This window comes from Thermomonas fusca DSM 15424 (assembly GCF_000423885.1).
GTDB classification, from domain to species: domain Bacteria; phylum Pseudomonadota; class Gammaproteobacteria; order Xanthomonadales; family Xanthomonadaceae; genus Thermomonas; species Thermomonas fusca.
On the sequence record NZ_AUIV01000024.1, the window covers coordinates 1 to 57,153 of the forward strand.

The 57,153-nt window shown below is 66.3% G+C and carries 48 protein-coding genes, 4 pseudogenes and 1 riboswitch (1 of these 53 only partly in view); of the genes and pseudogenes, 24 read left to right on the top strand and 28 right to left on the bottom strand.

Annotation, left to right across the window (positions count from 1 at the left end; translation table 11 throughout):
- Nucleotides 1-190, top strand: a 190-nt coding sequence (locus G582_RS16300) for an IS5/IS1182 family transposase (RefSeq protein ID WP_038053802.1), incomplete at its 5' end; no start/stop codon positions are given.
- A 120-nt stretch (nt 191-310) separates the two neighbouring features.
- Nucleotides 311-697: pseudogene (locus G582_RS0110620) on the top strand (transposase); the annotation flags it as partial.
- Between the two features lie 94 nt (nt 698-791).
- On the opposite strand, the gene merA reads toward G582_RS0110620, so the two are convergent.
- From merA to merT, 3 genes are read right to left on the bottom strand one after another with little or no spacing between them, the layout of a single operon-like run.
- A complete protein-coding gene (merA, locus tag G582_RS0110625) occupies nt 792-2,486 on the bottom strand; it encodes a mercury(II) reductase (RefSeq protein ID WP_028839822.1) in 1,695 nt (564 codons plus the stop codon).
- Nucleotides 2,487-2,493: 7 nt separating this feature from the next.
- Nucleotides 2,494-2,772 carry a mercury resistance system periplasmic binding protein MerP gene (merP, locus tag G582_RS0110630; protein WP_028839823.1) on the bottom strand — a complete coding sequence of 93 codons (279 nt, stop codon included), beginning with the start codon at nt 2,770-2,772 and terminating at the stop codon, nt 2,494-2,496.
- 11 nt (nt 2,773-2,783) lie between these two features.
- The gene (gene merT / locus G582_RS0110635) at nt 2,784-3,134 is read right to left on the bottom strand and encodes a mercuric ion transporter MerT (protein ID WP_028839824.1); all 351 of its coding nucleotides are present in this window, start codon (nt 3,132-3,134) and stop codon (nt 2,784-2,786) included.
- A 71-nt stretch (nt 3,135-3,205) separates the two neighbouring features.
- On the opposite strand from merT, the gene merR reads away from it, so the two are divergent.
- Together merR and G582_RS0110645 are read left to right on the top strand one after the other, a co-directional pair.
- Complete coding sequence (merR, locus tag G582_RS0110640) at nt 3,206-3,643, top strand: mercury resistance transcriptional regulator MerR (protein WP_028839825.1); 438 nt, start codon at nt 3,206-3,208, stop codon at nt 3,641-3,643.
- Between the two features lie 223 nt (nt 3,644-3,866).
- Nucleotides 3,867-4,829: an IS1595 family transposase gene (locus G582_RS0110645; RefSeq protein ID WP_028839826.1), complete on the top strand. Its 963-nt coding sequence runs from the start codon at nt 3,867-3,869 to the stop codon at nt 4,827-4,829.
- Between the two features lie 136 nt (nt 4,830-4,965).
- Here the strand turns inward: G582_RS0110645 and G582_RS16305 are convergent, their stop codons facing one another.
- Nucleotides 4,966-5,262 carry a helix-turn-helix domain-containing protein gene (locus G582_RS16305; RefSeq protein ID WP_248642763.1) on the bottom strand — a complete coding sequence of 99 codons (297 nt, stop codon included), beginning with the start codon at nt 5,260-5,262 and terminating at the stop codon, nt 4,966-4,968.
- A gap of 53 nt (nt 5,263-5,315) precedes the next feature.
- On the opposite strand from G582_RS16305, the gene G582_RS16310 reads away from it, so the two are divergent.
- From G582_RS16310 to G582_RS18570, 3 genes are all read left to right on the top strand, one after another.
- Nucleotides 5,316-5,786, top strand: coding sequence for a hypothetical protein (locus G582_RS16310; RefSeq protein ID WP_156880443.1), 471 nt, complete (start codon nt 5,316-5,318; stop codon nt 5,784-5,786).
- Nucleotides 5,787-5,857: 71 nt separating this feature from the next.
- Nucleotides 5,858-6,592 carry an SseB family protein gene (locus G582_RS17255; RefSeq protein ID WP_051247140.1) on the top strand — a complete coding sequence of 245 codons (735 nt, stop codon included), beginning with the start codon at nt 5,858-5,860 and terminating at the stop codon, nt 6,590-6,592.
- Between the two features lie 59 nt (nt 6,593-6,651).
- A complete protein-coding gene (locus G582_RS18570) occupies nt 6,652-6,933 on the top strand; it encodes a BPSL0761 family protein (RefSeq protein WP_083961163.1) in 282 nt (93 codons plus the stop codon).
- A gap of 36 nt (nt 6,934-6,969) precedes the next feature.
- Here the strand turns inward: G582_RS18570 and G582_RS17985 are convergent, their stop codons facing one another.
- From G582_RS17985 to G582_RS0110690, 6 genes and pseudogenes are all read right to left on the bottom strand, one after another.
- Nucleotides 6,970-7,452, bottom strand: a complete 483-nt coding sequence (locus tag G582_RS17985) for a hypothetical protein (protein WP_156880445.1) — start codon at nt 7,450-7,452, stop codon at nt 6,970-6,972.
- Between the two features lie 317 nt (nt 7,453-7,769).
- Nucleotides 7,770-11,141: a VPA1269 family protein gene (locus G582_RS17580; protein WP_169380616.1), complete on the bottom strand. Its 3,372-nt coding sequence runs from the start codon at nt 11,139-11,141 to the stop codon at nt 7,770-7,772.
- Nucleotides 11,142-11,183: 42 nt separating this feature from the next.
- Nucleotides 11,184-12,587 (bottom strand): site-specific integrase, encoded by a 1,404-nt coding sequence (locus G582_RS17990; protein ID WP_169380618.1) that lies wholly within the window; start codon nt 12,585-12,587, stop codon nt 11,184-11,186.
- A gap of 260 nt (nt 12,588-12,847) precedes the next feature.
- Nucleotides 12,848-13,309: pseudogene (locus tag G582_RS16320) on the bottom strand (helical backbone metal receptor); the annotation flags it as partial.
- Nucleotides 13,310-13,320: 11 nt separating this feature from the next.
- Nucleotides 13,321-13,917, bottom strand: coding sequence for a pyridoxamine 5'-phosphate oxidase (pdxH, locus tag G582_RS0110685; protein WP_028839829.1), 597 nt, complete (start codon nt 13,915-13,917; stop codon nt 13,321-13,323).
- A 38-nt stretch (nt 13,918-13,955) separates the two neighbouring features.
- Nucleotides 13,956-14,159, bottom strand: a complete 204-nt coding sequence (locus G582_RS0110690) for a dodecin family protein (RefSeq protein ID WP_028839830.1) — start codon at nt 14,157-14,159, stop codon at nt 13,956-13,958.
- Nucleotides 14,160-14,302: 143 nt separating this feature from the next.
- Here G582_RS0110690 and G582_RS18470 point away from each other — a divergent pair.
- Both G582_RS18470 and aroB read left to right on the top strand, forming a co-directional pair.
- Nucleotides 14,303-14,749, top strand: a pseudogene (locus tag G582_RS18470) (shikimate kinase); the annotation flags it as partial.
- A 48-nt stretch (nt 14,750-14,797) separates the two neighbouring features.
- Nucleotides 14,798-15,898 carry a 3-dehydroquinate synthase gene (gene aroB, locus G582_RS0110695; RefSeq protein WP_028839831.1) on the top strand — a complete coding sequence of 367 codons (1,101 nt, stop codon included), beginning with the start codon at nt 14,798-14,800 and terminating at the stop codon, nt 15,896-15,898.
- Nucleotides 15,899-15,911: 13 nt separating this feature from the next.
- On the opposite strand, the gene G582_RS0110700 is transcribed toward aroB, so the two are convergent.
- Nucleotides 15,912-16,292 carry a VOC family protein gene (locus tag G582_RS0110700; protein ID WP_028839832.1) on the bottom strand — a complete coding sequence of 127 codons (381 nt, stop codon included), beginning with the start codon at nt 16,290-16,292 and terminating at the stop codon, nt 15,912-15,914.
- Nucleotides 16,293-16,373: 81 nt separating this feature from the next.
- Here G582_RS0110700 and G582_RS0110705 point away from each other — a divergent pair, with 81 nt between their 5' ends.
- Together G582_RS0110705 and hemE are read left to right on the top strand one after the other, a co-directional pair.
- On the top strand, nt 16,374-16,628 hold the full coding sequence (locus G582_RS0110705) for a WGR domain-containing protein (protein ID WP_028839833.1): 255 nt from the start codon (nt 16,374-16,376) through the stop codon (nt 16,626-16,628).
- A 90-nt stretch (nt 16,629-16,718) separates the two neighbouring features.
- Complete coding sequence (hemE, locus tag G582_RS0110710; RefSeq protein WP_028839834.1) at nt 16,719-17,780, top strand: uroporphyrinogen decarboxylase; 1,062 nt, start codon at nt 16,719-16,721, stop codon at nt 17,778-17,780.
- 169 nt (nt 17,781-17,949) lie between these two features.
- Here the strand turns inward: hemE and G582_RS0110715 are convergent, their stop codons facing one another.
- Complete coding sequence (locus G582_RS0110715) at nt 17,950-21,471, bottom strand: sensor histidine kinase (RefSeq protein ID WP_038053805.1); 3,522 nt, start codon at nt 21,469-21,471, stop codon at nt 17,950-17,952.
- An 85-nt stretch (nt 21,472-21,556) separates the two neighbouring features.
- On the opposite strand from G582_RS0110715, the gene G582_RS16325 reads away from it, so the two are divergent.
- Genes G582_RS16325 through G582_RS0110730 form a run of 3 tightly spaced genes read left to right on the top strand, consistent with a single transcriptional unit; the run spans nt 21,557 to nt 23,356 of the window.
- Nucleotides 21,557-22,198, top strand: a complete 642-nt coding sequence (locus G582_RS16325; RefSeq protein ID WP_038053806.1) for a YceI family protein — start codon at nt 21,557-21,559, stop codon at nt 22,196-22,198.
- A gap of 26 nt (nt 22,199-22,224) precedes the next feature.
- The gene (locus G582_RS0110725) at nt 22,225-22,818 is read left to right on the top strand and encodes a cytochrome b (RefSeq protein ID WP_028839836.1); all 594 of its coding nucleotides are present in this window, start codon (nt 22,225-22,227) and stop codon (nt 22,816-22,818) included.
- A complete protein-coding gene (locus G582_RS0110730; protein WP_028839837.1) occupies nt 22,811-23,356 on the top strand; it encodes a YceI family protein in 546 nt (181 codons plus the stop codon). Before G582_RS0110725 ends, G582_RS0110730 begins: the two co-directional genes overlap by 8 nt.
- A gap of 16 nt (nt 23,357-23,372) precedes the next feature.
- Here the strand turns inward: G582_RS0110730 and G582_RS0110735 are convergent, their stop codons facing one another.
- Nucleotides 23,373-23,603: a glutaredoxin family protein gene (locus G582_RS0110735; RefSeq protein WP_028839838.1), complete on the bottom strand. Its 231-nt coding sequence runs from the start codon at nt 23,601-23,603 to the stop codon at nt 23,373-23,375.
- Nucleotides 23,604-23,676: 73 nt separating this feature from the next.
- On the opposite strand from G582_RS0110735, the gene G582_RS0110740 reads away from it, so the two are divergent.
- The 3 genes from G582_RS0110740 (at nt 23,677) to G582_RS17260 (ending at nt 30,462) form a co-directional block, all read left to right on the top strand.
- A complete protein-coding gene (locus G582_RS0110740) occupies nt 23,677-25,074 on the top strand; it encodes an L-serine ammonia-lyase (protein WP_028839839.1) in 1,398 nt (465 codons plus the stop codon).
- Between the two features lie 167 nt (nt 25,075-25,241).
- Nucleotides 25,242-28,274 (top strand): ligand-binding sensor domain-containing diguanylate cyclase, encoded by a 3,033-nt coding sequence (locus G582_RS16330; protein WP_051247142.1) that lies wholly within the window; start codon nt 25,242-25,244, stop codon nt 28,272-28,274.
- A gap of 4 nt (nt 28,275-28,278) precedes the next feature.
- Nucleotides 28,279-30,462 (top strand): putative bifunctional diguanylate cyclase/phosphodiesterase, encoded by a 2,184-nt coding sequence (locus tag G582_RS17260; RefSeq protein ID WP_051247144.1) that lies wholly within the window; start codon nt 28,279-28,281, stop codon nt 30,460-30,462.
- On the opposite strand, the gene G582_RS16340 is transcribed toward G582_RS17260, so the two are convergent.
- The 3 genes from G582_RS16340 to metX are packed head-to-tail and all read right to left on the bottom strand — an operon-like array spanning nt 30,405 to nt 33,810.
- Entirely contained in the window at nt 30,405-31,550 is a 1,146-nt protein-coding gene (locus tag G582_RS16340; RefSeq protein WP_083961173.1) for a homoserine dehydrogenase family protein, read from the bottom strand. The genes G582_RS17260 and G582_RS16340 overlap by 58 nt on opposite strands.
- On the bottom strand, nt 31,547-32,758 hold the full coding sequence (locus tag G582_RS0110760; RefSeq protein ID WP_028839840.1) for an O-succinylhomoserine (thiol)-lyase: 1,212 nt from the start codon (nt 32,756-32,758) through the stop codon (nt 31,547-31,549). Before G582_RS0110760 ends, G582_RS16340 begins: the two co-directional genes overlap by 4 nt.
- Entirely contained in the window at nt 32,755-33,810 is a 1,056-nt protein-coding gene (gene metX, locus G582_RS16345) for a homoserine O-succinyltransferase MetX (RefSeq protein WP_282705143.1), read from the bottom strand. Before metX ends, G582_RS0110760 begins: the two co-directional genes overlap by 4 nt.
- Before the next feature lie 111 nt (nt 33,811-33,921).
- Nucleotides 33,922-34,043: riboswitch (SAM riboswitch) on the bottom strand.
- A 238-nt stretch (nt 34,044-34,281) separates the two neighbouring features.
- Between metX and G582_RS16350 the strand changes: the two genes are divergently transcribed.
- Nucleotides 34,282-35,184 (top strand): M23 family metallopeptidase, encoded by a 903-nt coding sequence (locus tag G582_RS16350; RefSeq protein ID WP_051247148.1) that lies wholly within the window; start codon nt 34,282-34,284, stop codon nt 35,182-35,184.
- Here G582_RS16350 and G582_RS0110775 read toward each other — a convergent pair.
- On the bottom strand, nt 35,097-36,215 hold the full coding sequence (locus tag G582_RS0110775; protein ID WP_028839841.1) for an HDOD domain-containing protein: 1,119 nt from the start codon (nt 36,213-36,215) through the stop codon (nt 35,097-35,099). The two genes, G582_RS16350 and G582_RS0110775, sit on opposite strands and share 88 nt — an antisense overlap.
- A gap of 162 nt (nt 36,216-36,377) precedes the next feature.
- On the opposite strand from G582_RS0110775, the gene G582_RS0110780 reads away from it, so the two are divergent.
- The 3 genes and pseudogenes from G582_RS0110780 (at nt 36,378) to G582_RS18000 (ending at nt 38,711) form a co-directional block, all read left to right on the top strand.
- Complete coding sequence (locus tag G582_RS0110780) at nt 36,378-37,982, top strand: peptide chain release factor 3 (RefSeq protein WP_028839842.1); 1,605 nt, start codon at nt 36,378-36,380, stop codon at nt 37,980-37,982.
- Between the two features lie 234 nt (nt 37,983-38,216).
- Nucleotides 38,217-38,402: pseudogene (locus tag G582_RS17995) on the top strand (AsmA family protein); the annotation flags it as partial.
- A gap of 75 nt (nt 38,403-38,477) precedes the next feature.
- The gene (locus tag G582_RS18000) at nt 38,478-38,711 is read left to right on the top strand and encodes a hypothetical protein (protein ID WP_156880451.1); all 234 of its coding nucleotides are present in this window, start codon (nt 38,478-38,480) and stop codon (nt 38,709-38,711) included.
- A gap of 27 nt (nt 38,712-38,738) precedes the next feature.
- On the opposite strand, the gene G582_RS0110800 is transcribed toward G582_RS18000, so the two are convergent.
- The 3 genes from G582_RS0110800 to mtgA are packed head-to-tail and all read right to left on the bottom strand — an operon-like array spanning nt 38,739 to nt 40,981.
- On the bottom strand, nt 38,739-39,167 hold the full coding sequence (locus tag G582_RS0110800; RefSeq protein WP_028839843.1) for a CBS domain-containing protein: 429 nt from the start codon (nt 39,165-39,167) through the stop codon (nt 38,739-38,741).
- Nucleotides 39,127-40,179, bottom strand: a complete 1,053-nt coding sequence (locus tag G582_RS0110805) for a glycosyltransferase family 2 protein (RefSeq protein WP_038053807.1) — start codon at nt 40,177-40,179, stop codon at nt 39,127-39,129. Before G582_RS0110805 ends, G582_RS0110800 begins: the two co-directional genes overlap by 41 nt.
- A gap of 46 nt (nt 40,180-40,225) precedes the next feature.
- Nucleotides 40,226-40,981, bottom strand: coding sequence for a monofunctional biosynthetic peptidoglycan transglycosylase (gene mtgA / locus G582_RS0110810; protein ID WP_028839845.1), 756 nt, complete (start codon nt 40,979-40,981; stop codon nt 40,226-40,228).
- A 103-nt stretch (nt 40,982-41,084) separates the two neighbouring features.
- Here mtgA and hslO point away from each other — a divergent pair, with 103 nt between their 5' ends.
- On the top strand, nt 41,085-41,984 hold the full coding sequence (gene hslO / locus G582_RS0110815; protein ID WP_028839846.1) for an Hsp33 family molecular chaperone HslO: 900 nt from the start codon (nt 41,085-41,087) through the stop codon (nt 41,982-41,984).
- Between the two features lie 238 nt (nt 41,985-42,222).
- Nucleotides 42,223-43,047 (top strand): XOO1806 family protein, encoded by an 825-nt coding sequence (locus G582_RS0110820; protein WP_028839847.1) that lies wholly within the window; start codon nt 42,223-42,225, stop codon nt 43,045-43,047.
- 111 nt (nt 43,048-43,158) lie between these two features.
- Here G582_RS0110820 and G582_RS0110825 read toward each other — a convergent pair whose 3' ends face one another.
- The 4 genes from G582_RS0110825 to G582_RS0110840 form a co-directional block, all read right to left on the bottom strand.
- Nucleotides 43,159-44,049, bottom strand: a complete 891-nt coding sequence (locus G582_RS0110825) for a DUF4097 family beta strand repeat-containing protein (protein ID WP_028839848.1) — start codon at nt 44,047-44,049, stop codon at nt 43,159-43,161.
- A 10-nt stretch (nt 44,050-44,059) separates the two neighbouring features.
- Nucleotides 44,060-44,557 (bottom strand): hypothetical protein, encoded by a 498-nt coding sequence (locus tag G582_RS18215; protein WP_051247151.1) that lies wholly within the window; start codon nt 44,555-44,557, stop codon nt 44,060-44,062.
- Complete coding sequence (locus G582_RS0110835) at nt 44,554-45,126, bottom strand: RNA polymerase sigma factor (RefSeq protein ID WP_028839849.1); 573 nt, start codon at nt 45,124-45,126, stop codon at nt 44,554-44,556. The genes G582_RS18215 and G582_RS0110835 overlap by 4 nt, the downstream gene beginning before the upstream one ends.
- A gap of 154 nt (nt 45,127-45,280) precedes the next feature.
- A complete protein-coding gene (locus tag G582_RS0110840) occupies nt 45,281-48,403 on the bottom strand; it encodes a TonB-dependent receptor (protein ID WP_028839850.1) in 3,123 nt (1,040 codons plus the stop codon).
- Nucleotides 48,404-48,528: 125 nt separating this feature from the next.
- Here G582_RS0110840 and G582_RS0110850 point away from each other — a divergent pair.
- A protein-coding gene (locus G582_RS0110850) for an IS3 family transposase (protein ID WP_248642764.1) occupies nt 48,529-49,679 on the top strand; the annotation gives its coding sequence in 2 pieces (ribosomal slippage) (nt 48,529-48,775 and nt 48,775-49,679; 1,152 coding nt in all).
- A gap of 237 nt (nt 49,680-49,916) precedes the next feature.
- On the opposite strand, the gene G582_RS16360 is transcribed toward G582_RS0110850, so the two are convergent.
- The 4 genes from G582_RS16360 to G582_RS0110870 all read right to left on the bottom strand — a co-directional run.
- On the bottom strand, nt 49,917-51,506 hold the full coding sequence (locus G582_RS16360; protein WP_169380620.1) for a tetratricopeptide repeat-containing sulfotransferase family protein: 1,590 nt from the start codon (nt 51,504-51,506) through the stop codon (nt 49,917-49,919).
- Nucleotides 51,503-53,077: a tetratricopeptide repeat-containing sulfotransferase family protein gene (locus tag G582_RS0110860; RefSeq protein WP_028839853.1), complete on the bottom strand. Its 1,575-nt coding sequence runs from the start codon at nt 53,075-53,077 to the stop codon at nt 51,503-51,505. Before G582_RS0110860 ends, G582_RS16360 begins: the two co-directional genes overlap by 4 nt.
- Before the next feature lie 112 nt (nt 53,078-53,189).
- A complete protein-coding gene (locus G582_RS16365; protein ID WP_169380622.1) occupies nt 53,190-56,177 on the bottom strand; it encodes a TonB-dependent receptor in 2,988 nt (995 codons plus the stop codon).
- Between the two features lie 298 nt (nt 56,178-56,475).
- A protein-coding gene (locus G582_RS0110870) for a phosphoenolpyruvate carboxykinase (GTP) (RefSeq protein ID WP_028839854.1) crosses the window boundary here: on the bottom strand, nt 56,476-57,153 show its final stretch. The gene runs 1,074 nt beyond the window's last position; only the last 678 of its 1,752 coding nucleotides appear in the window; its start codon lies beyond the right edge, outside the window; its stop codon occupies nt 56,476-56,478.

The window sequence follows — 57,153 nt, forward strand, 5'->3', positions numbered from 1 at the left end:
CTGCAAGGCCAGCCTGCGGGCGAAGGTGGAGCACCCGTTCCGGGTGATCAAGCGGCAGTTTGGCTACGTCAAGGTCCGCTATCGCGGTCTTGCGAAGAACAGCGCGCAGGTGCAGACCTTGTTCGCCCTGTCGAATCTGTGGATGGCGCGCCGGCAATTGCTGCCGGCGGCGGGATCAGTGCGCCTGTAAGGCGGGGAAACCCGCCGGAAAACGCCGGAAACGGCGCGTAAAGGCGGTGACGAAGCAAAAAAGCTGCTCTGTGGCCCAGGATTGAAGCCTCAGGGTGTGTTGATCAGACCTTCCTTAGGCAACATTCCGCCGGAGCTGGCGGGCACGTTCAAGGCTCTGACCACCGCCGTACACAACTGGCACGACGAAATCTTCGCTTACTTCGAACAACCCATTACCAATGCCTATACTGAATCCGTCAACCGACTGGCCAAAGACATGAACCGCATGGGCAGGGGCTACAGCTTCGAGGTGATCCGGGCGCGGATGCTCTACAACGAGAAGGCGCGCAAGGACGGGGCCGTGGTCGAGACCGTGCTGGTCGATGACGATCAAGCATCGACCAACTTCGAGTTCCAGCGGATGACCATGGCATCGGTCCGCCAGAAGAAGATCCGGCGCGTCGTCGAGTACGGGCCTTACATTCCGACGTTGGTGCGGCTGCTCGAAGAGGGGTATTTCGAGTAAACCTCGACCCATCGCACAAGCCCCGAAGCTTCAACCTGGGTGTTTGGCTCAACGGATGAAGCTGAGCATTCGGGCCTGAACGCTCAGCACAGCACTACCCCGCGCAGCAGGACAGTTGCTTCACATCCTTGGTGAAGGTCTGCGCTGCGAGCTTCAGTCCCTCGACCATGGTCAGGTAAGGGAACAACTGGTCGGCCAGCTCCTGCACCGTCATCCGTGCCCGGATGGCGAGCGCGGCCGTCTGAATCAGTTCGCCCGCCTCGGGGGTCACCGCCTGCACACCGAGCAACCGGCCAGTCCCAGCTTCCGCGACCAGCTTGATGAAACCTCGCGTGTCGAAGTTGACCAGCGCCCGGGGCACATTATCGAGCGTCAGCGTGCGGCTGTCGGTCTCGATGCCGGCATGGTGCGCTTCGGCCTCACTGTAGCCCACCGTGGCCACCTGCGGATCGGTGAACACGACCGCCGGCATGGCCGTGAGATCGAGCGCCACGTCGCCACCAGTCATGTTGACCGCGACGCGGGTACCGGCCGCCGCTGCGACGTAAACGAACTGCGGCTGGTCGGTGCAGTCGCCCGCGGCGTAGATGTGCGGTGTGCTGGTGCGCATGCCGTTGTCGATGACGATGGCGCCCTGCGCGTTGACCGTGACACCCGCTGCTTCGAGATCCAGGGCGCGTGTATTCGGCGAGCGGCCGGTGGCGACCAGCAGTCGGTCGGCGCGCAGTTCGCCGCGACCGGTCGTGAGCACGAATGCTCCGTTCGCAAAGGCCACCTCGCTGGCCTGCGTATGCTCCAGCACTTCGATGCCTTCGGCGCGGAACGCGGCCGTGACGGCTTCACCGATGGCGGGGTCTTCGCGGAAGAACAGCGTGTTGCGCGCCAGAAGGGTCACCTGGCTGCCGAGTCGGGCGAAGGCCTGCGCGAGTTCGACCGCCACCACCGACGAACCGATCACCGTCAGCCGCTCGGGAATGCGGTCGCTGGCCAGCGCCTCGGTAGAGGTCCAGTAAGGGGTGCCCTGCAAGCCTGGGATCGGCGGAATCGCCGGGCTGGCGCCGGTGGCGATCAAGCAGCGGTCGAAGGCGACTTCGTGCTCGCCGCCTTCCGCCAGTTGCACGATCAAATGGCGGTCGTCCTGGAAACGAGCGTCGCCGCGTAGCACGGTGATGGCTGGAGTGCTGGCCAAGATGCCTTCGTACTTGGCGTGACGCAGTTCGTCGACGCGCCCCTGCTGCTGCGCCAGCAAACGCTCGCGCAGGATCGCCGGCGAAGCGGACGCAATGCCGTCGTCGAACGGACTCTCGCGCCGCAGATGGGCAATATGCGCGGCACGGATCATGATCTTGGACGGTACGCAACCGACATTGACGCAGGTACCGCCGAGGGTGCCTCGCTCGATCAAGGTGACGCGCGCTCCTTGCTCGACGGCTTTCAGCGCCGCCGCCATCGCAGCGCCGCCACTGCCAATCACAGCGACCTGCAATGCGGGCTCTGCATCTCCGCGCTTCGGCTCGCCGTTTAACCCGCCCAGCGTCTTGTTCAACAGGTCCGCAGGCTTGCTCGGCATGTCGGCAGCCTGCGCCCGGTAACCAAGTGCAGACACGGCGGCGACCAGCGGTGCCATCTCCAAATCGGCGCCCGCATCAGCCGTGATTTCAGCCCGCCGTTGCGGATAGGACACCGCAGCCGAACGCACACCGGGCACCTTCTCCAAAGCTTGCCGGACGTGCTCGGCGCACGCCCCGCAGGTCATGCCATCGACGTGCAGTGTGATCGCCTCGGTCATGGGACGATCACTTCTTGACCGTGGAAGGGTAGCCTGCGTTCTCGGTGGCTTTGGTCAAGGCGGCTGGCGTGGTCTTGGTGTCGTCGTAAGTCACCACCGCTTCCTTGGGCTCCCAGGTCACCTTGGCTTCAACGACGCCTTCGACCTTGGACAACGCCTTCTTGACCGTGATCGGACAGGTGGCGCAGGTCATGCCCGGTACCGACAGCGTGACAGTTTTGGTGGCGGCCCAGGCGGGCGCGCTCAGGGCTACAGTCAAAGCGAACAGTGCGACAAATTTCTTCATGACAGTCTCCTTCAGTAGAACAGGGGCATGACGTAGGGGAACGCGAGGGCGATCAGCACCAGGGCGGACACGATCCAGAAAATCACCTTGTAGGCTGTTTGCACCTGGGGCACGGCACACACGTCGTCCGGCGCACAGGCGCGGGCGGGCCGGAAGATGCGGCGCCAGGCGAAGAACAGCGCGACGAGCGCGGCGCCAATGAAGATCGGCCGATACGGTTCGAGCGCGGTCAGGTTGCCGATCCAGGCGCCAGAGAAGCCTAGCGTGATCAGCACCAACGGGCCGAGGCAGCAGGTCGAGGCAAGGATGGCGGCCAAGCCGCCGGCAGCCAATGCACCGCGGCCGTTGCTAGGTTTTGCCATGAGGGTCTCCTTCCGGGACTTTGCGTGATGCGCTAACGTTACTTCCGTAGCCAGGTACGGAGTCAAGCGCCATGATGAACATCCCGGAAACCCTGACCATCGGAGCCTTCGCCAAAGCCGCCGGGGTCAACGTAGAGACCATTCGGTTCTATCAGCGCAAGGGCTTGCTGCCGGAGCCGGATCGGCCCATCGGCGGCATCCGCCGCTATGGGCCGACGGACGTGGACCGGGTGAAGTTCGTGAAGTCCGCCCAGCGCTTGGGATTCAATCTGGACGAGGTTGCGCAGTTGCTCAAGCTGGAAGACGGTACCCATTGCCACGAGGCCGCCGATCTTGCGGCAGCGCGGCTGGCGGATGTGCGTCTGCGGCTGACCGATCTCCAACGCATGGAATCGACGCTATCCCATTTGGTAAAAGCGTGCGGTTCGCGCCGAGGCAAGGTGTCTTGTCCATTGATTGCTTCGTTGCATCGACCTGCGCCAGCAGGCACAACCCACATTAAAGGCTAGAAGCGGGCAAGCCAGCGAAACTAGTAACCTACAAGCGAGAACAGTCAGACAAGAAGGGGCTAGAGCTGGCTCCCCACAATGAAATCCGGATACCCAAATATTGTGAGCTGCACGCGCAATAGCTTCGGCGAACCTGATTAGCCCCGACCCTCAGCCGCGAGTCGCAGGATTTGCGCCGCCTGCGGCACAGCATGGTGCCACTTGAAGCCAACGAGGGGGCGCCATGGGCATCAACCGCGTGCAGTTCCAACCCGGCCTTTCGATGAGCGAGTTCATCCACCGCTACGGCACCGAAGCAAAGTGTTACCGGGCCTTGTACAAGTGGCGCTGGCCTGAAGGTTTCCGCTGTCCGGCCTGTGCCGGACGCGCGCGTTCGCGCTTCAGGCGCGGCGATGCGATCTACTACCAGTGCCGCGCTTGCCGGCATCAGACGACTTTGACGGCGGGCACCCTGTTCGAAGGCACCAAACTGCCGCTGCGCACCTGGATGCTGGCGATGCACCTGCTGACCTCGACCAAGACCAACTTGGCTGCGCTGGAACTGATGCGCCACTTGGGCGTGAACTACAAGACCGCCTGGCGCCTGAAGCACAAGGTCATGCAGGCCATGACCGAGCGGGAGGATTCCAGAAAACTCCAGGGTTTCGTGCAGCTTGACGACGCCTATCTGGGCGGCGAGCGCAACGGCGGCAAGCCCGGGCGCGGGTCAGAGAACAAGCAGGCGTTCGTGATCGCAGTGCAGACGGACGAACACCTCGAACGCCCGACCTTCGCAGTGATCGAGCCGGTCCGCAGCTTCGACAACGCCTCACTCAACGACTGGATCACGCGCCGCCTGGCACCTGAGTGCGAGGTCTACAGTGACGGCTTGGCTTGCTTCCGCCGGCTCGAAGACGCCGGCCACGCCCACACAACGCTCGACACCGGCGGTGGCCGCGCCGCCACCGAAGTGGCTGGAGCGCGATGGGTCAACGTCGTCCTGGGCAACCTCAAGCGGGCGATCAGTGGCACCTACCATGCCGTCAAACAAGCCAAGTATGCGCGGCGCTACCTGGCCGAAGCGGCGTACCGTTTCAACCGCCGGTTCCGCCTGCGCGAGACGCTGCCGCGACTTGCGACCGCGATGATGCGGTGCAAACCATGTCCGGAGCCGCGTCTGCGGATTGCGAGCAACTTTCATGGCTGAGAGTCGGGGCTAATCAGGTCGGCGAATGCTGCGGCAAACGTGGTTCCCAACTCGATTGCCTGATCTTCTGGCATGTCGTTTAGGCCATATAGCATGTTGAGGCACGGCGGCCGCACCCATTACGGCGCTGGTCGGCTCAGCCCTTCTTGTGAGCAAAGCGCGATTTGGGCGACACGTCCGTTGCCAGTTGGATAGCCGCCTCGGGAGATAGGCCGAGGACGCCCGTGAGGTGGAGGAACTCCATGATGTCCAACCGGCGGGCACCGGCCTCCACGGCGGAGAGCCGTTGCTGTGGCCAACCCAGCGTCGCCGCGAGGGCCGATTGGGAAATGCCCGCGGCTTCCCGGATTTCCCGTAGTCGGGCGACCAGTCGCCGGTAAGCCGAGGAGTAGATGGTCTTGGTAGCCATGATCGCGCCGAGTTGGGCGATCAAGGAAGCTATGGCACAACCACCGAATACATGAAATTTATGTAGAATCCGCTAAGATGTCTGCCCTTGCCTGTTCTTCCTGCCGCCGTCGAGACATGGCCCTTTACCTCGTCAACCCTGGTGTGGATCTCACTCTGGAGCTTTACATAGCCCCCAATCTGGAGGAAGCCGTTTGTATCCAGTGGGAGCGGGTCAAGGACATGGCCATCCGGCAGACTTTTGTCCGCAAGCTCGAGAAGCAGCTTGAGCGGCTGATAGTCGAATGCATGGACTGGGATTTGAAGGAACCGACCCCTGCGCAGGAGTCCTATGCCTCGCTCATCAGCAGGAAACTAGACGTATCCATTCCATCAGAGGCTAAGAAGTACAGATTCCACATGGCGCTGTTCATCGACACCTACAGCGAACAGTATCGGTCGGAGATGTGCAAGCCTCCCACGAAAAGCGCAGTAGAAATTGAAAAAGTACAGGCGCTTGTTGCGGAAAAATTAAGGTCCACCACCTCGGGCGACAGCGACCCGTGCTGACCACTTAGTCGAAGTAGACATCGCACTTCACACGTCCTCGAGGTTCATGATCGTGGAACGACATCTTTGATATGGCGAGGATCAGCACTGCGGAGCTCGAACGGAGACTAGAGCTCGCCCGCTCGCACCGGGAGGAAGAGCCGGCCTTCTTCCGCTGCCTACTGGACGCGAAGGTCTACGCCCACGCGCCGGCGTCGGACGACCACTCACGACTCCGGCTACTCCAGTTCCGACACCCGGACGGGTTTCATGCCGTTCCATTCTTCACGTCGATCGAGAAGGCCCGGCCTCCAACTGGGATTGCCGCCAAAATCATCCCGCTACTGGGGCGCCAGTTCCTGGAGCTCACGCGTGGCGCCACCGTGATGCTGAATCCCAATGACGGCGGCTGCGTTCTGTATCCAGAGGAAGTTGATGCGCTGCTGAAGACAGGTGCGGTTGCGCGCATCGAGAAAATCCACCTGGCCAACGACTTTTCCTTTCTGGTGAGCGACCAAACCAAGCCGCCGTCTTGGCTGATGTCTTGCCTTATGGGGCTCTACTCGCAGTTGTCTTTTGTGCAGGTTGCCTATCTATTGGAGGTTGCACCCTCGCATGCACCGGCTGAGCGGACGTTGCTAATTGTATTAGGGGTGGCACCAGAACATGCCGAACGCGCCGTCCGTGCCTCGATTACCGAGATCCAACCCTTTTGTGCACATAACGATGTGGCCTTGGACATTACGACCTTCGATCCAGCAAAAGAGACTCCGGCGTACTTGCGTCAACGAGGGGTCGAGCGGTTTTTCGGGCCGCCATTGAAATGATTCCCGAATTTGGACGATGGAATCACCATGCATTTCAATTCAACCTACGAGTATTGGCCATGACCACGCCAAAGGAACGCACGAGGGCGCTGGTTTGGGCTGGCGGCTTCCTCATCGAACTCGCTAGAGACGAGAGTCTTCCTCTTGCTGTTCGCCAGCGGGCAGTTGTAATCGCCCGACATTTCCCCACGGTAGAGGACGTATCAGCCATGGCTCTATTCCGCCACCCAACGGGCCTTGGAATGGGGTTGGACGAGCCGAACGAGGAGTCTTCAGTCTTCACTGAGAACCGCTGTGGGCCTTTGCGCTATTCAACTCGCCTAGCATGGCCAGAAGAGTAGCCAGAGGTGTCTCACCCGATCGCACATCACGGATGACTAGGAACCGCCAGCTCGCCTCGCCAGAAAAAGCAGGATTCGGGTTTCATCTGAGTCCAAGAGCTCCGCCTTGGTCTTTCTCTCCACGATGTTTCCGAATTCCGGGTGGACTTCCAAGCCAAACCGTGAAAGGGCCGACGAATTAGTCAACTTTGAGGCGATCGACAGAAGACGCCTGCCGACATCGTGAGTGTCAAGCGTTTCACGGATGGCGAGAGCATTGCCGCCGCTTTCAGGTTCACCCTGCCCAGGATTGCCCGCTATGAGCAGATCTATATTCACGGTTGGGCGAAGCATTCGCATACCTTGACGCAAACGGATCAGATCCGTTTCAGCTTGGCGTCCTCGCGCCAGCAGCAACCTCAGTTCACTGCGCAGTGCGAGATCTTGGACATCGTCCAGCAACTTGTCGGCGGTTTTTGGAACGAACCGGCCGGAAGCTGCAGCAAGCTCCTGATCTCTAGCTCGAACATAATCGAGCAACTTCCTGTCCTTTCGTAGCGTTGTCGCGGTTGGGCCTGTCCAAGAGGAAGGAATTCTTCCAGCCCTACCATCCAATGCGCGCTTCGCGAGAACAAACTCCTCGATCCGTGGCGGAACGATGCGGACCGGCGACCTCCGGAAATTCACCTCCGCGCTTGGGAGCCCTTGACCCACAATCGCTCTCGCACTACCGCTCGCGATGGCGTTACAGGCTTCCTCTAGTCGACTTAGCGTGCCGTTCCGTTCCTTCGGCCGCGAGGACTCATCTGCTTCCTTTCGAAGCGAAGCAAGCATCCGAGTCGACAAGGATTCGCTTGTCATAGGAGTGCCAGTGACAATTCTTTGGAGTCGAGGCTCTCCAGCCAGCCGGTCGCATTCGAATACTTCGCTGAAGTGGCCGAACCGTCGAAAAGCTCCTCCAGATCGTCGAAAGCCGAGCTATTGGAAAGAACCACAACTGCAAATTCATCGAGGATCAGTTTGCGGCGCGAAGGGTCGAGGCGGTAAAAGAGCTCTTCCTTCTTCGCGTGCCTTGCAATCTCAAGGAGCATTTCGTCCCGGGCTTCTCGGACGCCGATGGTGGGAACGAATCCCTCAATGTTCTTCGCCCCCTCAATGAGACCGGTGTATAGCTCAAGATGGTGAACTTCCTGCAGGGCGACCCCAAGCGTGCCGGGTTTCTGCGAAATCAACGCCAGCTGTTTTCCCTCGATGATGCCCGCGTCTTCAGTAGCGACACGTTGCAACCAACCGTCAAGTCTGGCTTCGGCCTCCTTCACATACCGGAGCTGGGCCTCCCATTCGGTCACAATGTTGTCAACCAGCTCTTCTTCGCTTCTGATCTCGGCCGCCAGCGCTCGCACAGGCAGTCCCTTTTGCCTACATTCGTAAAGGCGCTGGCGCAGTTCCTCAACTCGTTTTTGATGGATGATCACTTCCGCCATCAGATTATTGAGCTTGAGAACGAGCCCTGCGAGGAAGGCAGGTCCAGTTATGAAGTAGGGGCAAAGACTGCATGCACTGCCTCTCCAGACACCACCGTCCGAACATAACGTTCCCGGGCAAATGCCGTCGATTCGAAGTTCGATCAATGGACTCCGCTCCGAAACAAGAGTCCTAAGCAAACTGATGCCAGGTGGTGCATCGACACCGATCCGACTGAACATCCCTGCGAAGAATTCCTCGCGTTCCGCCACCCCCATGTCCAACAGAGCCTCTCTCGTCGGCGTTGTCGCCTGGAGCGCCGTCTCCATTGCCGTGGATACTCGTCGATTCGTAATGTCCTCGTAATACCAGGTCATGGCCAATGCTGAGTGCCCTACGAGCAGTCGGACAATCTTCGGATCTACGCCTAGATTCAGCAGCCGCGTAACACCTGTCACTCGAAGCGAATGGATGTCATACACCGGCGAGCCATCTTTTCGAAAGAAGCGGACATTGGTGTTGTTGATCAGGTTGTACTTCTTTTCCACGTGCCTCATCAGCGCTCTAAAATATTCAAGGACGATTTGCTGGCTGACGGGCTGAAATTCCTGCCGATCAGGATCCCGGAACATTGGATAGACCCAGACAGGATCGGCCATAGCTGCTTGCTCGGACGTCGAGTTCCCGCGATCGCTCACCGGACGAGCAATGGGGTTAAAGCGTTTCTGCCAATCGATGACCCGCTGCACGTTAGCCGCGATCTCCGCTCGCAACCAAGGGAACACATAGTCCCGGCCTGTCTTGTTCGTGGTGATCCGCATCCCTAGCCCTGCCTCTTCCCTCACCGGCGATAGCGAAATCCGCTGAATAAATCCTTCTGCGCGCCCACGGGTCGCTGTCGACAATTCGTTCTTCGTGATTTCCAACGACGAGATGTCGACGGTAAATTCGTCGCCTTCACCGCTGTCCAGAAACCTGCCTTGCTTGTGCCGGATTGGTATTTGCAGGAGGAGATCCATGAGTACGGCGAGACCGGGCCACCAGACCTGGCAAGACTGTCCAGTTTCCCGATCTATGACCCGCCTAGAGTCGAGGAGCCTGCCTCGATGCTCGCGGCTACGACTAAACTCAAAGTCGTTAGCTTGATTCTCAGCCACAAGCAACTCCAACACCTCCATGTCAACTGCATGACGTGTCGTGCTGGTCGGCCGCCCTCCATTCCTTTTGCCTTTGATGGACACAAGCTGATCGCTTACAGGGCAGACGAGTCCGTCAATACCATCCTCAATGCACGCGACTTTCCACGCTTTCTTCAAAACTCGAAATGCCGCCGCTTGCGCGTCAGCTGAAACCTTGTGATCAACGAGAAACTGGCGAAATGTCCGTTTCCCCTTGGAGGCACTCACCGATTGCAGGATATTGGGAGTTATGTCAGTGATTCTCGGCGGCACATCGTCGTCTTTCAGCGTGGAAATGAAATAGAGCCAGCGTGAGATCAGGCTACTGATTTTGTTTGCGCTCTTTCCGGCAACCCCAGGAAAAATCAGTCGCCAGTTCGCAACTTGACTCTTAAGGTTCGGCCCTGGATCCGGATTCCGTTTTGCGCTGTCCGACTTGGAGATGAATTTTGCATTTGGATTGTCAGCCCACGCCCAAAGGACAGGCTCCGCTTTGACTGATGGTCTTACGCGACGGTCGACAATCAAATTCTTGCTATAGAGCTCTGTAGGGCTGTATCCAGCGGCCTTCAATTGGAGAACCTCCAGCTTCCACATGCTGGTCAAGATGTAATTGCGCTCATCGTCAAGAGAAAGGCTGTCCCGCAACATTGCGATTTGCTCTGGAGAAATCGACCCCGTTTCAAAGCCTGGACACGCGAGGTTTACTGTTGCAAGAAGCAGACGTCCCTGTTCGCGGATTGTTGTGTTCTTCCCAAAAAGTGGTTCTAGCTTTCGGTAGTACTCGTCAGCGGCACTGACCGAACTCGCGGTTCTCAACAAACTCGAATAGAACTCGCGATACTTCAGTGGCAGCAACTCAGCGCCACGCCCATTCCCGACATTTCGCGGAAATAGCAAATAACCTTTGCTGACAAGCCACATCGCAAACCAACCCAAAACCAGCGGTCGTTGCACAAATCGAGAATTTGCTCCGGAATAGCCCTTTCGAACCGGATCATTGAACCACTCGATCAAGGGAGTGCAGACTCTTTTTAGAAATGTCTCTGAGCTCCTGCATCCATCGAGAAGCTCGAAGAGATTTGAGGTTGCAAGATTCCGCAGATCGCTTGAATTGACAGTCCAACTCATCGATCGAATATTTCCACGAACGATTTCCTCGCACACTCGCCTTTGTATATCAGGTGGCGCGTAGACAATGTTCCATGCGGGCGTAATCGGGTGATTGGCGAGGCTGCCCCATAGGCCGAGTTTTTCTATGGCGTCGTTCAGGGCGGCCATACTGCAATAGCGACCCGCCACTTGATTTACCTTCTTGCCAGCGCCGATCGTCTTGATTGCTAGAACTTCTGGCGATTCTTGGTTTTGTATCTTTAGCGTTCGCTTGATCTTTGATGCTCCAGAGCCGGTCCAGATTGTTTTGCTCGGCCGCATCAAAAAGTCAGTAAGAGCCCGATCGTGGGCATCGGCATACTCGTTGACCAATCGAATCAATTCATCGAATGGAATGTCCTTCAACAAAACAAACGAGTCACCCGCTGCGCACACAAATGGAGCGCAGTCGCCGATTCGGTTGTACGTCAGCACGTTGCGTGCAGTCCGTCTTGAGATAACGCGCTGAACCATCATCTAATTTCTCGTTCCTGCCGCTAGAGCGTGGCGCATCGCGGCCATGTCCAGCGTTCCATAGTCGTGTTGACTCAATCTCGACCGCTGTCCAAGGCAAACCTGGACTGAACCCACATCACCGCCGACCAGACGCCTTATGAGATCGCTGTAGAAGTGGCGCATTCCATGTGGGGATCTCCTCGATCGGAACGGAATTTCTCCAATTCGGTTGACTGCTCGTACAAATGCCTTTTTTACGTTCGACATGGCAAGCATGTCTCCTTGGATTTCGGGTCGACGCGGATCAGTGTTGACAAATAGGAATGGATGACGCCTCGCCAGAGGCATCCTCGATCTCTTTTGGATGACCCTGACAATCAGCGATTCGAACTCCCTTGCGGCCCGTTCACTCGCCCAAAATATCTGGCGCATTTCGCCGGTATCGTTCGTCTGCCTAATACCCTTGAAACCCGCCGTTTTTCCGCGATTGATGCCGTTGTCCGATTCGGCCATTTGAGGGCGAGGTACAAGCCCAAAGGTGTTCTTCAAGAAGTCAGACCGCGTTGTCCTTTCTTCGCCAATTTTTCCGCACCAACGCGATGTCCATGGGTTTGCGATCACCACCAAAGGAAGGTCAGCGAAGATGTCCCCGGGGAAAAATGTCGTCCTGTAGTTACCTGGCAGGACGTCGCAGATCCATAGATTTAAGGACTCTGAAAGGCGCGGCCCCCCGAAAAAACCGAGGAGCCAAATCGCCTTGAACGTATCGTTCTGCTCGGCGTCAATCAGATTCCAAGCGACTTCTTCGCTCATTCCTGAAAACCCTTTTGCGCCTCCTTTAGTGCGCGCGCGCCCGGGGATTCGGATATCGATCACTGGCGATTCACGCCTGATCGCTAGGTGACTAAAAAAGTCTGTCTCGTTGCATGCCATCAGCTTCCAAAAGCTTTTTTGGCTTCTAGATGGAGGCGGCAGAGGCACCGTTGATTTGCCAAGCAATGGCAAATATCCGAATTCGCGTTGGCAGAAATCGCTGAATGCGACGATATGGCGAACCTGTGCCTTTAGGCCGTCGCGAGCAAGCGGCTTCCAGTTGAGGTCGTCGTCCCCACGATGTCTCGCGAGAATGTAGTCCTGAACGAGCTTTCGTAGCCCGATTCCGTCCAGGGACGGCGACCCGATTTGGGAGTAGAACTTCATCAGGCCAGAAACGCTTCGGATAAACTGCAACACCTGCGCGTAGGACCTTTCAAAGCTCAGTTCCGACAAAGCCCATGCCAGCGCCTCTTGATGAACTTCGACTTCACCCGCTCGGCTGCTCCAGATTGCGGGCGCGACAAGGCCGTCCGATCGAACGACGTCGGCAACAGTTACGCCATCTGGCAGATCTGAATCCACGGCTATTAGCTCACTTCCCGTTTCCATCAGTCACCGGATCAATCTAGATCCGCGCCAAACCCTGTTAGGGCAAAGCTCAAGACGGAGGCAGCTGCCTCGACGTCCCTGACTCCCAACCATTGCAGTTGGGTCGAACCATGATGGAAATACCGAGGCCTGGGAGGCACTCGGGAGGATGTAGCGGGGGCAACACTATCACATAGGGGCTAAAAGCAACCTCCCCAGGCGCTCCAAGACGCCATTCAGGAGCCTATGAATGCCTCAAGGAACAGTCTCGGTAGGGGCTATAAGCCGGTGATCGGCGGCTCGTCCCACTCCTCGAAATACACCTTCGGCCGGCGCGGCAGCGCCGCGGCCTGCGCCTCGATGGCGTCCAGCCCGAGGCGCAATTCATCCGCCCAGGCAGTGGCGCGTGCGCCGGCACCGACCATCGCGCCGAGCCGGCGAATGTAGTCGAGGATGCCATCGACGCTGCGATGGTTGGAAATCCACACTTCCACCCCGGCCTTGACCAGCTCGCGGGCGATGTCGGCCTGGATGTCGGAAAAGCCGACCACGAAGTCCGGCTGCAGCTTGAGGATCTCGCCGATCTTCGCGCTGGTGAAGGCGCTGACCTTGGGCTTCTCGCGGCGCGCCTGCGCTGGCCGCACGGTGAAGCCGCTGATGCCGACGATGCGGTCCTGCTCGCCCAGCGCGTACAGGACTTCGGTGGGCTCTTCGGTGAGGCAGACGATGCGCTGCGGGCCCACCGCGGCGCGGCTCACGGATAAAGCATCCGCTTCGACCACGCGCCGTCCGCGTCGCGTTCGTGCAGCCAGCGCTCGTGCAGGCGGAACGTGGCGGCGTACCAGAATTCCACCGCGCGCGGCACCACCCGGAACCCGGTCCAGCGCGGCGGACGCGGCACCTCGCGGCCTTCGAACTCGGCCTCGAACCTGGCCAGCCGCGTCTCGAAGGTGTCCCGCGCGTCCAGCGTGCGCGACTGCTCCGAGGCCCAGGCGCCCAGCTGGCTGACCCGCGGCCGGCTGGCGAAATAGGCGTCGGCCTCGGCGTCCGTGACCAGTTCGACGTCGCCCTCGATCCGCACCTGCACGCCGTTGCGCACGCGCGGCCAGTGGAACAGCAGCGCCGCCTGCGGATTGGCCTGCAGCTCGCGGCCCTTGCGGCCGTCGAGGTGGCTGTAGAACACGAAGCCGTCGGCATCGAACGCCTTCAGCAGGACGACGCGCGCTGACGGCCGGCCGCCGTCGCCGACCGTGGCCACGGTCATCGCGGTGCGGTCGGGCTCGCCGGCAGCAGCGGCCTCGTCGAAGAGGGTCTGGAAGGTAGCGAGGATGTCGTCGGGCAAGGTCTGCATGCGCGCATTGTCGCGCGCATGGGCGCCGCGCGCACGCTTCAGTCGACGACGAAGCTGACCCGCAGATTGACCCGCCATTCCTGCACGTTGCCGCTTCCGTCGGTGACCACCTTGATCTCGTTGACCCAGGCGCCCTTGATGTTCTTGACCGATTCGGCGCACTTCTTCAGCCCGTGCTTCACCGCGTCCTCCATGCTGGTGGCGGACGAGGCGTTGAGTTCGATGACCTTGGCAACGGACATGGCAGATCTCCTGCTACCCGGCGGGTTGCCGGTGTCGCAGCTTCGCCGCGCATGCGTTAATTCCGCGCAGTCATGGCCGCCCCGTGCCGCACTGCTAGCATGTTGCGATGCAAAACCGCGATCACCTCGTCCTGGTCGGCCCGATGGGCTCCGGCAAGAGCACGCTGGGCCGGGCGCTGGCCGAGCGGCTGCAGCGGCCGTTCGTGGACGTGGACGCACGCATCGAGGCCGAAGCCGGCTGCAGCATCGCCGCATTGTTCGAGTCCGAGGGGGAGACCGGTTTCCGCGCCCGCGAAGCGCGCGTGCTGGCGGCCGTGCTGGCCGAGCCGGCCGCCGTGGTCGCCACCGGAGGCGGCGCGGTGCTGGCGCAGGCCAACCGCGCGGCGATGCGCGATGCCGGCATCGTCGTCTACCTGCAGGTGGATGCCGCCACCCAGCTGGCGCGCCTGCAGGACGACAGCACCCGCCCGCTGCTGCAGGCACCCGACCGCGCACAGCGGTTGTCCCAGCTGCAGGCGCAGCGCGAACCGCTGTACCGCGCCACAGCGCATCTGCTGTTCGATGCTTCCAGCCTTGCGCCGGAAGCCGCCGCCGCGACGCTGGCCGGGCAACTGGACAACCTCGGAGCCACCACCGGCATGAGCACGCCCCTGCAGAAGTTGACGGTCGCCGCCGCTACGCCCTATTCCATCCACATCGGTGCCGGCCTGCTCGACGATGGCGCGCTGCTGGCGCAGCCGTTGCGCGGCCGGCATGCCCTGGTCGTCAGCGACGCCAACGTCGCACCGCTGTATGCCGACCGCGTGGAAGCCGCGCTGCGCGCCGCGCGCCCGGGACTGCACATCGCCCACCACGTGATCGCCGCCGGCGAGGCTGAAAAGACGCTGGCGAATTTCAGCGGCGTCATCGACGCACTGGCGACGCTGTGCGCCACCCGCGACGCCTGCGTGTACGCGCTCGGTGGCGGCGTGGTCGGCGACCTGGCCGGCTTCGCCGCGGCCTGCTGGATGCGCGGGATCGACATCGTGCAGCTGCCGACCACGCTGCTGTCGATGGTGGATTCCTCGGTCGGCGGCAAGACCGCGGTGGACATCCCGCAGGGCAAGAACCTGGTCGGCGCCTTCCACATCCCGCGCGCGGTGATCGCCGATACCGCGACCCTGCGCACGCTGCCGCCGCGCGAACTGCGCGCCGGCCTGGCCGAAGTCATCAAGTACGGCGCCATTGTCGACGCCGGTTTCCTGCACTGGCTGGACGCGCACCACGCCGCCCTGCTGGCCGGCGACGACGCCATGCTGGCCGAGGCGATCGCCCGCAGCTGCGCGCACAAGGCGGCGATCACCGCGCGCGACCCGCTGGAGCACGGCGAGCGCGCGCTGCTCAACTTCGGTCACACCTTCGGCCACGCCATCGAGGCCGAACAGGGCTATGCCGAGGGCCTCAACCACGGCGAGGCGGTGGCGGTGGGCATGCTGCTGGCGGCGCGCCTGTCGGCCGCGCTGGGGCTGGCCTCATGGACCGATGCGGAAGCGTTGCGCGCGCTGCTGCTGCGCTTCGGCCTGCCGGTGGACGTACCCGCCGGGTTGGCACCGGAAGCGCTGCTGGCGCGGATGCGGCTGGACAAGAAGGTGCAGGCCAGCGGGCTGCGCTTCATCCTGTGGGACGGTGCGGGCGCGGCGCGGATCGTCGCCGACGTGGATGAGAGCGCCGTGCTGGCGGTGCTGCGCGACGCCGGTTGAGCCCCGGCGCGGCTCACTGCCCCGGCGGCGGCTCCCACAGCTCGATCTTGTTGCCGTCCGGATCGACCACCCAGCCGAACCGGCCGTGTTCGGAGTCCTCGCGCTTGTCGAGCACCTCGCAGCCTTCCTCGCGCAACGCGGCCAACAGCGCGTCCAGATCGGCCACCCGGAAATTGACCATGAACGGCGCGGTGCTGGGCGCCATGTAGTCGGTGTCGGCGGCGAACGGACTCCACAGCGTCATCCCCGGCGCGCTGTCCGGGCCTCCCCACTGGAACACCACCCCGCCCCAGTCGGTGACGTCCAGGCCCAGATGCTCCCGATACCAGGCGTTGAGGCGCTTGGGGTCGGGGGATTTGAAGAAAATGCCGCCAATACCGGTCACGCGTTGCATGTCATCTCCCCTGGTTGGCTACTGCTTGGCCCATCGCGCCGGGCGCGCGAGCGCCGGTCCAGCACCTTACAATGCCGCCCCATGCGCCTGCTGCTGCAACAACGTCCCGACGGCCGCGAAGCCCCGCGCTTCGTCCAGCTCCAGCTCCAGCCCGACCTGCTGGGCGGCTGGGAGCTGCTGCGCGAGACCGGCCAGACTGGTGGCCGCAGCAGCCTGCGCAAGACCTTGTACAGCGACCAGCCCAGCGCCCTTGCGGCACTGGAGAAAGAACGCGACGCGCAGCTGAAGAAAGGCTTCCAGCTGGTGTTCGCGCAGGGCGCAGACGCGCCGAAATGACCGCCGCCGCGGCCGGCCGGCGCCGGCCCGCATGACCGTTCCCGCCGTCGCACCGCGCACCGGCAAGCACATCCCCATGGAGCAACGCCCTTGTCCACGCCCCTGAAGAACGATCGCTTCCTGCGCGCGCTGCGCCGCGAACCGGTGGACTGCACCCCCGTCTGGCTGATGCGCCAGGCCGGCCGCTACCTGCCGGAGTACCGCGCCACCCGCAAGGCCGCCGGCAGCTTCCTGGGCATGGCCAAGAATCCTGAAATCGCCTGCGAAGTGACCCTGCAGCCGCTGCGCCGGTTCCCGCTGGACGCGGCCATCCTGTTCTCCGACATCCTCACCGTGCCCGACGCGATGGGCCTGGGCCTGTATTTCGTCGAAGGCGAAGGCCCTAAGTTCGAGCGCCCGCTGCGCAGCGTCGCCGATATCGACGCGCTGGCCGTGCCCGACATGGGCAGCAGCCTGCGCTACGTGATGGACGCGGTCAGCCTGATCCGCCGCGAACTGGACGGCGCGGTGCCGCTGATCGGTTTTTCCGGCAGCCCGTGGACGCTGGCCTGCTACATGGTGGAAGGCGGCGGCAGCAAGGACTGGGGCAAGGTCAAGGCGTTGGCGCTGAACGAGCCGGCGGCGATGCACAAACTGCTGGGCACGATCACCGATGCGGTGATCGCCTACCTGTCGGCACAGCACGCGGCGGGCGCACAGGCGCTGCAGGTGTTCGACACCTGGGGCGGCACGCTGGGGCCGGCGATGTACCGCGAATTCTCGCTGCCCTACCTCACCCGCATCGCCGCCGGGCTGAAGGCGCTCGGGGTGCCGGTAATCCTGTTCGGCAAGGGCAACGCGCCGCATCTGGACGCGCTGTTCACCAGCGGCGCGGACGCCATCGGCGTGGACTGGACGGTAACCCTGGAAGACGCCGCGCGCCGCAACGGCGGCCGGGTGGCGCTGCAGGGCAACATGGACCCGGCGATGCTGTACGGCAGCCCCGACGCGGTGCGCGCGCAGGCACGCGCGGTGCTGGACAGCTACCGCGACGGCAACGGCGGCAGCCGCGAGGGCCACGTGTTCAACCTCGGCCACGGCATGTCGCCGGACATGAACCCCGACCACGTCGCCGCGTTGGTGGACGAAGTGCACGCCTACAGCGCGCGCTGATTACTGCAGGCAACGGTTAGCACCCGGCACCGCCGGGGCGTCGCAACCACAAGCTGCGACAAGCACCCGGCGCGACCGCGGCAGCGCAACCAAGCGAGTATCGCGGAGCGACTTGTGCTGTCGCGGTCGCGCCGGGTGCGCTGCCACAAAGAAGCCGACCTCGAACCCGCTAAACCGCTGTCGCCAGCAGCGTCTCCAACGCCTGCCCCAGCATCTCCCCGGTCACCGGCTTGCGCAGGAAGCCATCGAAGCCGGCCGCGCGCGCCTGCGCTTCCGCATCGCCGTCGGAGCGCGCCGTCACCGCCAGCAATGGTGCCGCGAAGCCGCGGTCGCGCAGCGCGCGCGCCAGTGCCAAGCCGTCCATGCCGGGCAGGTCCAGATCCAGCAGTGCGACATCGAAGCGACCGGTGGCCGCTTCGGTCAACGCGCCGAGGCCATGACCGACGTGCGTCACCGCGTGGCCCTGCGCCCGCAGCAGGCCGGCGATGGCTTGCGCCACGATGGCGTCGTCCTCGACCAGCAACAGCGCGCGGCCTGCGGAGGTCGATGCCGACGGTGCCGATGATGCGCGTGCGACCGGAGGCTCCACCACCGGCAACGGCAGCTCCACGATGAAGCGGGCGCCCTGCCCCGGCGCGCTTTCCACCGTGATGCGGCCAGCCATCGCTGCCGCCAGTTCCTGCGAGATCGCCAGCCCAAGGCCGCTGCCGCCATAGCGGGCCGCAGTGCGCGCGCCGTCGGCCTGTTCGAAGCGGCGGAACAACCGCTCGCGCTGCTCCGGATTGAGCCCCGGGCCGCTGTCTGCGACCACGAAGCGCACGCCCTGCGGCTGCAGCGCCACCACCTCCAGCGACACGTGTCCGGTTTCGGTGAACTTGACCGCGTTGCCGATCAGGTTGAGCAGGATCTGCTGCACGCGGGTGCGGTCGCCCTGCAGCGCGCGCGGCGCGTCGGCATCGATGTGTTCGGCGAACACCAGCCCCTTGCGCTCGGCCAGCGGCGCCATCAGCTCCGCCACCTCGCCAAGCAGCGGCTTCAGCGCGAACGGCGCGTCCACCAGCTCCAGCCTGCCGGCCTCGATGCGCGCCATGTCCAGCGCGTCGTTGACCAGCCGCAGCAGGTGCTCGCCGGCGCGACGGATGGCATCGACGTGACCGCGCTGCTGCGTATCCAGCGGCGTGCCCCGCAACAGCTCGGCCATGCCCAGCACGCCGGTCATCGGCGTGCGCACTTCGTGGCCGAGGGTGGCAAGGAAGCGCGACTTGGCCTGCGACGCCTGTTCGGCCAGCGTGCGCTTGTGTTCGGCCAGCTGCCAGGCGTGGCGGCGCTTCAGGCGCTGGCGATACGCCAGCGCCAGCCAAGCCAGCAAGGACAGTGACGCCAGCGCCCACGCCGCCAGCGCCCAGCCGCTGCGCCACCACGGCGGCGACACCACGAACGCCAGCTGCTGTTCGGCGGCGGCATTGCCGGCGGCGTCCTGGCCGCGGATGCGCAGCACGTAGCGACCGGGCGCAAGGCCGGTGAACACGCGCTCGCCGCTGCCGCCCAGCGCCACCCAGCTGCCGTCGAAGCCGTCCAGCCGCGACCAGTAGCGGTTGGCGGCCGGATCATCGAAGGCCAGCAGGCGCGCGCGCACCCGGAACTCGCGATCCTCGTTGCCCAGCACCACGCCGGGCAGCGGCGGCAGCGCCTGCCACTCGCCCTCGCGGCGCACCGCGATGCCGTCGAAGCGCAACACCGGCCGCAGCGCGGCAGCATCGGCAGCGCCAGTCTCGACCAGCCGCAGGCCGCCGTCGGCGGTGGCCGCGACCAGCACGCCGTCGTCGCGCAGCAGCGCCGCGCGGTCCAGGTATTCCTCGCTGCCGCCCGCATCGCGGGTGCCGATGCGGCGCAGATTGCGACGCGTGGGCTCCCAGCGATACAGCCCGCGCGAAGTGGTGATCCAGACCCGGCCGCGGGCATCCACCAGCAGCGCCGCTGCCGCCACCGCCGGCATGCCGAAACGCGCATCGATGCGCTCCACCCGCGACCAGCCGGCGGCGCCGCGCCGGTAGCGCTCCAGCCCGCTCAGGCGCTGCACCCACAGCGTGTTGGCACCATCGAAGGCGAGCGCGAACACGCGTTCGCTGCCCAACTCCGGCTGCGGCTGGAACCGCCTGCCGGCGGCATCGAAACGCAGCAGGCCGGTGCTCGTCGCGAGCCAGGGTTCGCCGGCCGGGGCCAGCGCCATGTCCTCGATATCGGCATCGCCCAGCCCGCCGACCGATCCTGCGGGTATGTCGCGCAGGATCGCGCCGGTGGCCGCATCGCGCTGCTGCACGCCGGCGCCGGGCGCGGCCAGCCACAGGCTGCCGTCTCTGGCCGGCAACAGCCGGGTTACCAGACTGGACGGCGCCGGGGCCTGCGCGTCGCTGGCGGTCCACTCGTCGATGGCGCCGTCTGTACCTATCCGGATCAGCCCGCCGCGGTGCGACACCCACAGCCGCCGCGCCGCGTCCTCGGCGATCGCCGCCAGCTTGACGTTGCGCAGCCGCTCCAGCGCGTCGGCACCCAGCGCGGCAACGGCGCCGTCGGCATCCATGTGCTCGATCACCCCACCCAGCCCGCCCAGCCAGGCGCCGCCGTCGCCAGCCTTGCCCAGCGCGCGGTAGATCCCGCCCTGCAGGCCGTCCGCAGCGCCGTGGAATTCCGCCAACTGGCGCCAGTCCGAACGCAGGTAGCCCAGGCCCAGGCCCATCAGCGGCACCCACAGTGCACCGTCGCGCTCGATCGACAGCGTGCTGACCGCGCGCGGAATGTCCGGACCGCCCAGCGGCACCGGCACCGGCACCGGCGGCGCATCGCCACGCTGGTGCCACAGACCGCGCTGGCTGCCGATCCAACGGTCGCCGCGCGGATCGGTGGCAAGCGCCATCATCGCATTGGGGCGATGGAACATCGGCGACCACGCCGGCTGCACCCAGCTGCCGCGCGCGTGCCGCCAGACGCCGGCCGATGTGCCGGCCCACAGCCCGTCCGGCTGCTGGGCCAGCGTGTACACCATCGGCTCACCTTCGGCGCCGGGCAGCGCCACCCGCTCGAACGCGCCGTCACCGCGACGGCGGGCAAGGCCGGCGGTGGTGCCCACCCACAGCACGCCGTCGGCATCGGTGGCCAGGGCCAGGATGGTGTCCGACGGCAGCCCGTCGCGCGCCGCGGAAAAATGCCGCATCGCCCCGCTGGCATCGATGCGGGTCAGGCCGCCGTCGTAGGTGCCCAGCCAGACCGCGTCGCCCTGCCGCGACAGCGCCCACACGTCGTCGCTGACCAGCGACGGATGGGTGGCCTTGCGGTAATGGGTGAAGCGCTGCCGGCTCGCATCGAGCACGCTGACGCCTTCGCCTTCCACCGCCACCCAGATCCGGTCCGCCGCGTCCACCAGCAGCGCCTGCACGTGGTTGCCCGGCAGGCCGCCGCCGGCATCCGGGGCGTAGCGCCAGACCCGCATGCCCACGCCATCGAAGCGGGCCAGGCCGTCAACGGTGCCGATCCACAGGTAGCCATCGGCATCGCGCGCCAACGCCTTGATCTCCGAAGAAGGCAGGCCCTGCGCCGGGCCGGCCACGCGGAACCGCGGGCGCTCTGGCACCCCCGCCAGCGCGCAGGCGCAGGCCAGCCACAACAGCAGCACGAACCGGAATCGATGCGTCATGTCCCCTCCCCGACGCCGATGCTGGCAACGCTACGTTGCACTTGCAAGCACGCTGTGCACATCCCGGCATGCCTAGAATCCCGCCATGCCACGCCGATATCGCCACCGCCCCGCTCTTGCCGCCCTTGCGCTGCTGTCCGCCTGTGCACTGGCCAGCGCCGGCGAACCGATGCACTACGCGATCGATCCCGTGCACACGCGGGTGATGTTCGAAATCGACCACGCCGGATTTTCCAAGGCCATCGGCACCCTCTCCGGCAGTACCGGCAGCCTGCAATTCGACGAGGGCGACTGGAGCACCGCCAAGCTCGACGTGACGCTGCCGATGCAGCGCCTGGACATGGGCGATTCCGGCTGGTCGGCATCGTTGTTCGCCCCGCGTTTCCTCGACGTCCAGCGCTATCCGCAGGCGCGCTTCGTCTCCACCCGGGTGGAGCGGCTGCAAGACAATCGCGGCACCGTCTGCGGCGACTTCACCCTGCGCGGCGTCACCCGGCCGCTGTGCATGCAGTTCAAGCTCAACCGCATCGCCCGTTACCCGCTGCCGCCGTTCCGCCACACCGCCGGCTTCTCCGCAACCGCAACGCTCAAGCGCAGCGACTTCGGCATCACCGCCTGGCAGTCATTGATTGGCGACGCCATCGAACTGCGCATCGAAGCCGAGCTGACCCGCAGCAAGGGCGACGACCGTCGCGAAACGCCAGCCGCCGGCACCGCGACCCGATGAATCAACCGATTTCCGCGAGAAAGCACATGCCGCTGAAAAACACGCACGAACGATGGGGCTGGGTCAGCCAGGTGCTGCACTGGCTGATCGCGCTCCTGATCCTGGCGATGGCCTGGCTGGGCCTGACCATGGGAGACCTGCCCAACGGCCCGGACAAGATCGCCACCTATGCGCTGCACAAGTCGCTCGGCCTGAGCATCCTCGCGCTGGTGGCGCTGCGGCTGCTGTGGCGCCTGTACGCCAGCGCACCGGCGCCGTTGGCGGGCACGCCGCGCTGGCAGGAACGCATCGCCGGCGTGACGCACATGACGCTGTACACGCTGCTGCTGGCGCTGCCGCTGAGCGGCTGGCTGCTGAACTCCGCGGCCGGCTTCCCGCTGCAATGGTTCGGCCTGTTCAACCTGCCGGCGCTGGCCGGCCGCGACGACGCCCTGCACGCGCTGGCCGGACAGGCGCACGAACTGCTGTTCTGGGTGCTGGCCGGGCTGGTGGTGCTGCATGCCGCGGCCGCGCTCCACCACCACCTGTTCCTGGGCGATGCCACCCTCGCCCGCATGCTGCCGCGCGGCTGGCTGCGCGCCGGCGCCGCCGCCGCCAAAACGGAGAACCACGATGCGTAAGTTGCTGCTGCCGGCGCTGCTGGCCCTGTCCATCCCGGCCGTCGCCGCCGACTACGTGCAGGCGCCCGGCTCGACACTGGCGTTCGCCGGCAAATACCAGGGCGAGGTGTTCGTCGGCCGCTTCCCCGGCTTTTCCACCAGGCTGTCGTTCGACCCGCGCAAGCTGGACGGTTCACGGCTGGAGGTGACCATCCCGATGGCCACCGCCACCACCCGCAATGCCGATTACGACGGCGAGATGCGCGGCACCGCGTTCTTCGATGCGACGAAGTTTCCCCAAGCCACCTACGTGGCCACGAAGTTCCGCGCACTCGGCGGCAACCGCTACGCCGCCGACGGCACCCTGACCCTGCGTGGCGCCAGCAAGCCGGTGACGCTGACCTTCGAGTGGACGCAGGGCGCGAACCCGGTGCTGTTCGGCCGCGCCGCGGTGCAGCGGCTGGATTTCGGGGTGGGCGGCGGGCAGTGGGCCGACACCGGGCTGATCCCCAACGCCATCGCGGTGAGTACGCGGGTGTTGCTGAAGTCCGCGCCGTGATGGCGCCGCCGGCCCGCTACGCGCCGGCGCAGAAGCCGCGCACGCGCTCGGCGTCGAACGGCCAGTCCAGCTCGGCGCCGCTGTCGTCGTCGCACAGCACCGGCACGCGCAGCCCGTAGCGCGCTTCCAGCGCCTCGTCGTCGTCGACGAACACGGTGTCGAATTCCGGAATCCGCGCCACCGCCAGCACCTCCAGCGCCAGGTCGCACAGGTGGCAGCGGTCGCGCTGGTAGAGGATCAGGGCCATACGCTCGCGTCCTTGGTGCGGTGATTGCCGGCCTAGAATAGCCACCTCCCCCCGTCCGGCAATCCCCACGCACATGGCCGTTTCCACCTTCGACCTCTACAAGATCGGCATCGGTCCCAGCTCGTCCCATACCGTCGGCCCGATGCGCGCCGCCGCGCGCTTCGTCAGCCACTGGCTGCAGGAGAACGACGTGCTGGCGCGCACCGCGCGGATCCGCGCCGAAGTGTTCGGCTCGCTGGCGCTGACCGGCCGCGGCCACGGCACCGACAAGGCGGTGCTGATGGGGCTGGAAGGCCACTGGCCGAACCAGATCGACCCCGACATCATCCCGCCGGCGCTGGAGCGCATCCGCGCCAGCAAGCGCCTGCGCCTGGGCGGCCAGCACGAGATCGCCTTCGACGAGAAGCGCGACCTGGTGATGAACAAGCGCCAGAAGCTGCCCTTCCACACCAACGGCATGCGTTTTTCCGCCTTCGATGCCGAGGGCGTCGAGCTGGCCACCCGCGACTATTACTCGGTTGGCGGCGGCTTCGTGGTCAACCAGGACGAGGCCGCGGAGGACCGCATCGTCGCCGACACCACCCCGCTGCCGCATCCGTTCAACAGCGGCGCCGAACTGCTGGCCGAATGCGAGCGCAGCGGACTGAGCATCGCCCAGATGATGTTCGAGAACGAAAAGGCCTGGCGCAGCGAGGACGAAATCCGCGAAGGCCTGCGCGAGCTTTGGCAGGCGATGCAAAGCTGCGTGGCGCGCGGCATGCGCGCCGGCGGCACCCTGCCGGGCGGCCTGCACGTGGCGCGACGCGCGCCGGCCCTGCACGCGGAGCTGGCGTCGAAGCCGGAAGCCGCGATGCGCGACCCGCTGACCGTGCTGGACTGGGTCAACCTGTACGCGCTCGCCGTCAACGAGGAAAACGCCGCCGGCGGCCGCGTGGTCACCGCGCCCACCAACGGCGCGGCCGGCATCCTGCCGTCGGTGCTGCACTACTACGAGCGCTTCTGCGCCAGCGAAAAGGACGCGGCCGCGCGCGAGCAGGGCATCTTCACCTTCCTGCTCACCGCCGCCGCGATCGGCATCCTGTACAAGGAAAACGCCTCGATCAGCGGCGCCGAAGTCGGCTGCCAGGGCGAAGTGGGCGTGGCCTGCTCGATGGCCGCCGCCGGCCTGACCGCGGCGCTGGGCGGCAGCCCCGGCCAGATCGAGAATGCCGCCGAAATCGGCATGGAACACAACCTCGGCCTGACCTGCGACCCGATCGGCGGGCTGGTGCAGATCCCCTGCATCGAACGCAACGCGATGGGCTCGGTGAAGGCGATCAACGCCAGCCGCATGGCCCTGCGCGGCGACGGCCAGCACAAGGTGTCGCTGGACAAAGTGATCAGGACCATGCGCGAGACCGGCCGCGACATGCAGGACAAGTACAAGGAAACCAGCCGCGGAGGCCTCGCGGTCAACGTCATCGAGTGTTGAAGGCTGGGACGGAGATCAAGACCTCAGCCCTCGGGCCGCTATCGGTTTCAAGGTAATCTCGTTGGCACGGGATCCACGGGGAAATCTCGATCAGCTGTCCATCCGCCAAAGGTCATGCTTTCGCGCTCCGCCGGGCCTTCCAGCGCCTGCTGCGGCCGTGGCTGCTTTTGCTCACGCTGGCCACGCCGCTGAGTGCTGGCGCGCTGGAAGCCGACAAGCCGTTCAGCGATTACGTCGTCGACAGCTGGGACGTGAAGCAGGGCCTGCCGCAGATCAGCGTGCTGGCGATGACCCAGGACGCCGATGGCTACCTGTGGTTCGGCACCCAGGGCGGGCTGGCGCGCTTCGACGGGGTGCGCTTCCGCCGCTACAACCCGCGCGACACCCTCGGCGTGAACAGCAACATCCAGGCACTGCTGGCCGACCGCCAGCGACGGCTGTGGATCGGCACCACGCTGGGCCTGCTGGTGCTGGAGGACGGGCGTTTTCGGCGGGTGCTGCCGGCGGATGCCGACGGCAAGCCGGCGCTGGCCTTCCCGGTACGGGCGCTGGCGATGACCGACGGCCGTGTACTGGTGGCAGGTGCGGAGGGCGTCTACACCCCCGAGGGTGGCCGCCTGCGCCTGTTGCATGTCCTGCCCGAGCCGGCCTTGAGCCTGCTGGTGCGCCCCGACGGACTGTGGGCCGGCGGCGCCGGGCGGGTCTACCGGATCCGTCCGGGCACGACCGAGGCCATCCCGCTGCCGGCAGCGGCAGGCAGCCCGGTCACCGCGCTGGCCTGGCACCACGGCCGCATCTGGGCGGGCGGCAACCGCGGCCTGTTCCGCTTGCAGCACGGCGCCTTCCTCGGCGCGGGCACGGGCAGCGCGCCGACCATCGAGGCGATGGCCAGCGACCGCGACGACAACCTGTGGATCGCGACCTCGCAGTATCTGGAGCGGTGGCGCGGCGGCCAGCCGATCGAACGCATCCAGGACAGCCGCGGCAGCATCGCCATTCGCGCGATCTACGAGGACCACGACGGCAACCTGTGGCTGGGCAGCCAGACCGAGGGCGTGGCGCGGGTCTGGAATGGCTATACCCGCCGCCTGGACCAGTCCGTTGGCCTCGCCAACCCGCTGCTGTGGGCGATTTCCGGGGCACCCGACGGCAGCGTCTGGCTGGGCACCGTCAACGGGGTGGAAGTCTGGCGCGATGGCCGCATCCAGCAGGCGGTGGCCGGTGCGCGGCTGCCGCACCCGGAAGCCTACAGCCTGCTGGCGGAAGCCGGCCAGGTCTGGATCGGCACCCGCGCCGGTGCGGCCGTGCTGCGCGACGGCCGGCTGGAGCAGCCGGCGGTGCTGGCGCCGCTGCGCAACCTGCAGATCAACGGCATCGTCCGCGATCGCGGCGGGCGGCTGTGGTTCGCCAGCAGCGACGGGCTGTTCATGCTCGGCCGCGACCATCGGCTGCTCCGCTACGGCCTGACCGAAGGACTGGCCGACGCCCGCATCCGCATCGTCCACGAAACCCGCGACGGCCGCCTGCTGGTGGGCTCCACCCGTGGCCTGTACGAATGGCGCGGCGGCCGCATCCTCGCGCTGGGTCGGCAGACCGGGCTCGATGACGAGATCGCCGTCACCGCCCTGCTCGAGCTGGCGAACGGGCACTGGCTGGTGGGCAGCAGCAACGGCGACAGCCTGCACCTGTTCGACGGCAAGCGCTGGCACGCCTTCGGCAGCAGCCGCGGCCTGCCGATCAACATCCCCTTCCACCTCGCCGAGGACGTCGGCAGCCTGTGGGTGGCCGGCATGCAGGGCGTGTACCGGCTGCCGCTGGCGCAGCTTGAGCGTGCGCTGCAGTCGCCGGCCCTGCAGCTGGACCCGCAGCTGGTCATCAACTCCGGCTTCGACCGCCCCGGCGGCCAGCAGGACAAATGCTGCAACGGTTCCGGCAACGGCCGCGGCCTGCTGCGCGACGGCCAGCTGTGGCTGCCTACCCGCGACGGCGCGCTGCTGGTGCAGCTGGCCACCGCCGAGGCCGGCACGCCGCGGCCGGTGCGGATCGAAGCGGTGGCGACGCAGGGCCGCGCCTACGCTGCCGGCAAGGACGCACTGCGCCTGCCGATGGACGCGCGCGACCTGCGCTTCGACTTCACCGTGCCGGCATTCCAGCCGACCCGGTTGCCGCGGCTGCGCTACCGGCTGGTCGGTTTCGAGCAGCGCTGGCGCGAACTGGACAACCCGTCGCTGCGCTCGGCCAGCTACATCAACCTGCCGCCGGGCGACTACCGTTTCGAAGTGGCCGATTTCAGCCGCGCCGATCCGCTGGCCGGCAGCGCGCGCCTGGACGTGGCCGTGCCGCCCCACCTGTACGAAACCCTGGCCTTCCGCGTGCTGGCGGGATTGCTGGCGGTGGGATTGGTCTGGCTGGGCTACCTCGGCCTGCGCCACCGCTACGCGCGCCAGCGGATGGTGCTGGAGCAGCTGGTGCAGGAGCGCACCCGCGACCTGCAGGCCGCCAACGCCAGGCTGAAGGAAATCAGCTTCGCCGACCCGCTCACCGGCCTGCACAACCGCCGCTACCTGACCCAGCAGATCCCCGTCGACCTGTCGTTCTACCAGCGCGATCCCGACTATCGCGAGGGCCGCGAGGCGCTGGTGATCGCGCTGCTCGACGTCGACCACTTCAAGGTCATCAACGACACCTGGGGCCACGCCGCCGGCGACCGCGTGCTGGAACAGCTGGGCCAGCTGTTGGGCGAGCTGAAGCGCAGCGGCGACTACGTGGCGCGCTGGGGCGGCGAGGAATTCCTGCTGGTGCTGCGGCCGTTGGCGCGCGGCAGCGTGGCCAGCATCGGCGAGCGGCTGTGCTCCCGCATTGCCGCGCACCGCTTCGACCTTGGCAACGGCGCCGAGCATCGGCTAACGGTATCCGTCGGCTTGGTCGAATGCCCGCTGTTCCGCGACCACCCGGACCTGCTGGGCTGGGAACAGCTGGTCACCCTGGCCGACCGGGCGATGTACGCGGTCAAGAATTCCGGGCGCAATGGCTGGATGGGGTATCGCCCGCTGCCGCAGGCGCGGCTGCCGGAAGACGTTTCTGGCTATCGCGACAATCCGCGCCAGCTGCTCGACAGCGGCCTGCTGGAACTGTTCGGCGCATCCGCGAGTACCACCGCCGCAGCAGCGCCGGCCGCACCGCCTCCGCAACCGGGATGAGCCCATGCAAAACCTCATCACGACATCGCTGCGTGGCGCCCTGCTGACCGGCCTGTATTTCGTCGGGGCGGTGATCGCGGTGCTGTACCTGCGCACCCCCGCCGACGTGACCCTGTTCTGGCCCGCCGCCGGCATCGGCTATGCGCTGGTGCTGCGCTACGGGCTGCGCTACGCGCTGGTGATCCCGCTGGCTCAGCTGCTGGTGCACCTGCTGGTGGTACCGGTGCCCGCGGCCTTCCTGCCGTTCTCGCTGGCCAGCAACTACATCGGCACGGTGGCTGCCTGCGCCTACGTGGCAAGCCGGCAGTCGCGGTTGCAGCTGCGCATCGCCGACGGCTTCCTGCTGCTGCGCGGCGGCATCCTGCTGTCGGCGGCCAGCGCGCTGGTGGGCGCTGCCGGCATGCTGGTCGCCGGCATGGCCCCGGCTGCGGACCTGCCGCGGGTGCTGCTGCAATGGACGCTGGGCGACCTGCTGGGCGTCACCGCCATCGTCCCGTTCTTGCTGCTGTTCTTCGCCAGGAACCTGCCGGTGCGGCTGCCCGCGCCCAGCGGCGCCAGCCACCGCGAGCGCCTGGCCTGGATCGCGGCGATGCTGCTGACGCTGGCCGTCGGGTTTGCCATCGCGCGCCGCGGCAGCCTGTATCCGCTGTCGATCGCGACCCTGCCGCTGGCCCTGCTGCTGTGGTCGGCGGCGCGCTACCCGCCGCTGTTCACCGCCGGTGCGACCATGCTGGTCACCCTGCTGCTGGCGTTGGTGCTGGGTCTGGGCCTGGGCGGCACCGATCGCCCGGAGCTGCTGCACGATACCGCGCTGATGATGGGCACGCTGGTGGTGAACTCGGTTGTGCCGATCCTGCTGGTGGCGTCCTACAACGAACGTGCCGACACCATGGAGGCGCTGCGCGTGCGCGCCACCATCGACCCGCTGACCGGCCTGCTCAACCGCGACGCCTTCGAAGATCTGGCGCGCACGCGGCTCGCGCGCTCGACCGAGGCGCAAACCCTGCTGTACGTGGATCTGGACAACTTCAAGCTGGTCAACGATGCCGCCAGCCATGCCGCCGGCGACGAGGCGTTGCGGCACGTGGCAACGCTGGTACGGGACGCTTTCGACAACGATGCGCTGGTGGCGCACAGCAGCGGCGACGAATTCACCATCCTGGCACCGCAGGACGTGGCCACCGCCACCGTCGCCGGGCGTCGCCTGTTGGCCGCGATTGAAGAGCTGCGGGTGGTCTGGCAAGGCGGCACCCTGCGCGCCACCGCCAGCATCGGCATCGCCGCCAGCCTGCCGCCGCACGCCAGCTTCGACGACCTGCTGTCGCAGGTGGACACCGCCTGCCACGAGGCCAAGGAGCTGGGCGGAAACCGCCTGTTGGTGGCCGGCCAGAACGCCGAAAGCCTACGCAGCCGCAGTCGGATGATGCGCAATGCGCTGGATGCGCGCGAAGCGCTGGACCAGCGCCGCTTCGAGCTGTGGTGCCAGCCGATCGTGAACCTGCGCGCACCCGGTGCGGTGCAGACGCATTTCGAAGTGCTGCTGCGCTGGCGCGACGGCGAGGGCCGGTTGCGCGCGCCGGCCGACATGATCGCCGCGGCCGAGCGTTACCGGCTGGGCCCGCGCCTGGACCGCCACGTGCTGGATGAGGTGCTGGACTGGCTGGATGCACACCGCGCCGCGGCGGCGCAGATCGGCCAATGCAACATCAACCTCGGCGCCGCCACCCTGGCCGACGACGAGTTCGCGGATTACGCCGCCGGCCGCCTGCGCCACAGCCCGCTGGGGCCGGGCCAGCTGTGTCTTGAAATCACCGAAACCAGCGTGGTCCGCGACCTCACCCGCACCCGCCGGTTCATTGCCCGCATGCGCGAGCTGGGCTGCCAGTTCGCGCTGGACGACTTCGGTACGGGCTTCTGTTCGTTCGGCTACCTGCGCGACCTGCAGGTGGACTACCTCAAGATCGACGGCGGCTTCGTCCGCGACCTCGCGGAATCGCGGCTGTCGGAAGCGGTGGTGCGTTCGATCACCGAGATCGCCCACCTGCTGGACATGCGCGCGGTGGGCGAACAGGTGGAGACCGAGGCACAACTGGTCCGCCTGCAGGCGCTGCAGGTGGACTACGCGCAGGGTTACGTGTTCCAGCGGCCGGTGCCGATCGCCGAATTCTTCGGCCTGCCCAACGGCTGAGCCGTGCTGGCCTGGATCGCCAGCGCATCGTCCAGCAGCGCAGCCGCGGTCACCGCCGCGCCGGCGCCGGGCCCCTGGATCAGCAATGGCTGTTCGTGATAGCGGTCGGACCAGATCGCCACCCGGTTGTCGGTGCCGCCGCCACCCACCAGCGGGTGCTCGGCAGGCAGGGCTTCCAGACCCACCGTGGCGCGCCCGTCGACATCCAGACGGGCGACGAAGCGCAGCTTCGCGCCGTCCTTGTAGGCACTGGCGTAGCGCTCGCGCAGCGGTGCGTCCAGCGCCGGCAGCGCGGCGTCCAGCGCCTCGCGCGGCAGCGCCGCCAGCGCCGGCGGCACCAGCGACTGCACCCGCACCACCTCGGCCTCCAGCGGGAAGCCCGACGCGCGCGCCAGGATCAGCAGCTTGCGCCGCACGTCCTCGCCGGACAGGTCTTCGCGCGGGTCCGGCTCGGTATAGCCGGCATCACGCGCCTGCCGGACGAAGCCGGAAAACGGCTGCTTGCCGTCGTAGTGGTTGAACAGCCACGCCAGCGAACCGGACAGCACCCCGGCGATCGCGTGGATGCGGTCGCCACCGGCCTGCAGCGCACGCAGCGAACGCAGCAGCGGCAGCCCGGCGCCGACCGTGGCACTGTCGCCGTAGTGGCTGCCGCCCGCCCGCTGCGCGGCCTGGATCGCCTGCCAGCGCGACAGCGCAGTGCCTTGCCCCAGCTTGCAGGCGGTGACCACGTGGATGCCGCGCGCCAGCCAGTGGGCATGTTGCGCCGCCACCGCTTCCGAGGCGGTGGCGTCGATGACGATGCGGGTGCCGGTGCCCGCCAGCGCGTCGTCCACCGCGGCCAGCGAACTGGCCTGCGGCGCATGCTGCAGCAGCAATTCGCCGGCGTCGCTGGGAATGCCGGCGGGATTGCCGAGCGCGTAGCGCGAATTGGCCGCGTGCACCAGCGACAACCGCTGCCCCAGCGGGGTGCCGTGCCAGCCGGCCAACCGCGCCCACACCGCGCTGCCGACAGTACCGGTGCCCAACAGTGCCAGCCGCGCCGGTGCGACCTGCGCCGTGCGCAGCGCCGCGATGCGCGCGCTCACCGTGCAGCCTGGCGTTTGTCCGCGCCCGCAGCCTGCGCGCGCACCAGTGCATCGGACAGGTCGGCCAGCAGGTCGTCGACGTGCTCGATGCCCACCGACAGCCGCAGCAGCCCATCACCGATACCGGCGGCGGCGCGCGCCTCGGCGCTCATCGCCGCGTGGGTCATGGTGGCCGGGTGCGCGACCAGACTCTCCACCCCGCCCAGCGACTCGGCCAGGGTGAAGTAGCGCAGGCCATCGACGAATGCGCGCACCGCCGCCTCGCCGCCGTCCAGCTCCACGCTGAGCATCGCCCCGAAGCCATGCTGCTGCCGCGCCGCCAAGGCGTGACCGGGGTGGCTTTCCAGTCCCGGGTAATGCACGACGCGCACCGCCGGGTGGCCATCCAGCAGCGCCACCAGCGCGCGGGTGTTCTCCTGGTGCACGCGCAGGCGCGCGTCCAGCGTGCGCAGGCCGCGCAGGGTCAGGAAGCTGTCGAACGGCGAGCCGGTCAGGCCCAGCGCGTTCGCCCACCACGCCAGCTGCGCATGCACCTCGGCGTCCTTCGCCACCGCCGCACCACCGACAACGTCGCTATGGCCGTTGATGTACTTGGTGGTGGAATGCACCACCGCGTCGGCGCCGAAGTCGGCGATCGGCCGCTGCAGCGCCGGCGACAGGAAGGTGTTGTCGGTCACCGCCAGCGCGCCGGCGGCGTGCGCGGCCTCGATCACCGCGCGCAGGTCAGTGATCCGCAGCAGAGGGTTGGAGGGGGTTTCGATCCACACCAGCCTGGGCTTGCGCGCCAGCGCCGCGGCCACCGCCTGCGGGTCGGTGAGATTGCAGGTGACTAGCTCGAACGCGCCCTTCTTCGCCAGCGCGTTGAACAGCCGCCAGCTGCCGCCGTAGCAGTCGTGCGGCACCACCAGCACGTCGCCCGGCTGCAGCAGCGCGTTCAGCACCAGGGTGATCGCGCCCATCCCGGTGGCGGTGATGACGCCGCCGGCGCCGCCTTCCAGTTCAGCCAGCGCCTCGCCCAGCAGGTCACGGGTGGGGTTGCCGCTGCGGGTGTAGTCGTAGGCGCGCTTGTCGTTGAAGCCGGCGAAGCTGAAGTTCGACGACAGCACCAGCGGCGGCGTGACCGCGCCGAAGGCGGTGTCGCGATCGATGCCGGCGCGCACCGCGCGGGTGGCGGCGCGGCTGTCGGCGGTGGGGATGCCATTGCTCATGCGGAAACTCCGGTGGATGCTTGAAGGGGAATGCGGGTGGCGGGGCCGAACAGTTCGCTGGCCAGCAGCGCGTCGATGCGATCGGTTTCCTTGAGGAAGGCGTCGTGGCCGTACGGCGAGCGCAGCACGCGCAGGCGGCCGCGGCCGCCGAGGCCTTCGATGAGTTCGACCGCATCGGCCATCGGCACCAGCCGGTCGCCTTCGACCGCGATCACCGACACCGGCACGCCCACCTGCGCGGGATCGATGCGGTGCAGGTCGATGGACTCGGACAGCCGCAGCCAGGCGGTGGGCGAAACCCGGGCGACGAACTTCGCGCCGGCCGCGTCCAGATAATCCTCGGCCGCCACCCGCACCTGGCCGTTGCAGATTTCCGGCAGCGCGTCGAAACGCTCGGCGAATTCCTCCGGCGTGCGGTAACTCAGCATCGCGAACTGGCGGGCCAGCGACAGCCCCTGCTGGTCGGCGCACTGCAGCCGGCCCAGCGCCACCGCCTTGCGCTGCAGCGCCCGCCACGCCGCCGCATACGGATGCGGGCGATGCACGCCGCTCACCGCCACCAGCTTGCGCAGCCGCGCCGGGTGCCGCACCGCCAGCTGCAGCCCGACCAGCGCGCCGTAGGAATAGCCGACGTAGCCGGCCAGCGCCTCGATGCCGAGCGCGTCCAGCAGCAGCGCCACCGCATCGGCCTGGTCGGCGGTGTCGATGGGCGCGTCCAGGCTGCCATCTGCGCCGACGTAGTCGAAGGCGAGGATGCGCAGCCGCGACGGGTCCAGCGCGCGGCCCGCCCCCAGCAGGCCCTCGACCCAGCCCGGCGCGGCGTCCAGCGCATTGGCGGCGACGTGGCGATGCGCGGAAATGCCGCCGGCCACGAACACCACCGGCGCGCCCGCGGGCCCGACCAGCTCGTAGTCCAGGCGCAGCCGGCGGGTGCCGGCATGGCGGCTGTCCAGCACCGCGTCGACGCTGCCGCGGCGGGCATCGACGGCGTCCGCCGGAACCGCAGGCATCGGCTCCGCCGCCCGGGGGAGGGGGTGGCAGGACGGGGCGATGCATTCGGCAAGGTTCACGGCGGACTCCGGCGATGGACAGCCCATCGGAGTCGCGCGGGGATGCGGGAAGGCCGAACGCGTCGGCGTCGCGAACCGCAGCCTGCGGCTTCGCAACCATCTTCCGGCAGACGCTCAGGTCCCCGCAGGATTTGGCACCTCGCCAACGCGCTTGCGCGCGCCGTCTGGTTGCCCCGGCATCAAAGGGCCTGTCCCTCCGCCGGTCTCGATGGATGCGGCCAGTCTGGACATGCCTGGCGGTTATGTCAATCGCTTCATTCGGATGAAGCGATGTTGATAACGAAATTTCATGTGACGGCCAGACGCGCGCCGGCAGGGGAAACGCACTCCCGCGAAATCGCCGGCAAAGCCCAGCCATTCGGGTGCGACCGGGGTCACAGGACGGCGCGCGTTTGCTGCATCGGGGCAGGCCGCAGGCGGGCGCAGCCGCCGCACCGTCGGCATACTCCTCCGATGCGTCCGTCCCCGATCCTGCTGCTGGCCTGTCTGTGCGTCGCCACCGATGTCTCCGCGATTGCGGCGGACGATCCGGCTGCGGTCGCCAGGTTGCGCATCGAGGCCAGCGACGACGGCTACCTGGCCTGGGCCGACAATCTGCTGGCTGGCCCGATCGAGGTGCGGCTGGATGTCGCCGGCGGTGCGCCACCGCCCAGCGAGCCGCTGCTGCCGGCGCGTGCTGGCGTCACCGCGAAGGGCAGCAGGCTGGTGGCGCGGCTGCAGGCACCCGGCGGCCGCGAAGGCTGGACGCGGCTGCGCCTGCGCGGCGTGCCCGGCAGTTCCAATGCGCGGCCGCGCGACGTGGCCTACCGGCTGCCGCTGGCGCAGCCGCAGGCCTGCATCGACCAGGGCTTCGAAGGGGAATACAGCCACCACGACGCGGAAAACCGCTATGCGCTGGATTTCGCGGTGCCGGTGGGCACGCCGGTGCTGGCCGCGCGCGACGGCGTGGTGATGCAATTGCAGGATGGCTATCGCGGCCACGGCTTGGACCGCGCGCGCGACGCCAGCCGCGCCAATTACATCCGCATCCTGCACGACGACGGCAGCATGGCGGTGTACGCGCATCTGGCCGAAGCGGGGGTACTGGTGGGCGTGGGCCAGCGGGTCGAAGCCGGCCAGCGCATCGGCCTGTCCGGCAATACCGGCTACAGCACCGCGCCGCACCTGCACTTCGCGGTGCAGGTCAATCGCGGCATGCAGCTGGAGGCGATACCCTTCCGCATGCCGGCCGCACAGGCAGGCACGGGCGCCGGGGCGCCCGCTGGGGTTCAGGCCACTTCTTCGTCGAGCGCCGACGGCTCCACTAGATCGCGCCACTGCGACAGCTTGTCGAGCATGCCAACCGAGCGCAGATAGGTTTCATCCGGCTCGTTGCCGGCCACCAGCGCGCTGGCCACGTGCACCGCACCGGTGACCCAGAAGCCGCCGGAACGCATCTGCCCCGGCCGGCGCTGGTAAGCCACCGCCTCCACGATCGGCATGGGCAGGCCCCACAGACCCAGCAGGTAGGCGCCGGCCTCGGCGTAGTGTGGCTTGGGCTCGCCGAATTCGTTGGTTTCCTCTTCCTCGCCCGCGGCCACGCCGGGCAGCAGCCGGCCCACTTCGGCCAGCAGGCTGGCGGTAGCCGCCAGTTCTGCGCTGGGACCGGGCAGCAGCCGCCGGGCCAGGTTGGACGCGCGCAGCGCGCGATCCTGCACTTCCTCGCGCTGCTTGCCGCTGCCGAAGCCGCCGCCACCGAACGCCTCGATGGTCAACACCATCCGCAGCAGCGCCTGATGCCCCAACCGCAGTACCGCCGCGCGCATGTCGCTGATCTCGCGGCCACCGGAGAAATAGGCGGAGTTGCACAGCCGCAGCACCTTGGCGGCAATCGCCGGGTCCTGCGACAGCGCCTGCGAAATGGCCTGGTTGCTGGCTTCCGGGTCGCGCAGCAGGCGGGTCAGCTGCAGGTACAGCCGCGGCGGCGGCGGCAGCGAACTGATCCGGCCCAGGGTCTTCTTGAGCGCCTCGTTGTCGAGCAGCTCGCGCAGTTCGATGACGCTTTCCACCGCCGCTACCAGCTCGCCCGGATCCAGCGGCCGGCCGAGCACGCGGTGTGCGCATTCCAGCCCCTGCGCGATGTCCACGCTGGCCTCGTTGGGCGACTGGTCCAGCAGCAGGATGCGGACCGCCTGCGGATACAGCGCGGCAACCCGCGCCAGCATCTCCGGCCCGCTCATGGCGCCGGGGCTCAGCCCGCACACGAACACGTCGAACGCGGGCATGCCCGCCTCCACCTGCACGCCTTCCGGCAGCCAGGCGATATCCCAGTCCAGCCCGAAATCGGCCAGCAGGCCTTCGAATTCGGCGGCCCGCGCCGCATCCTCACCGACAATGACTATGTGCACTACGACACCTTCTGAACGGGATTCCCCGGGGCACGCCGCGAACATGGCGGCGGATTCGCGCGGAGTCGCCGTTGCCTGCGGCGACATGCATCCACGAAACGCGAAACCCGGGCAGGCCCGGCCCCGCTGCGGCCATGCTGCCCCCGCCGGTATAATTTGGCAATGTCAGAAGTCGCTATCGAAGCTGCGCGCCGTCGCACTTTCGCCATCATCTCCCACCCCGACGCCGGCAAGACCACGCTGACCGAAAAGCTGTTGCTGTTCGGGGGCGCGATCCAGATGGCCGGTTCGGTCAAGGGCCGCAAGGCCGCCCGCCACGCGACATCCGACTGGATGGCGCTGGAGAAGGAGCGCGGCATCTCCGTCACTAGCTCGGTGATGCAGTTCCCCTACGAGGGCCGCATCGTCAACCTGCTGGATACCCCCGGCCACGCCGACTTCGGCGAGGACACCTACCGCGTGCTCACCGCGGTGGATTCCGCGCTGATGGTGATCGACGTCGCCAAGGGCGTGGAGGAGCGCACCATCAAGCTGATGGAGGTGTGTCGCCTGCGCGACACCCCGATCATGACCTTCGTCAACAAGCTCGACCGCGAGGGCAAGGACCCGATCGACCTGCTGGACGAGATCGAATCGGTGCTGGGCATCCAGTGCGCGCCGGTGACTTGGCCGATCGGCATGGGCAAGCGCCTGAAGGGCGTGGTGCACCTGATCAGCGGCGAAGTGCATCTGTACGAATCCGGGCGCAACTTCACCCGCCAGGACTCCACCATCTTCCCGTCGCTGGACGATCCGGGCGTGGAGGCCGCGATCGGCGCGCCCATGCTTGCAGAGGTGCGCGAGCAGCTGGAACTGGTGCAGGGTGCGTCGGCGGCATTCGACCACGCCGAGTACCTGGCCGGCAGGCAGTCGCCGGTGTTCTTCGGCTCCGGCGTCAACAACTTCGGCGTGCAGCCGCTGCTGGATTTCTTCGTGCAGCACGCGCCCGCGCCCGGCACCCGCGCCACCACCGGCCGCGACGTGGCGGCCTCGGAAAACAAGCTCACCGGCTTCGTGTTCAAGATCCAGGCCAACATGGACCCAATGCACCGCGACCGCGTCGCCTTCATGCGCGTGTGTTCGGGCAAGTTCAGCGCCGGCATGAAGGCGTTCCACGTGCGCAGCGGCAAGGAAGTGAAGCTGGCCAATGCGCTGACCTTCATGGCCAGCGATCGCGAGATCGCCGAAAGCGCCTACCCGGGCGACGTGATCGGCATCCACAACCACGGCACCATTTCCATCGGCGACACCTTCACCGAAGGCGAGAAGCTGTCGTTCACCGGCATTCCCAGCTTCGCCCCGGAGCTGTTCCGCCGCGCCCGCCTGCGCGATCCGCTCAAGCTCAAGCAGCTGCAGAAGGGCCTGGCGCAGCTGAGCGAGGAAGGCGCCACCCAGTTCTTCAAGCCGCTGATGAGCAACGACCTGGTGCTGGGTGCGGTCGGCGTGCTGCAGTTCGACGTGGCGGCCTACCGGCTGAAGGACGAATACGGCGTCGAGGCGATCTTCGAACAGGTGCAGGTGGCCACCGCGCGCTGGATCCGCTGCAGCGACGCGAAGAAGCTGGAGGAGTTCCGCGAGAAGAACGCGCTGAACCTCGCCATCGACGCGTCCGGCGCGCTGGTGTATCTGGCGCCCAGCCGGGTCAACCTGCAGCTGGCGCAGGAGCGGGCGCCGGGGGTGGAATTCCTCGCCACCCGCGAGCATGCGCAGTCGGTGGCCGCCGGCTGAGAGCCGTGAACCCGCGCCGAACGAAGGCGCGGGGATCGGCTCTGCGCGGGTGAGTTGCAGCGCGGGTTTTCACCGCCGGTTGATGGCGAGGCGGCCAAGCTCGGGGCGTGAACGTTTCCGCAGCCCGGCAGGCCGATCCCGGGGCTGCACGCCGCCCGCCGCGCGTGCGCCACCCCTGGCTGATGGCGTTCGGCGCACTCACGCTGGGCGTGCTGGCGCTGGTCCTGCGTGTTCCGGGCGCCATTGCTTGCGGGCGGCAGTTTCAGGGACCCCTCGTTCCGGCGCGATCTCGCCCGCGTCGGATTGCGCGCGGCGCTGGCACTGGCGCTGGCCAACATGGCCCGGCCGGCCGCGCTGCTGGCAACGTTCGAACCCGGCCCGGGCAAGGATTCGGACTGCGGTGGACGCTACGCCCGCTGAGACATGGCCGGCGGCAGCCAACGGCGCCGTTGTACCAGGAGTTGCGGCGTCCAGCCGCCCACCACGAGGCTGTCCATGGACACCACCACCAAAACCACCCTGAAAGCCCAGCTCAGCGTACTTGCCATAGCCAATAACGGCTTCAAGGCGATGCTGAGCATGCCGCCGCCGATGGTAATGGCGGGGATGCCGCCAATGCCCGTGTCGCTGCAGCCTGCCCTGGCCCCGTATCTGGGCGCGATGAAGACCCACGCCGACAACTACGACAAGCTGCTCAAGCTGCTGTCGGACGTGATCGACAAGAGCTGATCCACCGGCTGGTGGCGCCGGCGACGCTCAGGAAGCGATATAGCGCTGCAGCTGGTCGATATCGCGCCGCTGCAGTTCGATGACGGTCTTGACCAGGTCGCCGATCGACAGCACCCCGATCACTTCGCCGCCGTCGACCACCGGCAGGTGGCGGATGCGGCGGTCGGTTACCAGCTGCATGCAGTGGTCGATGTGATCGCCCGGCGCCACCGTCACCACCTCGGCGGTCATGATGTCGCGCACCGGCGTGTCCCGCGACGAACGCCCCTGCAGCACGATCTTGCGCGCGTAATCGCGCTCGGAAAGGATCCCGGCCAATCGCGCGCCATCCATCACCAACAGCGCACCGATGCCGCGTTCGGCCATCAGGCGGATGGCATCGATGACCGGCGCTTCCGGTCCGATCGCGATGACCTCAGGCGATTTCGCCTCCAGCAGCTGCCGCACCGTGCGCATGGCGGACTCCTTTCGTTCCGGGAAGAAGATCTGGATGCCGGCCCGAGGATACTCCCTCCGCGGGCCGCCAGGCATCGATGAGATACAGCGGGCGCTGCTTGGATTCCTCGTACAGCCGGCCCAGATATTCGCCGATCAGGCCCAGCGCCATCAGCTGCACGCCGCCCAGGAACAGGATCACCGCCATCATCGACGGCCAGCCCGCCACCTGGTCGCCCCACAGCAGTGCCTTCAGGACGACCCAGCTGCCGTAGCCGAACGCGAACAGCGCGGTGACCAGGCCGGCGTAGGTGGCCATTCGCAGTGGCGCGGTGGAAAAACTGGTGATGCCTTCCAGCGCGAAATTCCACAGCTTCCAGGCGTTGAACTTGCTGTGCCCGGCCGCCCGCGCATCGCGCTGGTACGGCACCGACACCGCATTGAAGCCGATCCAGCCGAACAGCCCCTTCATGAAGCGATGGCGTTCGCGCAGCTGCCGCAGCGCCGCCAGCGCGCGCGGCGACAGCAGCCGGAAGTCGCCGGTGTCGCGCGGCACCGGCGTCTTCGACAGCGCGCCGATGATCCGGTAGAAGCCGTGCGCGCTGGCACGCTTGAACACGCCCTCGCCCTCGCGGGCGACGCGGGTGCCGTGCACGTCGTCATGGCCTTCGCGCCACTTCGCCACGAACTGCGGCAACAGTTCCGGCGGATCCTGCCCGTCGGCGTCCAGGATCAGCGCCGCGCCGCGCTCAATGCGGTCGAGCCCGGCGGTCAGCGCCGCCTCCTTGCCGAAATTGCGCGACAGCCGCAGCAACGCCACCCGCGCATCCTCGCGTGCGAACTGCAGCAGCACCGGCCAGGTGCCGTCGCGGCTGCCGTCATCGACATACAGCACGCGCGCCTCCAGGCCTTCCGCCTCGGCCAAGTCCAGCGCCGCGCGGATACGCGGCTGCAGGCGCGGCAGCGCCTCTTCCTCGTTGAAGGCGGCAACGACGAGCGTCAGGCAGCGGTGTTCCGGCGCGATTCCATCCATCCGCGAAGTATGCCAGCCGCATTGCCCTGGCCAGGCGCGCCGCCGCTCAATCCAGCGTGCGCAGATAGCCGGTGCCGCCCATCGCCCCCATCTGCCGCTGGATCGCCGCCGCGCGGCGCTGCACGTACGGCCCCGGCCTGGCAGCGCTGTAGCGCTTCGGGCTGGGCAGCACCGCCGCCAGTCGCGCTGCCTCCGCCCGACCGAGCCGCGATGCGTCCTTGCCGAAGAAGCTGCGCGACGCCGCTTGCGCGCCGTACACGCCGTCGCCGAATTCGGCGATGTTGGCGTACACCTCCAGGATCCGCCGCTTCGGCCACAGCGCCTCGATCAGCGCCGTGTACCAGACTTCCAGCCCTTTGCGCAGCCAGCGGGTCGGCCCGATGCCCTGCCACAGGAACAGGTTCTTGGCGGTCTGCTGGCTGATGGTGCTGGCGCCGCGGATGCGCTTGACCGGCGTGCCGCGCTTCTCGGCGCGCGCGCGCATCTTCTCGTTGTGCGCCTGCGCTTTTTCGATGGCGGCAAAATCGAAGCCGTGGTGCTGGGCGAAGTTCTGGTCTTCCGCCGCCACCAGCGCCAGCGGCAGGTTCGGCGAGATCGCCCGCAGGTCGCGCCAGTCATGGGCGATGCGGAAACCGGGATTGCCGGCCAGCGCCGCATCCAGCCAGCGCGCCGCCATGAACGCCGATATCGGCGGATCGACGAAGCGCAGCGCCAGCACCTGCAGCACGCTGAACGCCACGAACAGCAGCGGCAATCTCCACCACCAGCCGCGCAACCGACGCTTGCGGGTTCCGCCGCTCATGCCGCGGCGCCTTGCGAATGGCGCCTGCGCGCCCCATCTCGATTCATCATCATCCCCTGCTGCCCGCGGATTATCCGCATCCGGGCTCTTCCACGGTACCCACATGAACAACATCCCCGACGCGCAGCTGCGCTTCCTGCTTCCGGCCGCCGGCGTGCGCGGCGTGGCCGTGCACCTGGGCGAGACCTGGCGCAGCATCGCCGCACGCGCCGATTACCCGCCAGCCGCGGCCGAGCTGCTGGGCGAAGCCGCTGCCGCCGCCGCGCTGTTCACCGGCCATGCCAAGGTCGATGGCCGGTTGTCGGTGCAGCTGCGCAGCAAGGGCGCGATCAGCACCCTGTTCGCCGAATGCACCGCCGCCGGCACCCTGCGCGGCATCGTCCGCCTGAACGAGTCCGCCGACGCGCCGTCGCGCGACCTGCGCGCGCTGGGCGCGGATGCGCTGCTGGCCATCACCATCGAGAACCCGCCGCTGGGCAATGGCGAGCCGATGCGCTACCAGGGCCTGGTGGCGCTGGAGGCGGAACGCCTGGACGCGGCATTCGAGGATTATTTCCGCCAGTCCGAACAGCTGCCCACCCGCCTGCTGCTGGCCTGCAACGGCCAGCGCGCCGCCGGCCTGCTGCTGCAGAAATTGCCGGGTGAAGAGAGCGATGAGGACGGCTTCCGCCGCGCCAGCGCGCTGTTCGACACCCTCGGCAGCGAGGAATTGCTGGCGCTGGCGCCGGCCGACGTGGTCCACCGCCTGTTCCACGAGGAAGCCCCGCAGCTGGTCGGCGAGAAGGCGCTGCGCTTCGCCTGCTCCTGCTCGCGCGAGCGGGTGGAGGGCATGCTGGTGTCGCTGGGCCGCGATGAGGCCGACGCCGCGGTGGACGCCGGACACGGCACCGCCTCGATCCTGTGTGAATTCTGCGGCCAGGGCTACGGTTTCGACGCCAGCCAGATCGCGGCCCTGTTCAGCCGTGAGGCCGGCATCCAGCCGGCGGCACCCGGGTTGCAGTAATTCGATCGGATCGGGGCCACCAGGCACCCGGCGCTGAGTGGCACTCATCCCGTGGAATCGCCATCGGCGCGCCGCTGGCGGACTGCCGCGCCGGGCAGTCCCGCATCCCGGCGCTATTGTTAAATAAACATAAACGGGCTAGGATTTTCCTGCAGTCCTGTCGTTTTACCGGGGAACTTCGGCTTAACAAGCCGGTCACATCAGCATGACCCAGCGATTCCTGCCACTTGCCGCCGCCGTGCTTGCCCTGGTGTTTGCCAGCGGCAACGTCAACGCGCAGGCGAAAAAGGACAAGCGCAGCAACTCCAGGGTCGTGCCGGTGCTCAACCGCGACAGCGGCAAGCTGGAAGCGGTGCTGCTGTTGGAGCCCGCCACTGCCGGCTCGCGCTGGCGCTTCGGCAAGACCACGCTGGAAGCGACCTACGGCCTGCAGACCGGCGATTCGCTGGCACTGCTGTGTGATCGCCGCAACGGCGTTGCACCCGCCATCGGCCAGCTGGCAAGCAACTGCGTGTTGGCCTCGGTGGACGACGACAAACCCGGCTCAGGCAGTCGCCATGCCAACGCCGGAGTGAGCCTGGCCCGCAATGGCGGCAAACTGGGGTTGAGCTTCGGCACCGGGCGCGACACCCTGCCCGCGTGGCTGACTCCCGGCCAGGCCGGTCCTGCGCGCTACAACCAGAACGACTTCTCGCTGTTCGCGGAAAAGGCGATCAGCCGCGAAGGCTTCGTCAGCGTCGGCGGCACCGTCGCCCGCGCCCGCCTGGTCCCCGCGGCGGACGTGCCGCAGCTGGCCGACCAGTGGAACACCCGCAGCCTCAGCGTCGGTGGCGGCTATGGCGCATTCGGCGCCAACATCATCGGCCGGGTGGTCAACGTCCCGGGTGAAAGCGAAGTCTGGAAAGGCCTGGGCCTTGGCCTGACCTGGCGCACCCCGTGGAACGGCCAGCTCAGCGTCGGCGCCGACAACGTCGTCACCCGCGGCAAGAACCCGTTCCAGATCAAGGGCGATCCCAGCGACGAAGGCACCGTGCCCTACGTGCGCTACCAGCAGGATCTCTGAGGCGCCGCCCGCGCCCGCCACGCAGCGGCAGCTCAACGTCAGGCGCAACAGGAAAAGGCCGCATTCGATGCGGCCTTTTCGTTTTCGCAGCACCTGTCACAGCGCTGGCGATCAGGGCAGGACCAGCCGCGCGTCGCCAGAAAAAGTCTGCATGCGGATATCGCCCTTGCCGGCGCCGTAGCGCACGCGGAAGCTGGAGCCTGGGCCGAATTCCTCCTTGCGGATCTTCGCACCCGGCGCGGCCAGGTCGCCGCTGAAGCTTTCGCCGGACACCTGCGCCGACAGGTCCGCCGGCAGGCGCAGGCGCAGGTCGCCGCTGACGCTTTCCATCCGGATCTCGCCGTCGTCGGCCAGCGCCAGATTCAGATCCATGTCACCGGATACTGAACTCGCCGCGAGCTTGCGCGCATGCTCGCCCAGCGTGTCCAGACGGATGTCTCCCGACACGCTTTCCAGCGCGATCGCCCCGTCCAGTCGCCCCTGCACGACCAGTTGGCCGCTGACCGTCTCCACCCGCAGCTCCTTGCTGTTCATCGCGAGCCGGATATCACCGCTCACAGAGCTGATGCCGCCGCGCCGCGGCGCACCGTTGGCGACGATGTCGCCGCTGACCGACTCCAGCTCCAGCTCGCGCGAGGCCATACCGGTGACGCTGATGTCCGCGGACACGGTTTCCACCTCCAGGTCGGCCAGCAAGGGCATCTGCACCATCAGGTGCGTGGGCTGCGCATTGCCGCTGCGCGACGGATACCGAACCTTGATCCGAAGCACCCGGCCGTCGCCCTCGACCGAGAGCTTTTCCACGCCGTCACCCAGCGAGCCGGTCAGCTTCACTTCCGGCCGGTCCCAGGCCACCACCTCGACTTTTCCCTTGAGGTTTTCGATTTCGACCCGGCCGCGTGCATCCAGCGGGCGGGTCTGGCTGATCGGCGTCGCCGCCATGGCCGGCAGCGCGCTCGCGGCGGCCAGCGCAGTCCACAACATTCCGGCAAGGATTTTCATCATCGATTCCTCAGGTAAAAAGGGCGCGGCGCGACAGGGCGAGCCGGCGGGCATAGATCTGGCGCAGTTGCTCCAACAGCTGCGGGGACTGCGGATGCAAGCGCAGGGCAGCGAGCACTTGCTGGGCGCCATGATCCAGCGCGTCCAGTCCCGGCCGCCAACTGGCCGGAGTCGCAGCGGCGTCCAGCTCGCGCAGCGCGGCCTGGTAATGCAGGGTCAAGGCCTCCGCCTCGCTGGCCACCGGCGCGACCGCCGCAGGCGTCGGTGCGGACACCGCCACCGGGCGCACCTGATCCGGGGCACCCTGCCGGGCCAGCCCCAGCGCCAGCAGCATCGATGCCGCCATCACCAACGGCCAGATGCGGCGCGGGGGGCGTGCCGCCACCGGCTGCGGCGACAGCCTCGCCGCAATGCCCGGCCACAGATCGTGCCCGGGTTCGATGTCGCGGCGCAGAGACTGCAGCGCCATGCGCAAAGCGGCCTCGCCGATTTCGTGTTCCGTACTCATGCCGTCTCTCCGATCCGCGCCCGCAGCAGTCCGCGCGCCCGATGCAGCTGCGCCTTCGAACTGCCCACCGCCATGCCCAGCTCACCGGCGATTTCCTCGTGCTTCCAGCCTTCCACGTCGTGCAGTACCAACACCGCACGCGCACGCGGCGGCAGGCTGGCGACCGCGCGCTCCAGGTCGCGCCCGAGCACGGCGCGACCGACCGTATCCGGCGTGGCCACCGCATCGAGCGCGTCGTCGTCATCTTCCTGCCACGGCCGGCTGCGGCGCGCACGCAGCTCCATCAGCGCGGTATTGACCGCCAGCCGATGCAGCCAGGTGGCGACCGCGCTCTCGAAGCGGAAGGCCGGCAGCGCCTGCCATGCACGCACGAACGCCTCCTGGGTGAGATCCTCCGCCCGCGCGCCCGCCTGCCCCACCAGCCGCACGATCACCCCGTGCACGCGGCGGTGGTGGCGGCGGTAGAGCTGCTCGAACGCGGACACATCGGCCATAGCCGCACGGCGCGCCAGGGCGGCGTCGGCTTCGGCGTCAGTTGCCTGCGGCAGTGGCATGGTCTGCATGAGCATGCTGATTCTGATGCGCGGGGGCGGCAGATGGTTTAAGAAAACTCACGAGTCCAGGCAATTGCCAAGTTCTTTGGCGGTTTCGGGAGGCGGAAAAATGAAAAAAGGCCGGCCCCTCGCAGGGCCGGCCTCGAAGCTAAATCCAACTTCCGAAAAATCAGAAGTCGTAGCGCGCGGTGAAGCGGAAGCTCCGCGGGCTGCTGTAGTACAGCACCTGGCCGTAACGCGGGTTCACGGTGGTGCGGCTGCTGGCCGAACGCTCGTAGTAACCGGTCGGAGTCTGGCTGTCGAACAGGTTCAGCACGTCCATCGCCAGAGTCAGGCCCTTCATCCAGTTCGGGGTGTAGGTCAGGTTGACGTTGAACGTTGCCGTCCACGGAGTCTCGCCATGGCTGCCACGCGGCGAGAACACGTAATCCGCGTTCGGGACCGCGTTCGGGTTGTTGACTGCGGTCTGGGCACCCGGGACGCCGCAGTACGAGTAGTAGGCGCCGTTGTAGATGCCCGGCTTCGCATACGGCCAGTAGCTGTAGCAGCTACGCGGACGGCCGCTCTGCACGATGGCCGAACCACCCATGCGCCACTCGTCGGTGAAGCGATAAGAACCGATGGCCTTGACCTGGTGGGTACGGTTGTTCGGCAGGCTGCCGCTCACGCCGTACATCAGCTCCGGCAAATCCCAATCCTGCGTCACCGACACGTCGCCTTGGCCGCCACTGCCGGTATCCACCGACGAGTTCAGCTGACCTTCGGCGTTGCCCCAGTTGTGCGACAGCGTGTAGTCGACGCGACCGAAGAAGTTGCCTTCGCGGTACTGGGCGTACATGTCCAGCGCGACATACTTGCGCTTCAGCTTCGGGAACGGGGTGCCGAAATCCTGGGCGAAGTCATGCGTCACCTGGACCAGGTTGCCGGTACCGTCGTCTTCCCAGAAGGTCGCGACGTTCGTACCCGCGTTGAAGATGAAGCATTCGGTCGGGCAGATGTCGTCGATGGCATTCTTCAGGTCGCGGAAGGTCGCCTTCGCACCCCAGGAGAAGGAATCGGTCTCGTTGCGCTCCATGCCGAGGATGAACTCGTCCTGGTAGTGCGGCTTCAGGTCCACCTGCGCGATCGTGCGCGGATCCTTGTCGTAACCACACTCCACGTTGGAAGACATGCCACCGTTGGCGCAGGTGTACGGGCTGGTGGCGCTGGTGTACGGGATCGCCGCCAGTCCGGTAGGCGTGCCGTCGGCCGCGATGCCAGTATAGGTGAAGTATTGCGCGGTGCTCAGCGACGGGTTGGAGCCGCGCACGGACACGTTGTTGGGCAGCGCCAGGTGGTAGCGGCCGATGTTGCCGAACACCTTGAACCTGGAGTCGCCGTTCACGTCCCAGCTGAAGCCGAGGCGCGGCGCCCAGTTGTTCTTCTGCTCAACGTAGGCTTCGCCGTTTCCGTTGTAGTTGGTGAAGCCGTCGTTGCGCAGGCCGAGGCTCAGCAACAGGTTGTCGGTGATGTGCCAGCGGTCTTCGATGTACATCGCCTTCTGCTTGACGGTCGTGTAGCCACCGTGCTCATAGAAGTTCTTCGAGACATAGTAGCCCTGGGTACCCAGGCCGCCACCGGAATCCGGCGAGCCGACGTAATGGCTGGCATCGAGCGCGGCAGTCGGGTTACTGGCCAGGCCATAGCTCCAGTAGTAGCCGGTCGGACCGACTACGTTGTCACCGCGGAAAGACACAGCTTCGAAGTAGTCGTAACCCGCACGGAGCTCGTGATCCCCCAGCGTGTAGTTGACGTCGAAGCGGATGGCCTTGGTGTCGTCCGCGCCAGCGTAATCGTAGGTCGGGCCGAACTTCTGCGGATTGGTGATGCTGGCATAGGCGGCGGGGACAACGCCCGACGAAATGCTGGTGTAAACCTTGGTCGGGTCGTAACCGGTCATCGGGTTCGGATACAGATCGATGCTCTGCTCGCCGTACATGGCTGAGATACTGAGGTTGTCGGTCAGGTAACCGGTGTACTTCGCCACATACAGGCGGGTCTTCGATTCGGTGGTGCTGCCGTTGTAGTACAGCTGGTCGCGCTGGCGGGTGTCGTAGTTGAACCCGTAATAGGACGCCTTGGTTTCGCTGTTGTCCTGGACCCCGGTGAACTCGAGCAGGTGGTCGTCGTTGATGTTCCAGTCCAGCTTCACGGTCCAGCGCGGGTCGGTGTAACGGTAGACACCCCAGGCCTGGGCCAGATTGGTGGCACTGACCGCGGACACGCCGGCGGCGTTCTTGCCCATCAGGTTGCCAGTGACGCGCGATGACTCGCTGTTGGTCACGGTGCGTTCGGCGTTGGCGTAGATGAACAAGCGATCCTTGAGGATCGGGCCACCGAAGTAGAAGCCGTAAACCTGGGTCTCCGAGCGGTTCAGGCCGTTGAGGTCATACAGCTTGCCGTCGGTCCAGTTCGCCGGGTTGTTGCCGGCGGTGGTGTTGTAGTGGTTGGCCGAGCTCCAGTTACCGGTGTCCGGATAGTAGATGTCCTTGGCGTTGCTACGGAGCGAAGCAGGGGTGTACATGGCGTAGACGCCACCCTTCCACTCGTTGGTGCCGCGCTTGGTGACCAGGCTGACCACGCCGCCCGTGGAGCGGCCGAATTCGGCCCCGTAACCGCCGAGCAACACCTGCTGCTGGGCGATCGAGTCGAAGCCCAGGGTCGTAGAACCGATGTTGGTCAGCGGGTTGGTGACCGGGAATCCGTTGATGTAGTACGCGTTCTCGGACGCGGCGGCGCCACCGAAGCTGCCTACGTTGGAGGACCGGCTGTTGTATGCGGTGGAGTTGATCACGCCGGGCGCCAGCAGGGCGACGGCATTGACGTCACGCGGCACGGCCAGCTCCTGGAGCTGTTCGGCCGTGAAGACGGTGCGGGTGTCGGTCTGCGAGACGTCGATGCCCTGAATGGTGTCGGCCTGGACGACAACTGACCCCAGCGTTGTCGTCGTATCGCCAAAGTCAATCTGTGCGCCGGATGCCACCAGCACGGTCACGTCACGGGTATCCCCTCCCGACGTCACCTTGTAGCGCCCCGCAGGCAGCGTGCTGGCGTTGTAGCGGCCCGCAGCGTCCGCGGTGATGGTGCGGGTCAGGCCGGTTTCGCTGACGATGGTGACGGTTTGACCGGGCGTGGTCTTGCCGAAGATGGAGCCGGAGGTGCTCTGCGCCTGGATGGTGCCTGCGAAGCACAGACCCAGAGCGACGGTGAGCGCGCTCCGCTTAAGGCCCTTGGCGAGGTAACTGGAAGCCATTGATGAAATCCCCGATGTGAGACGAATTGACAGGTAGGTGAACACCATGTCCGACCGTTCAGTGGACCGACCAGCCTTTCGTAGACATCCGGACGCCATAATTCATGGCAATGACCGAGGTGTTTATGGGCAACAGCAAGCAGTACACGGATGAGTTCCGGGCCGAGGCGGTGAAGCAGGTGATCGACCGCGGCTTCACGGTGGTGGACGTCGCCGCCCGGATCGGGATCCCCAAGCACACGCTGTATGGCTGGGTGCAGGTGGCGAGGAAGATGGCGCCAGCATCGGGCGCTTCAGCAGCGCCGAGCGACTCGGCCGAGATCCGCCGGCTCAAGGCTGAGCTGCGGCGCGTGACCGAGGAGCGCGACATCCTAAAAAAAGCCGCCGCGTACTTTGCCAAGGGGTAAAGGCGAAGTACGCGTTCATGCGCGCGCACATCCGCGAGTTCCGCCTGGTCGCGATGTGCCGGGTGCTGGGCGTGCACCGCAGCGGCTACTACGCCTGGTTGCGCCAAGGCACCAGTGCCCGCGAGCGGGACGATCAGCGCCTGCTGGGGCTGATCAGGCACCACTGGCTGGCCAGCGGCGCGGTGTATGGCTATCGCAAGATCACCTTGGACCTGCGGGAAGCCGGCGAGCATTGCAGCCGGCACCGCGTCCGGCGGCTGATGAAGGCCGAGGGCCTGCGGGCGCAGGTGGGCTATGGCGGCAAGCCGCGCCACCGCGGCGGCCCGGTCGGTGCCGTGGCGAACGTGCTCAACCGGGACTTCACGCCGCATGCCCCGAACAAGGTCTGGGTCACGGACATCACCTACATCCGCACCTACGAGGGCTGGCTGTTCCTGGCGGCAGTGATGGACTTGTACTCGCGCCAGATCGTCGGGTGGGCAACGGCGTCCACGATGACCAGCGACCTGGTGCTGCAGGCGCTGATGGCGGCGGCATGGCGACGCAAGCCCGGCCCGGGCGTGCTGGTCCACTCCGACCAGGGCTGCCAGTTCACCAGCAACGACTGGCAGTCGTTCCTGAAGGCGCACCGGATGGTGCCGAGCATGAGCCGTCGCGGGAACTGCCACGACAACGCCGTGGCCGAGAGCTTCTTCAGCGTCCTGAAGAAGGAGCGGATCAAGCGGCGGATCTACCCGACGCGAGCCACTGCTGCTTCGGACGTGTTCGACTACATCGAGATGTTCTACAACCCGATTCGCCGGCATGGTTCCGCTGGCGGCATGTCACCGGTAGAGTTCGAAAAGCGCTACGCGCAGAGCGGCGACTGAGTGTCTATGGAACTCTGGTCGGTCCACAGCCTGACTGGCGGACTATAAAGAATGAATCAATTCTTAACAATAACAAAAATAATTCTGACATGTGGGCCTGTCCTGTGGGCTGCAACAGCGCGCCGGACCCGCGCCTGCACGCCCCCCGCCATCGCGCCGGCGACGGTGGGGGAGCGCGGCTTGCCGCTGCAAGGAGGCGGACCCCTGGGCCGCATCTCTACGCCTCGGCGGAACGAGCTATCGATCACCCGCGGGGAAGTTGGCATCAACTGCCTGCAGCGCCGCCGACAGTGGTCGCAGGTGATCGGCATAGGCCATCCACTTGGGGATGTCCCGGCGGACCACGCCCTGCCGGACCTGGACTGCGCTGGCGGTTGCCACTGCGCGGCCGCTGCTCCGCGGATCACTCATTGCCGGTAGGTACTCGATTCCGCAGAAGCCGGCGACTCGGCGCATTGTTGCCTCGGGGTCGCGGGTGAGCGCCGCATAGTCCACGTCGAGGATGCGGCCAGGGAATCGCGCATGCCAGTGCGCCATCAGCCGCCGGTACTGCAGGAAGTATCCGGCCAGTTCCAGCTGGTCGTACGAGTAGGGGTTGGCGTCCGAAAACAGCTCGCGAAGATTGGAGAAGCAAGTCTCCATCGGGTCCCGCACCATGTGCAGGATCCGGGCTTGCGGCAACGCCTGGCAGATGAACCCGATATTGAGAAAGTTGGATGGCAACTTGTCGGTGAAGAAGCGCTCCTCGCCCAGGCGCCAGGACATGCCATCGATGTAGCGGCGCCCCACTGCGCCGAAGTCGATCCCGGGCGCCCGCGCCACGAGGCCAGCATCGATAACGCCGCGGCAATGTCGATCCGTTGCATAGCGCATGGCGCTGGTGAAATCGTAGAGCTCGCCCACGCCGCGCACCGCCGGACTGGCGTCCAGCAGCTGTTCCAGCAAGGTGGTGCCGGAGCGATGCATGCCAACGATGAACACCGGCGTCGGCCCGTGGCCCGCGGGCGTCGCCAACGGATTGGACACAGGCATCGCCACCAGCGCATCAACCAGACGGACACTGTCATCGAGGTGGTACCGCAGGGTGGCGCGTTTCGCGGCGCACGCTCGCTGCAGCGCCTGCCAGGCGGATTCGTGTTCCCCCAGGTCATCCAGCTCTTTGTGCAGCGCGAATGCAAGCGAGGCCTCTTCCTGTGGCGGAAGGCCTGGACGCGCAAGCTGGGCACGCAACCGCACGATGTGATTGTTCTCAGCGGTCGCCTTCCGCACGTGTGCCAGGAACCAGTGCGCCTGTCCAATCTGGGGGGCGATGGCGATGCAACGTTCGAACTCGGCGGCGGCCTCGTCAATGCGACCGAGATAGGTCAATACCTGGCCGCGCGAAAGCAAAGTGGGGGGATAACGGGGGTCCGCCCTGCGCGCCTCGTCCAGATGGATCAACGCGGCTTCCTGCATGTTCAGGTAGGACAGCTGCGCGGCATAACCCAACAGCAGTGGGATCGGAATGGCGTCCAGGGGACCGGATCCTCGGATCAGCTCCAGCAGCGGACCGGCCTCGTTGATCGTTCGCAGGCGGGCCGCCAGCTGCTGGCGGGTGTCCGGCTTGGTGGGCCGCAACGTGTATGCCATCAGCGCAGCGGTGCGCGCGTTCCGATAACGACCGGCCAACGACTCCGCGTACGATGCCTCCACCAAGTGCTTGGCCTTGGTTTCCGGATCCACCCGGATTCCCTCCAGCAATCCGTGCAGTGCCTTGAAATCGTTGTTTTCCGCAAGTGGTGCGGCATACTCCAGCATCGCCTGCATTGGCGCATCGGTATTGCTCACGCTCTGGCCTCCACTTCCTGCGGATAGCCGCATCGGGCCAGCTCGTCCAGCATCGGCGCCAGCCTTTGAGCGTACCGGCGCCAGGCACCGACATGGCGCGTACTCACGGACTCACGCACTTGAACGGCACTGGCGGTGGGGACGCTTTCCCGGGCAGCAGACATCGACCGATCCGGCAGGTCGAGCAGGAGCTTGAGCCCTGCAATGGCTGCCTCCGGCTGTCGCGCAAATGCCTCGTATTCCACGAATGCCACGCGCGGGTTGGCAACCTCCCTTACCTGCTGCAAGAACCTGTCGTAGCGGGCGTACTGCCGCGCCACTTCTTCCTGCGCATAGCTATAGGGGTAGGACGCGGCAAACCATTCCTTCAGATTGGAGAAGCAGGCGTCGGCGGGCGCACGCCGCACGCAGACAATTCTGGCGTCCGGCAACGAGGCAAGGATGTGGCCGATGGCCAGATAGTTCTCCGGCCATTTGTCGGCATAGAACGCCTGTCCGTGCGCACGCCAACGGGTGTGCTCCAGATAGCGTTCGCCCAGGAGTCCTGCAGGCAGCGCTGCCATCGCCTGCAGCAATCCCGCATCGACGTTGAACGAGCCCGCACGCTGGGTCACCCAGCGCATCTGTGTCGCAAGATCGCGGAGCTCGCCTGCGCTGGCCACGTCGGTTTGCGCACAAAGTGCCCGCTCGATCACCGTGGTGCCGCTCCGCGGCAGTCCGACGATGAACACCGGCATGGGACCCGCCGGCTCTAGCCGAGTTTCTTCCCGCGGATGCTTCAATGCCTGCGCAGCAGCCTCGAACAATGCGTCCTGTGCCGCCTCGTCGTAGCGCAGCTGCGCTCGACGTAACCGCATCGCGGTGTCCAGCGCTTCCCACGCCTGCGCCGGCTCGCCATCACGATCCAATTCGTGGAACAGGCTGTACCACAGCAGCGCCGCCTCCGCTCCCTGCCCTGCTGCACCTGCGACCAGCCGCTTGAGCCGATTGATCCGGGCACCGCGGCCATCCTCGACACCCAGCTTGGCCAGCGCCCAATGCGCCGGTGCCAGCTCCGGGTTACCGCGCACGCTTGCCTCCAGCGCCCGCTCCGCCGCTTCAAGATCGCCGGCATACATCTGGTTCAGGCCCAGCAGGTACTGCATCGCCGGGGCACCCGCCATGCCCGCCGCCATCGCACGCTGCAACAGGGGCAACGCCGCATCGGGAAGCATGTGGTCGGACAGCATCTTGCCGACTTCTGCCAGCGCTCCCGGCGTGGGCTGCGCCGCAGGCAATGCATTTGCGCAGGCCAGCGCAGCGTGGGTTTCCCCCAACCGCAGCAGCAGTTTGCAAAGCATTTCCAGCAGCGTCGAGTCCGCCTGTGCCTTGCGGAAGGCTTCCAGGGCATGCGCAACCGCGCCCCGCACATTGCCGGCGCGCTGGTCGGCAACGGCCAAGCGTAGGTGTGCATAGGGCGCGATCGCAGGATCGCCAACCAGTTCCGCATAGAGCGCGCGCGCCTGCGCATCTTCGCCCCCTGCACTCAGCTGCTCAGCCTCTTGCCACTTGCGGCTTGCATCCACATCCATCGTGCCACTCCTTTCCCGCACCATGCCGTCGGACTGTAATCGCGCACGGCACGATCAACAAAAAAGGACGGCCGCACTAGGCGGCCGTCCGAATTAACACAGTGGATCAGTATCAGAAGTCGTACTGGACCATGAAGCGGACCGAGCGCGGCGTCTGGTAGCCGTTGGCGGCCTTCCAGAGGTTCGGCTGCCAGTTACCGGAGCCATCCTCGCCCTGTTCGATCACGTTGACCGCGTCCTGACTGTTGAGGACGTTGAACACGTCAACCTTGAAGGTCAGGTGCTTGTCGGCAAACGCCGGGGTCCAGGCCACGTTCAGATCCAGCTTCCGGGTCCAAGGCAGGCGACCCGAGGTACCACGCGGGGTCAGTTCACCCTGGCAGTAGAAGTAGCCGTTGGCATACCCCGAGTTGATCGGGTGGAAGCCGAAGCAGTTGATCGGACGACCGGACTGGACGATCAGGTTGCCGCCGACGGTCACGGTATCCGTGATGTCGTAGCTGCCGAACAGCTTGAAGCTGTGGCGACGGTCGTTCGGCAGGTAGCCGTAGGAACCTTCGGTCAGCTCCGGATAGTCGAAGTCCTGGGTGGTGCCGGTATCGTCCTGGCCGATATCCGACTTCACGCCGCCTTCGGTGTTGCCGATGCTCTTGGCGAAGGTGTACGAACCCTGCAGGAACGCGCGGTCCCAGCTGCCTTCGAAGAAGACTTCAAACGCGGTGTACTTGCGCTTGGCCTTCGGACCCAGCTGGTCGGCGGTCAGCTTGACCTCTTCCAGCGTGCCGTCGCCGTTGATGTCCATCTTGAAGGTGGCATCGCTACCCGGGTTGTACAGGTGGCAGAAGGCGAAACCGGGGTTGTACACCGCGATATCACTGTTCTGGTCCTTGTCCCCAACTTCCTGGAAGCCGCCGCTGCCGTTGTCGGTGAAGCCATTCGCCAGCGCCCACTCGATGATCGGCCGGTAGTCGCACTGGTCGTCGATCGCGGCCTTCAGGTCGCGACGGATCAGGCGCGCACCCAGCGACAGGTTGTCGGTCAGTTCCTTCTGGAAGCCCAGGATGAACTCGTCCTGGTACATCGGCTTCAGGCCCTGGTCCGCGATGGTCTGCGGATTCTTGCCCACGCCGAACTCGTTGTTGAGGTAGCGGATCGGACGACCATTGGCCGGATTGTTGATCAGGGTCAGGCCGGTGGGCGCACCAGTGGCCGCATCAACGCCGGTGTAGGTGTAGAACTGCTCGCTGTAGAGCGACTTCGATGCACCGCGCACCGCCACGGTGGCGGTCAGCGGCAGCGCATAGCGGCCGGCGTTACCGTAGACCTTGAAGCTGGAGTCGCCGTTCACGTCCCAAGAGAAGCCCAGGCGCGGAGCGAACTGGTTCTTGATCTTTGCGAAGGTCTCGCCGTCACCGTTCTGATTGTCAAACGTGTCCCAACGCGCGCCGAGGTAGGCAATGAAGTTGGGGGTGATGCTCCAGCTGTCTTCCAGGTAGAACGCGGTTTGGTCCACGGCCACGGTGGAGCCGGACTGGAACACGCGCTTGCGCACGACTTCGTTCTCACCGGTAAAACCAGTGCGGGTATAGCGACCATAGCGCCACACCACGCCGCCGGAGTAGGACTCACCGGCCACCGACTCGAAGTTGTCGATGTCCACGCCGCCGCGCAGCAGGTGGTTGCCCAGCTGCCATTCGGCGTCGATGCGGAACTGGTCGCGGGTGTCCTTGGCGTCCGGACGACCCAGGAAGTTGTCCAGCGCGCAACCGGCGCGGCGAGGCGTCTGACCATTCACAGCCGACGGACGCGAATCCACAATGACCGGGCAACCGTTAGCCGGCACGCCGACATTGCCGGTGTAGCTGTTCACCGTGCCGTTGGCGGTGACCGAATAGTTGCTGCGCGAGGACTCGCTGGTACCAGCCAGCACGGTCAGGGTGAGGCTGTCGCTCAGGTAGCCGGTGTACTTGGCGATATAGGTTTCGCCGCCGCGCTCGTCGAACGCCGTGCCCTGGTACTGGTTGAGCTGCGGGTTGATCGGCTTCAGCGGATCGGAGTACGAGGTCGAGTAGTAGTCGGTTTCGTACTTGCGCTTGTCGGAGATGCCGGTGAACTCAAGGATATTGTTATCGTTGATGTTCCAGTCCATCTTCAACAGCCACTTCGGCTGCTTGTTGGTGCCGACGGTGCTGAAGCCGCGCGACGAGGACATCGCCTTGCCTTCGCCGATGTCGGTGTACTGCACCAGACCGTAGGCGAACAGGCGGTCCTGCACCAGCGCGCCGCTGGCCCAGGCCGACGCGGTCATCTCGGTGCCGACGGTGTTGTTGCTGCGATCAGCCGACAGCGTGCCGTCGTTGAGGTAGTAGCTGTCCGGGGTTTCGTTCAGGCTGCTCGGCGACCAGAACACATTGGCGCCGGCCTTGAAATCATTGGAGCCGCGCTTGGAGATCTGGTTGACCACGCCGCCGGTGGAGCGACCGAACTCGGCGCCGTAGCCGCCGGTCTTGGTCTGCTGCTCGGCGATCGCCTCGAACGGGATCTGCGCGAAGTTCAGGTTGTTGAAGCTGTTGGTGATGTTGAAGCCGTTGAAGAAGTACTGGTTCTCCGCCACCGAGGAACCACCGAACGACGCCAGGTTGCCGAAGGCGCTGTCGCCGCGCACGGTACCCGGGGCCAGCAGGGCCACCGAGGTGGTGTCGCGCGACACCGGGATCTTGGCGATCTGCTCGGCGGTCAGGATGGTGGTGGACTCGACCGACGATACGTCGATCGGGTTGATCGCACCGGAACCGACAACGGTCACGGCGTCCAGGGTGGTCGCATCAGCCGAGACGAAATCGACGTTGGCGGCACCGCCCACGTTGACGTTCACGGTGCGCGGCGAACCGCCGTTGCGGCTGACCTGGTACTGGCCGGTCGGCAGCTGCGAGAAGCGATAGGAGCCGGTCGCATCCACGGTGATGGTGCGGCTGAAGCCGGTCGACTGGTTGGTGACGGTAACGGTGTCGCCAGCAACCGCACGGCCGACGACCGCACCAGCGGTATTGGTCTGCGCCTGCACGCCGCCGACGAAACACAGACCCAGAGCGACGGTCAACGCGCTCTGCTTCAGGCCTTTCGCGAGGTAGTTAGAAGCCATTTTGTTGTAACCCCCATAGGGACGAAGTGACAAAGGAAATCAAGTACGCCCGACCTCAGACGGCCTGACTTCCCGACTATAGAGCAGTCAACATTTATTTAACAACCCCCTCAGACCGCATTCATCTTGTGGGACACGCATTCAGTTTCGTGGGCAACGGTCACCGTCTCGACATGTTTGCGCAGGCGGCGCAGACGCCTGAAAAGCGAAGCCCCGCACGAGGCGGGGCTTCGGATGCAGCCGTGTAGCTACCGGCTCAAGCCAGCGTGTCGGCAATGCGCTGCTGCTCGTCCAGCAGCGCCTGCGGCAGGCGTGGGCCGTACTCGGCGAGGTACTCGCCGAGGCTGGCGAACTCGGCCTGCCAGCCGGCGCGGTCGAGGCCGAACAGCTTGTCACGGGCCTCCTCTGACAGGGTGACGCCATCGAGGTTGAGATCGCCTGCCGCCGGCAGGTGGCCGATGGGGGTTTCAGTGGCGGCCACGCTGCCTTCGACCCGGCGGATCATCCACTCCAGCACGCGCAGGTTGTCGCCGAAGCCGGGCCACAGGAACTTGCCGTCGTCACCCTTGCGGAACCAGTTGACGTGGAAGACCTTGGGCAGGTTCGCGCCGGGCTTGTCGAACGACAGCCAGTGGGCGAAATAGTCGGCGAAGTTGTAGCCGCAGAACGGCTTCATCGCCATCGGATCGCGGCGCATCACGCCCACCGCGCCGGTGGCGGCGGCGGTGGTTTCGGAGCCCATCGCGGCGCCGACCAGCACGCCGTGGGTCCAGTCGCGGGCTTCGAACACCAGCGGTACCAGCGAAGCGCGGCGACCGCCGAAGACGATGGCGCTGATCGGCACGCCCTGCGGGTCTTCGGCCATCGACGAATAGGAGGGGCACTGCTTCGCACTGACGGTGAAGCGAGAATTGGGATGCGCGGCCGGGCGCAC

What these genes read in the sequence shown, in the direction of transcription:
- merA (WP_028839822.1), bottom strand. Translation starts at nt 2,486, where the DNA reads ATGACCGAGGCGATCACACTGCACGTCGATGGCATGACCTGCGGGGCG.
- merP (WP_028839823.1), bottom strand. Translation starts at nt 2,772, where the DNA reads ATGAAGAAATTTGTCGCACTGTTCGCTTTGACTGTAGCCCTGAGCGCG.
- merT (WP_028839824.1), bottom strand. Translation starts at nt 3,134, where the DNA reads ATGGCAAAACCTAGCAACGGCCGCGGTGCATTGGCTGCCGGCGGCTTG.
- merR (WP_028839825.1), top strand. Translation starts at nt 3,206, where the DNA reads ATGATGAACATCCCGGAAACCCTGACCATCGGAGCCTTCGCCAAAGCC.
- G582_RS0110645 (WP_028839826.1), top strand. Translation starts at nt 3,867, where the DNA reads ATGGGCATCAACCGCGTGCAGTTCCAACCCGGCCTTTCGATGAGCGAG.
- G582_RS16310 (WP_156880443.1), top strand. Translation starts at nt 5,316, where the DNA reads ATGTCTGCCCTTGCCTGTTCTTCCTGCCGCCGTCGAGACATGGCCCTT.
- G582_RS17255 (WP_051247140.1), top strand. Translation starts at nt 5,858, where the DNA reads ATGGCGAGGATCAGCACTGCGGAGCTCGAACGGAGACTAGAGCTCGCC.
- G582_RS18570 (WP_083961163.1), top strand. Translation starts at nt 6,652, where the DNA reads ATGACCACGCCAAAGGAACGCACGAGGGCGCTGGTTTGGGCTGGCGGC.
- G582_RS17990 (WP_169380618.1), bottom strand. Translation starts at nt 12,587, where the DNA reads ATGGAAACGGGAAGTGAGCTAATAGCCGTGGATTCAGATCTGCCAGAT.
- pdxH (WP_028839829.1), bottom strand. Translation starts at nt 13,917, where the DNA reads ATGCAGACCTTGCCCGACGACATCCTCGCTACCTTCCAGACCCTCTTC.
- G582_RS0110690 (WP_028839830.1), bottom strand. Translation starts at nt 14,159, where the DNA reads ATGTCCGTTGCCAAGGTCATCGAACTCAACGCCTCGTCCGCCACCAGC.
- aroB (WP_028839831.1), top strand. Translation starts at nt 14,798, where the DNA reads ATGAGCACGCCCCTGCAGAAGTTGACGGTCGCCGCCGCTACGCCCTAT.
- G582_RS0110700 (WP_028839832.1), bottom strand. Translation starts at nt 16,292, where the DNA reads ATGCAACGCGTGACCGGTATTGGCGGCATTTTCTTCAAATCCCCCGAC.
- G582_RS0110705 (WP_028839833.1), top strand. Translation starts at nt 16,374, where the DNA reads ATGCGCCTGCTGCTGCAACAACGTCCCGACGGCCGCGAAGCCCCGCGC.
- G582_RS0110715 (WP_038053805.1), bottom strand. Translation starts at nt 21,471, where the DNA reads ATGACGCATCGATTCCGGTTCGTGCTGCTGTTGTGGCTGGCCTGCGCC.
- G582_RS16325 (WP_038053806.1), top strand. Translation starts at nt 21,557, where the DNA reads ATGCCACGCCGATATCGCCACCGCCCCGCTCTTGCCGCCCTTGCGCTG.
- G582_RS0110725 (WP_028839836.1), top strand. Translation starts at nt 22,225, where the DNA reads ATGCCGCTGAAAAACACGCACGAACGATGGGGCTGGGTCAGCCAGGTG.
- G582_RS0110730 (WP_028839837.1), top strand. Translation starts at nt 22,811, where the DNA reads ATGCGTAAGTTGCTGCTGCCGGCGCTGCTGGCCCTGTCCATCCCGGCC.
- G582_RS0110735 (WP_028839838.1), bottom strand. Translation starts at nt 23,603, where the DNA reads ATGGCCCTGATCCTCTACCAGCGCGACCGCTGCCACCTGTGCGACCTG.
- G582_RS0110740 (WP_028839839.1), top strand. Translation starts at nt 23,677, where the DNA reads ATGGCCGTTTCCACCTTCGACCTCTACAAGATCGGCATCGGTCCCAGC.
- G582_RS17260 (WP_051247144.1), top strand. Translation starts at nt 28,279, where the DNA reads ATGCAAAACCTCATCACGACATCGCTGCGTGGCGCCCTGCTGACCGGC.
- G582_RS0110760 (WP_028839840.1), bottom strand. Translation starts at nt 32,758, where the DNA reads ATGAGCAATGGCATCCCCACCGCCGACAGCCGCGCCGCCACCCGCGCG.
- G582_RS16350 (WP_051247148.1), top strand. Translation starts at nt 34,282, where the DNA reads ATGCGTCCGTCCCCGATCCTGCTGCTGGCCTGTCTGTGCGTCGCCACC.
- G582_RS0110780 (WP_028839842.1), top strand. Translation starts at nt 36,378, where the DNA reads ATGTCAGAAGTCGCTATCGAAGCTGCGCGCCGTCGCACTTTCGCCATC.
- G582_RS18000 (WP_156880451.1), top strand. Translation starts at nt 38,478, where the DNA reads ATGGACACCACCACCAAAACCACCCTGAAAGCCCAGCTCAGCGTACTT.
- G582_RS0110800 (WP_028839843.1), bottom strand. Translation starts at nt 39,167, where the DNA reads ATGCGCACGGTGCGGCAGCTGCTGGAGGCGAAATCGCCTGAGGTCATC.
- G582_RS0110805 (WP_038053807.1), bottom strand. Translation starts at nt 40,179, where the DNA reads ATGGATGGAATCGCGCCGGAACACCGCTGCCTGACGCTCGTCGTTGCC.
- mtgA (WP_028839845.1), bottom strand. Translation starts at nt 40,981, where the DNA reads ATGAGCGGCGGAACCCGCAAGCGTCGGTTGCGCGGCTGGTGGTGGAGA.
- hslO (WP_028839846.1), top strand. Translation starts at nt 41,085, where the DNA reads ATGAACAACATCCCCGACGCGCAGCTGCGCTTCCTGCTTCCGGCCGCC.
- G582_RS0110825 (WP_028839848.1), bottom strand. Translation starts at nt 44,049, where the DNA reads ATGAAAATCCTTGCCGGAATGTTGTGGACTGCGCTGGCCGCCGCGAGC.
- G582_RS18215 (WP_051247151.1), bottom strand. Translation starts at nt 44,557, where the DNA reads ATGAGTACGGAACACGAAATCGGCGAGGCCGCTTTGCGCATGGCGCTG.
- G582_RS0110835 (WP_028839849.1), bottom strand. Translation starts at nt 45,126, where the DNA reads ATGCTCATGCAGACCATGCCACTGCCGCAGGCAACTGACGCCGAAGCC.
- G582_RS0110840 (WP_028839850.1), bottom strand. Translation starts at nt 48,403, where the DNA reads ATGGCTTCCAGTTACCTCGCCAAGGGCCTTAAGCGGAGCGCGCTCACC.
- G582_RS0110860 (WP_028839853.1), bottom strand. Translation starts at nt 53,077, where the DNA reads ATGGATGTGGATGCAAGCCGCAAGTGGCAAGAGGCTGAGCAGCTGAGT.